The organism is Gallintestinimicrobium sp. (genome assembly GCF_046968865.1).
Taxonomy (GTDB): Bacteria; Bacillota; Clostridia; order Lachnospirales; family Lachnospiraceae; genus Gallintestinimicrobium; species Gallintestinimicrobium propionicum.
The window spans coordinates 5303-57814 of record NZ_JBKVPW010000019.1; the positions used below are offsets into that span (position 1 = coordinate 5303).

General features: G+C 50.0%; 46 protein-coding genes and 2 tRNA genes. 31 read left to right on the top strand and 17 right to left on the bottom strand.

Annotated elements, in window-relative coordinates:
- Positions 1-62 precede the first annotated feature (62 nt).
- From ACLTOQ_RS14000 to ACLTOQ_RS14050, 11 genes are all read right to left on the bottom strand, one after another.
- A complete protein-coding gene (locus tag ACLTOQ_RS14000; protein ID WP_177696324.1) occupies positions 63-1037 on the bottom strand; it encodes an IS5 family transposase in 975 nt (324 codons plus the stop codon).
- A gap of 278 nt (positions 1038-1315) precedes the next feature.
- Positions 1316-3517 (bottom strand): pyruvate formate lyase family protein, encoded by a 2202-nt coding sequence (locus tag ACLTOQ_RS14005; RefSeq protein ID WP_055658130.1) that lies wholly within the window; start codon positions 3515-3517, stop codon positions 1316-1318.
- Positions 3518-3537: 20 nt separating this feature from the next.
- Positions 3538-4443 carry a glycyl-radical enzyme activating protein gene (locus ACLTOQ_RS14010; protein WP_055658128.1) on the bottom strand — a complete coding sequence of 302 codons (906 nt, stop codon included), beginning with the start codon at positions 4441-4443 and terminating at the stop codon, positions 3538-3540.
- Positions 4444-4594: 151 nt separating this feature from the next.
- Entirely contained in the window at positions 4595-5722 is a 1128-nt protein-coding gene (locus ACLTOQ_RS14015; protein WP_066863967.1) for a Gfo/Idh/MocA family protein, read from the bottom strand.
- Between the two features lie 92 nt (positions 5723-5814).
- Positions 5815-6702 carry a sugar phosphate isomerase/epimerase family protein gene (locus tag ACLTOQ_RS14020; protein WP_055658125.1) on the bottom strand — a complete coding sequence of 296 codons (888 nt, stop codon included), beginning with the start codon at positions 6700-6702 and terminating at the stop codon, positions 5815-5817.
- Between the two features lie 19 nt (positions 6703-6721).
- On the bottom strand, positions 6722-7843 hold the full coding sequence (locus tag ACLTOQ_RS14025) for a Gfo/Idh/MocA family protein (protein WP_412319707.1): 1122 nt from the start codon (positions 7841-7843) through the stop codon (positions 6722-6724).
- Between the two features lie 35 nt (positions 7844-7878).
- On the bottom strand, positions 7879-8976 hold the full coding sequence (locus tag ACLTOQ_RS14030; protein WP_055658121.1) for a Gfo/Idh/MocA family protein: 1098 nt from the start codon (positions 8974-8976) through the stop codon (positions 7879-7881).
- A gap of 299 nt (positions 8977-9275) precedes the next feature.
- Complete coding sequence (locus ACLTOQ_RS14035) at positions 9276-10874, bottom strand: response regulator transcription factor (RefSeq protein WP_412319709.1); 1599 nt, start codon at positions 10872-10874, stop codon at positions 9276-9278.
- Positions 10867-12639 (bottom strand): sensor histidine kinase, encoded by a 1773-nt coding sequence (locus ACLTOQ_RS14040; protein WP_412319711.1) that lies wholly within the window; start codon positions 12637-12639, stop codon positions 10867-10869. The genes ACLTOQ_RS14035 and ACLTOQ_RS14040 overlap by 8 nt, the downstream gene beginning before the upstream one ends.
- A gap of 133 nt (positions 12640-12772) precedes the next feature.
- Positions 12773-13738 carry an IS5 family transposase gene (locus tag ACLTOQ_RS14045; protein WP_308449299.1) on the bottom strand — a complete coding sequence of 322 codons (966 nt, stop codon included), beginning with the start codon at positions 13736-13738 and terminating at the stop codon, positions 12773-12775.
- A gap of 68 nt (positions 13739-13806) precedes the next feature.
- Positions 13807-14799 (bottom strand): AraC family transcriptional regulator, encoded by a 993-nt coding sequence (locus ACLTOQ_RS14050; RefSeq protein ID WP_004797305.1) that lies wholly within the window; start codon positions 14797-14799, stop codon positions 13807-13809.
- 205 nt (positions 14800-15004) lie between these two features.
- Between ACLTOQ_RS14050 and ACLTOQ_RS14055 the strand changes: the two genes are divergently transcribed.
- From ACLTOQ_RS14055 to ACLTOQ_RS14085, 7 genes are all read left to right on the top strand, one after another.
- Complete coding sequence (locus tag ACLTOQ_RS14055; protein WP_040462692.1) at positions 15005-15589, top strand: MptD family putative ECF transporter S component; 585 nt, start codon at positions 15005-15007, stop codon at positions 15587-15589.
- Positions 15589-16329, top strand: a complete 741-nt coding sequence (locus ACLTOQ_RS14060; protein ID WP_040462729.1) for an energy-coupling factor transporter transmembrane component T — start codon at positions 15589-15591, stop codon at positions 16327-16329. The genes ACLTOQ_RS14055 and ACLTOQ_RS14060 overlap by 1 nt, the downstream gene beginning before the upstream one ends.
- 12 nt (positions 16330-16341) lie before the next feature.
- A complete protein-coding gene (locus tag ACLTOQ_RS14065) occupies positions 16342-17814 on the top strand; it encodes an ABC transporter ATP-binding protein (RefSeq protein ID WP_055658114.1) in 1473 nt (490 codons plus the stop codon).
- Positions 17811-19556 (top strand): ABC transporter ATP-binding protein, encoded by a 1746-nt coding sequence (locus ACLTOQ_RS14070; RefSeq protein ID WP_055658113.1) that lies wholly within the window; start codon positions 17811-17813, stop codon positions 19554-19556. The genes ACLTOQ_RS14065 and ACLTOQ_RS14070 overlap by 4 nt, the downstream gene beginning before the upstream one ends.
- Before the next feature lie 14 nt (positions 19557-19570).
- On the top strand, positions 19571-21307 hold the full coding sequence (locus ACLTOQ_RS14075; RefSeq protein ID WP_055658111.1) for an ABC transporter ATP-binding protein: 1737 nt from the start codon (positions 19571-19573) through the stop codon (positions 21305-21307).
- Positions 21308-21318: 11 nt separating this feature from the next.
- The gene (locus tag ACLTOQ_RS14080; RefSeq protein WP_055658109.1) at positions 21319-21690 is read left to right on the top strand and encodes a metal-dependent transcriptional regulator; all 372 of its coding nucleotides are present in this window, start codon (positions 21319-21321) and stop codon (positions 21688-21690) included.
- A gap of 467 nt (positions 21691-22157) precedes the next feature.
- The gene (locus ACLTOQ_RS14085) at positions 22158-22583 is read left to right on the top strand and encodes an RNA polymerase sigma factor (protein ID WP_055658107.1); all 426 of its coding nucleotides are present in this window, start codon (positions 22158-22160) and stop codon (positions 22581-22583) included.
- A gap of 59 nt (positions 22584-22642) precedes the next feature.
- Here ACLTOQ_RS14085 and ACLTOQ_RS14090 read toward each other — a convergent pair whose 3' ends face one another.
- On the bottom strand, positions 22643-23017 hold the full coding sequence (locus ACLTOQ_RS14090; protein ID WP_004797313.1) for a helix-turn-helix domain-containing protein: 375 nt from the start codon (positions 23015-23017) through the stop codon (positions 22643-22645).
- A 655-nt stretch (positions 23018-23672) separates the two neighbouring features.
- On the opposite strand from ACLTOQ_RS14090, the gene ACLTOQ_RS14095 reads away from it, so the two are divergent.
- The 3 genes from ACLTOQ_RS14095 (at position 23673) to ACLTOQ_RS14105 (ending at position 25981) form a co-directional block, all read left to right on the top strand.
- Complete coding sequence (locus ACLTOQ_RS14095) at positions 23673-24023, top strand: type II toxin-antitoxin system PemK/MazF family toxin (RefSeq protein ID WP_002576184.1); 351 nt, start codon at positions 23673-23675, stop codon at positions 24021-24023.
- A 79-nt stretch (positions 24024-24102) separates the two neighbouring features.
- Positions 24103-24264, top strand: a complete 162-nt coding sequence (locus ACLTOQ_RS14100) for a hypothetical protein (RefSeq protein WP_004797315.1) — start codon at positions 24103-24105, stop codon at positions 24262-24264.
- A 55-nt stretch (positions 24265-24319) separates the two neighbouring features.
- Positions 24320-25981, top strand: a complete 1662-nt coding sequence (locus ACLTOQ_RS14105) for a recombinase family protein (protein ID WP_412319715.1) — start codon at positions 24320-24322, stop codon at positions 25979-25981.
- Between the two features lie 97 nt (positions 25982-26078).
- Here the strand turns inward: ACLTOQ_RS14105 and ACLTOQ_RS14110 are convergent.
- Positions 26079-26152: transfer RNA gene (locus tag ACLTOQ_RS14110), tRNA-Pro, on the bottom strand.
- A gap of 176 nt (positions 26153-26328) precedes the next feature.
- Here ACLTOQ_RS14110 and ACLTOQ_RS14115 point away from each other — a divergent pair.
- The 5 genes from ACLTOQ_RS14115 to ACLTOQ_RS14135 all read left to right on the top strand — a co-directional run bounded on the left by ACLTOQ_RS14115 (position 26329) and on the right by ACLTOQ_RS14135 (position 30935).
- On the top strand, positions 26329-26916 hold the full coding sequence (locus ACLTOQ_RS14115; protein ID WP_412319717.1) for a TIGR01440 family protein: 588 nt from the start codon (positions 26329-26331) through the stop codon (positions 26914-26916).
- Between the two features lie 81 nt (positions 26917-26997).
- Positions 26998-27693: an MgtC/SapB family protein gene (locus ACLTOQ_RS14120; RefSeq protein ID WP_412319719.1), complete on the top strand. Its 696-nt coding sequence runs from the start codon at positions 26998-27000 to the stop codon at positions 27691-27693.
- A 168-nt stretch (positions 27694-27861) separates the two neighbouring features.
- Positions 27862-28728 carry a TrmB family transcriptional regulator gene (locus tag ACLTOQ_RS14125; protein WP_412319721.1) on the top strand — a complete coding sequence of 289 codons (867 nt, stop codon included), beginning with the start codon at positions 27862-27864 and terminating at the stop codon, positions 28726-28728.
- On the top strand, positions 28712-30151 hold the full coding sequence (locus ACLTOQ_RS14130) for an MFS transporter (protein WP_412319723.1): 1440 nt from the start codon (positions 28712-28714) through the stop codon (positions 30149-30151). Before ACLTOQ_RS14125 ends, ACLTOQ_RS14130 begins: the two co-directional genes overlap by 17 nt.
- A gap of 1 nt (position 30152) precedes the next feature.
- Positions 30153-30935 carry an SGNH/GDSL hydrolase family protein gene (locus tag ACLTOQ_RS14135; protein ID WP_412319725.1) on the top strand — a complete coding sequence of 261 codons (783 nt, stop codon included), beginning with the start codon at positions 30153-30155 and terminating at the stop codon, positions 30933-30935.
- Positions 30936-31088: 153 nt separating this feature from the next.
- Here ACLTOQ_RS14135 and ACLTOQ_RS14140 read toward each other — a convergent pair whose 3' ends face one another.
- Positions 31089-32645: an ABC-F family ATP-binding cassette domain-containing protein gene (locus tag ACLTOQ_RS14140; RefSeq protein WP_021914492.1), complete on the bottom strand. Its 1557-nt coding sequence runs from the start codon at positions 32643-32645 to the stop codon at positions 31089-31091.
- A gap of 254 nt (positions 32646-32899) precedes the next feature.
- Between ACLTOQ_RS14140 and ACLTOQ_RS14145 the strand changes: the two genes are divergently transcribed.
- The 4 genes from ACLTOQ_RS14145 (at position 32900) to ACLTOQ_RS14160 (ending at position 35939) form a co-directional block, all read left to right on the top strand.
- Positions 32900-33421, top strand: a complete 522-nt coding sequence (locus ACLTOQ_RS14145) for a gamma carbonic anhydrase family protein (RefSeq protein ID WP_412319727.1) — start codon at positions 32900-32902, stop codon at positions 33419-33421.
- Positions 33402-33887, top strand: coding sequence for a MarR family winged helix-turn-helix transcriptional regulator (locus ACLTOQ_RS14150; RefSeq protein WP_412319729.1), 486 nt, complete (start codon positions 33402-33404; stop codon positions 33885-33887). Before ACLTOQ_RS14145 ends, ACLTOQ_RS14150 begins: the two co-directional genes overlap by 20 nt.
- Before the next feature lie 130 nt (positions 33888-34017).
- Complete coding sequence (locus ACLTOQ_RS14155) at positions 34018-34791, top strand: HD domain-containing protein (RefSeq protein WP_412319730.1); 774 nt, start codon at positions 34018-34020, stop codon at positions 34789-34791.
- Positions 34788-35939 carry an iron-containing alcohol dehydrogenase family protein gene (locus tag ACLTOQ_RS14160; protein ID WP_412319731.1) on the top strand — a complete coding sequence of 384 codons (1152 nt, stop codon included), beginning with the start codon at positions 34788-34790 and terminating at the stop codon, positions 35937-35939. The genes ACLTOQ_RS14155 and ACLTOQ_RS14160 overlap by 4 nt, the downstream gene beginning before the upstream one ends.
- 16 nt (positions 35940-35955) lie before the next feature.
- Here ACLTOQ_RS14160 and ACLTOQ_RS14165 read toward each other — a convergent pair whose 3' ends face one another.
- On the bottom strand, positions 35956-36762 hold the full coding sequence (locus ACLTOQ_RS14165; protein WP_118763242.1) for an AraC family transcriptional regulator: 807 nt from the start codon (positions 36760-36762) through the stop codon (positions 35956-35958).
- Between the two features lie 171 nt (positions 36763-36933).
- On the opposite strand from ACLTOQ_RS14165, the gene ACLTOQ_RS14170 reads away from it, so the two are divergent.
- Positions 36934-38133, top strand: coding sequence for a class I SAM-dependent rRNA methyltransferase (locus ACLTOQ_RS14170; protein ID WP_412319733.1), 1200 nt, complete (start codon positions 36934-36936; stop codon positions 38131-38133).
- Positions 38134-38193: 60 nt separating this feature from the next.
- On the top strand, positions 38194-41148 hold the full coding sequence (locus ACLTOQ_RS14175) for a glycoside hydrolase family 2 TIM barrel-domain containing protein (protein WP_412319734.1): 2955 nt from the start codon (positions 38194-38196) through the stop codon (positions 41146-41148).
- Between the two features lie 165 nt (positions 41149-41313).
- On the opposite strand, the gene ACLTOQ_RS14180 is transcribed toward ACLTOQ_RS14175, so the two are convergent.
- Positions 41314-42378, bottom strand: coding sequence for a M42 family metallopeptidase (locus ACLTOQ_RS14180; protein ID WP_412271611.1), 1065 nt, complete (start codon positions 42376-42378; stop codon positions 41314-41316).
- A 416-nt stretch (positions 42379-42794) separates the two neighbouring features.
- On the opposite strand from ACLTOQ_RS14180, the gene ACLTOQ_RS14185 reads away from it, so the two are divergent.
- From ACLTOQ_RS14185 to rsmA, 6 genes are all read left to right on the top strand, one after another.
- Positions 42795-44207, top strand: a complete 1413-nt coding sequence (locus ACLTOQ_RS14185) for a radical SAM protein (protein WP_412319736.1) — start codon at positions 42795-42797, stop codon at positions 44205-44207.
- A 397-nt stretch (positions 44208-44604) separates the two neighbouring features.
- Complete coding sequence (locus ACLTOQ_RS14190; protein ID WP_412319737.1) at positions 44605-45051, top strand: DUF2975 domain-containing protein; 447 nt, start codon at positions 44605-44607, stop codon at positions 45049-45051.
- 22 nt (positions 45052-45073) lie between these two features.
- Positions 45074-45298, top strand: coding sequence for a helix-turn-helix domain-containing protein (locus ACLTOQ_RS14195; protein ID WP_021914429.1), 225 nt, complete (start codon positions 45074-45076; stop codon positions 45296-45298).
- Positions 45291-46895, top strand: a complete 1605-nt coding sequence (locus ACLTOQ_RS14200) for a DUF4153 domain-containing protein (protein WP_412319738.1) — start codon at positions 45291-45293, stop codon at positions 46893-46895. Before ACLTOQ_RS14195 ends, ACLTOQ_RS14200 begins: the two co-directional genes overlap by 8 nt.
- A gap of 183 nt (positions 46896-47078) precedes the next feature.
- A complete protein-coding gene (locus tag ACLTOQ_RS14205) occupies positions 47079-47852 on the top strand; it encodes a TatD family hydrolase (protein WP_412319739.1) in 774 nt (257 codons plus the stop codon).
- A 23-nt stretch (positions 47853-47875) separates the two neighbouring features.
- On the top strand, positions 47876-48736 hold the full coding sequence (rsmA, locus tag ACLTOQ_RS14210) for a 16S rRNA (adenine(1518)-N(6)/adenine(1519)-N(6))-dimethyltransferase RsmA (RefSeq protein ID WP_021914426.1): 861 nt from the start codon (positions 47876-47878) through the stop codon (positions 48734-48736).
- A 136-nt stretch (positions 48737-48872) separates the two neighbouring features.
- Here rsmA and ACLTOQ_RS14215 read toward each other — a convergent pair whose 3' ends face one another.
- Positions 48873-49685, bottom strand: coding sequence for a glycerophosphodiester phosphodiesterase family protein (locus ACLTOQ_RS14215; RefSeq protein ID WP_412319740.1), 813 nt, complete (start codon positions 49683-49685; stop codon positions 48873-48875).
- 197 nt (positions 49686-49882) lie between these two features.
- On the opposite strand from ACLTOQ_RS14215, the gene ACLTOQ_RS14220 reads away from it, so the two are divergent.
- The 4 genes from ACLTOQ_RS14220 to ACLTOQ_RS14235 all read left to right on the top strand — a co-directional run bounded on the left by ACLTOQ_RS14220 (position 49883) and on the right by ACLTOQ_RS14235 (position 52200).
- A complete protein-coding gene (locus ACLTOQ_RS14220; RefSeq protein ID WP_337426504.1) occupies positions 49883-50725 on the top strand; it encodes a fumarate hydratase in 843 nt (280 codons plus the stop codon).
- Positions 50706-51305: a Fe-S-containing hydro-lyase gene (locus tag ACLTOQ_RS14225; protein WP_262588195.1), complete on the top strand. Its 600-nt coding sequence runs from the start codon at positions 50706-50708 to the stop codon at positions 51303-51305. Before ACLTOQ_RS14220 ends, ACLTOQ_RS14225 begins: the two co-directional genes overlap by 20 nt.
- Complete coding sequence (locus ACLTOQ_RS14230) at positions 51302-52009, top strand: lysophospholipid acyltransferase family protein (RefSeq protein WP_021914422.1); 708 nt, start codon at positions 51302-51304, stop codon at positions 52007-52009. The genes ACLTOQ_RS14225 and ACLTOQ_RS14230 overlap by 4 nt, the downstream gene beginning before the upstream one ends.
- A gap of 101 nt (positions 52010-52110) precedes the next feature.
- A tRNA-Ser gene (locus ACLTOQ_RS14235) sits at positions 52111-52200 on the top strand.
- The last annotated feature ends 312 nt before the right edge of the window (positions 52201-52512 follow it).

Here is a 52512-nt window from a genome sequence, read left to right on the forward strand (position 1 = left end):
GGGAAGATTCCACCCGGCAGGGCATATATACGCCATTCCATCAGCGCTGCAGCCACACTGATTTAAGCCGTCAGGCAGGATCGCCTGTCAGCCAGAATCAGATTCGCCAGCGCGAACAGGATATTCAATTTGGCAATCTGTTTTCGCAGACCTCGGTACCTAGTTTTCCGGTATCGAAGCTGGCCCTTTACTACCCCAAAGACATGCTCTACCTTGGCCCGTACGGAGGATTTCTCCTTTTCGCGGCGTTTGATCTGCCCGCGGGAACGATTGTCTGCGTGTTTACTCTGCGAGGGCCGTCTGTTGATTTTGTAACGGATCCTTTTGCCCTGGCCATTGACATTGAAAAGAACGGCGTCTTCCCGCTTTTCAGCGCCCAGGCAGCCGCTGTCGCCATATACGCTGTCCTCATCGCCGGTTAAGAGCTCCGGCACCATCGTCACATCATGGATGTTGGCGCTGGTGACCTTTACTGTGTGAACCAACCCGCTGTCTTTATCCACGCCGATGTGAGCTTTATAGCCGAAGTGCCAGCTGTTCCCCTTTTTCACCGAGTGCGCTTCCGGGTCTCGTTTCTTTTCCCTGTTCTTTGTCGAGGACGGCGCTGCGATCAGGGTAGAGTCCACTATGGTTCCCTTCTTCAGCAGCAGGCCTCTTTCCTGCAGCAGATATACCACCTGCGCAAACAACTTCTCCTGCAGCCCGCTGCGGAGCAGCAAATTCCGGAACCGACCCAGTGTATCTCCGTCCGGCACCTGATTGCTCGATTCCACTCCGCAGAATTCCGAGAATGCACGGCTGTCGATCACTTCCGCTACCGTTGCCTTGTCCGACAGATCATACAGGTTTTGAACCAGATAAATCCGCAGCATCCGTTCTAGATCGTAGGGCTTATTGCCGCGCTCTCCTTTGTAATAGTGCGGCCGGATCAGTTCGATCCACTCTCCCCACGGCACGATGCGCTCTATCTGACTCAGAAATTCTTTCTTCTTTGTCCGCACCTGGCTCAATTCATCGCTCAGGCCCGACAGACTCATCTGCTTATCCATAGTATTATTATATCATATTTTTTCTTTGTGCGGTGTTGCCATAATTTCTTTTACTCTCCCCGGCCTAGTCGGGGGCTCTCGTTTCGCTAAAGTATATCAAAACAGGGAGGCACCGCTTGCACGATGCCTCCCTGCAGAAAGTTTACGTATCTGACCAAATGATTTCTGATATTTCTTTATGCTTCCTGATCAGCCTGCCATTTAAGATTTATTTTCGCAATAAAACCGTGACGTAGAAAAAACAGAAGCCAAGCCAAATCATTTGTTCAGCCCTGTATGAGAATACGATCCACCACCAGTTTTCTGAACTCCGGAGTCAGAGAGCAGAAGTACGCCGTAAAGCCCGTGACGCGTACCACCAGGTTGGGGTACTTGCTGGGGTCCTTGTCGGCTTCGAGAATCTGCTGGCCGTTCACAATATTGATGTTCAGCAGGGTGGCCCCCTGCTCGAACAGCGTCATGATATAGTCGGCGATCTTTTGCACAGCCTCCTCACCGCGCCCCATACCAGGGTCAAGCTCCAGCTGTACCGGCGCGGTATTCCCATAGCCCGGCTGCACCGCACAGATGGAATTGCTCATTGCGGTGAGGGCGCCGTCCTTGCGGAAGCCGGGGTGCGGGTTGGCCCCATGGTTGATCGGTTCGAAGGCGTGGCGGCCGTTGGGGGTGGCACCTACCTGCTTGCCGAGCACAATCGTATTCGACCAGCTGAACCAGCCGGGGATAAACTGGTAGCCCGGATACTTCTGGCTGACGGAGCGCACCTGGTTGGAGTATGACTCCGAAATTTTCACCGCCCACTGGTCGCTGATGGTGTTTCCGCCGCCGTAGCGGGCACTGCGGGAGAGCATCTGGCGTACAAGCTCACCGCCCTTATCCTGGAAATCTGTTTTCAGATGATGGTAAAGCGTCTCCCAGTCGATCCGCTTCTCCTCCTCCACCCGCTGCTGCAGTGCGCCAAAAGAGTCCGCCACCGTGGCAATAGCCGAGCCGTCCATGCAGAGGTTGTAGTACATGGCGCCGCCGCACGTCATATCCAGACCTTTTTCGATAGGACCATGACTGATCAGGTTCAACATCAGCTCCGGCTCGTTGTACTGTTGGTACCGCAGGTGGAACGCGATACCCTCGGCAGTTACCTCTACAGCCCGGGCCATATGTCTCTGGTACAGATCCCACAGCAGTTGTGTGGAGTATGGGCCCTTATGGCTCATCATCTCATCCATGGCAACCTCGAACACCTTAGCGCTGTTGATTTTGATGCAGTCATTCAAGCTGTACTCCATGCCGGGCAAGCTCATCCAGTGGCAGCCCACCGCGATCCTCTGCCGGGCAAGCGATTCGGGATAGCCCAAACGCATGAAGCCTCTGTTCAGGGCCTCGTCACCGGAAAAGCGCGGCCAGCCGTTCTTGTTCTTGAACAGGTAGTCCACCGCTTTGTTCAGGAACTTTCTGTCGATGTTTTCGTCCACTCTTACCGTGATGTTGCAAGCCGAATCCAGCTTATCCGCTCCCTCGAGCACCATATAGCTGAACTCGCTGAGCAGGGGATCGCCGTTTTCGTTTGTCCCTCCGATCTGGTAATAGTGCGGATCGTTGAGCAACAGACAAGCGATGTAGAAGATCGCCTCGTCCCTGGTGATCCTCCCCTCTTTCATGTCGGCATCGTAGTACTGTTTGAGCACGTCATCGAGCTGGAAACCCGCTCCGTCGCGGTTGTAGGTGCGGCTGGCCATGTTGAACCAGCAAACCCACTGACAGGCTTCCCGCATGGTTTTGGGCGCACCGTTGAGGATGTTGCGATTTACCTGCGCCATTTGAAGCAGGTTTTCCCGCAGGACCGGATGGCGCTCCACACGGGCCAGACGCTCGCTCTCCTCAATCGCGTGCGAGATCCAGTTCTGCACACCGTGCACCACAAGTTCCTCCGCGTCGTAAAACTCTGCGTGTTCGGGGTGCTTTTTGCGGTAGAAAGCCAGCTTTTCCAAGATCCCGCCCCAGCCAAGGCTCAACCCGATCCGGTAGTCGCCGCCGAAGTGCGCGTCCGAGCCGATCCCGGAGATAATGCCATACAGTTCCTGTTCCGGCTTGAGATCATCGTAGGGAAAATTCGGGTTCCAGTTCAGCCCCTTGTCCGGGGATTTCTCGTCAAACCAGATCATACTGAACATCCAGCGGCAGGTGAACGCGTCCACCGGATCAATGTAGACCGGGTGCTCAGTCATCAGCTTGTAAAAATTCTTGCTCCACCCGTCATACCCGTACCAGGAACCGTTCTCATGGTTCGGAATGCAATGGAACTGGTACGTCTCCGGAGCCGGGATGCTTCCATAGTCATCCCCGTCCTGATACACCTTCATGGTGGACTTCACCCTGGTTTCCTCAAGCTTTCTTTCCTTTAAAATTTTGATCCTGTCATCGTAGCTCATGGGAGCATCCGGCTGGAATATATTGATTCTGTTGACCATACAACCTCTCCCTTTCTTCGTCAGCCTACCCTCACGGAAAGTCCGGGCGTTTGAGCGGCCACCCATTTCAGGCGTGCTGCGCCTTCCTCTCCAGTGGGGCGGGTCCCGGCAAATGTATTGTCCATCTGCAGGGCGTCATACTTGCTCTCTCCCAGGGGATTGAACAGCAGAAGCTCATAATATTGAGCGCCTCCCAGGGTTCCCACGTAGTTGGCAATGCTGCCGATCTCCTCCTCCGTGTCGTTCACTCCGGGGATCACCGGGGTACGCACCAGATAAGGCTTGCCGGAAGCCGCCACCTTCTTTGCGTTCTCCAGGATTTGACGATTGCTCACGCCGGTCCAGCGTCTGTGCGCTTCCTCATCGAAAATCTTGATGTCGAACATCACCAGATCGAGGAAGGGCAGCATTCTTTCGTAGACGCTCCATGGCGCATGCAGGTTCGTCTCGATCGCCGTGGAAATTCCCTCCTTTTTCAGGGCCTGCAGCAATTCCAGGGCAAATTCTGGCTGCGTGGAAACCTCGCCGCCGGAGAGTGTTACGCCGCCGCCGGAATTCCGGTAGTAAGCCCTGTCCTGCAGGATCTCCTCCATCACTTCCTCAACGGTCATCTCCTTTCCGGACATGACGAGAGCACCGGAGAAGCAGTTCGCGGCGCAGGCTCCGCAGTGCTTGCAGGCGGTGCGATCGTACTGCAGGGCACCGTTTTTGCCGAGGGTTCTGGCTCCCGCCCTGCAGGCCTCCACACAGGCGCCGCAGCCAATGCATTTGTCCGGATAAATCATCAGCTGTGGCCGAACCGACAGCGTTTCCGGGTTATGGCACCATTTGCACGCCATGTTGCACCCCTTGAAAAACACTGTGGTGCGGATCCCCGGTCCGTCTTTCAGCGCAAACCTCTCGATCTCCGTTATGATTCCTTTCATGGATTCCTCCCCTTCCGTTGTCGTCTCGCACACCAGAACAGGGGGCTCTCCCGCCCGGGCAGAGTCCCCCCTGTTGCGTTTCGTCCCAAGGCGAAACGGCAAGTTCTTCCGTCACGCCGTGCTCTGTGCAAATATCCCTTGCAGCTTCCGCTTACCGGTCCAGTTCCTGAGCAGTGACTTCCCTGCCCAGCTGTGCAGATTTGTAAAACGCTTCGATGATCGCAACCACATTCATAACCTCGTCCTTCTGGATGGGGTATTCCTCCATGGTCATTTCCCCGTTGAGGACCTTCAGGATGTAGTTCATCTCGTGGATGTGGCCGGTGAAATCTGAGAGCTCCGTATATGGGTCGGGGAAAACTCTCGGCAAAACGTCGGCCTGGTAATTGCCCTGCGTCGTGAGCAGCTTGAGTCCATCGTCCCCAATGGTCAGACCGCCCTTGTCTCCGCAGATGCTGACAGTGTTGCTGTTGGGCAGATTCAGCGCCCAGGAGATCTTGAAAGTGACTGTCATGCCATTTTCCAGACGAATGTAGCCGTTGGCAAATTCCTCAACATCAAACTCTTTCATGTCGAACTTTCTGGGAGTGAACAGACCGGTGGGAGCTCCGCTCTCCGCATTGGAGAACTCAATATTCTTCTCCTTGTTGACGATCCTGGTCACAGCACTTCCACTGACGGAAACCATCTTCGGGTTACCGGAAATTGACATCAGGTAGTCGCACATATGAACGCCCAGGTCGCAGAAGGCGCCGCCCACATTTTCTTTCGCCATGTGGAACATGCCCCATCTCGGAACGCCGCGGCGCCGGACCAGGTTCAGATCCGCGTAGTAAATGTCTCCCAGGCAACCGCTTTTTGCCAGTCCGGCAGCCGCTTTGAAGTTACCCGTGAAACGCAGAGACTGGATGACAAACAGATGTTTCCCCGCCTTCTCCGCCGCGTTGAACATCTCCTCCGCATCCGCGCAGGTTACAGCCACAGGCTTTTCGCAGACTACATGGCAGCCCGCACGGAAACCGGCAAGGGTATACTCCTTGTGGTATGCGTTCGGTGTGCACACGGAGATGATGTCGGGTTTCTCCTCCTCCAGCATTTTATACGGATCCACATAGTACTTGGGGATCCCGTGACGCTCGGCGGTTTCTTTGGCGGCTTCCTCGCGGATATCTGCCACTGCGACAATCTTCACCTTGTCACCCATGGCTTTGTAGGCGGGAATATGTGCCGCGTTGCAAATCATACCGTTGCCGATGATGGCAACCTTATACTGCTTCATTACTCCTACTCCTCTTCCAAAAAAACATAATTTTTATTCGGCGCCGCGCCCGGATCGAGGGGGATACCCCCTGTGTGCCTCCAGACGGCAGCTCAGTATTCACCCGCAAGGCAGAGCTTGAGATGATCCATCGCCTGCTTGTTGTAGCGGCGGGGGTTGTCTGTGAACTCCAGCTCGACAGAAAGGTTCCCGTCATACCCGACATTCTTCAGCGCCTGAATCACAGCGGGATAGTCGGTGATGCCGCAGCCGGCGGGGATGTTGTTTCTGGAGACGGCATCGCTGTCTTTGCAGTGAACATTGAAAATACGTTTGCCTCCCAGCATGTAGATCGTCCATTCCGGATCGATGTGCTGCATGATCAGGTGGTTCGTGTCCAGCTGAATGCCGAAATCCGGGTCATCGACGTCCTTGAGCAGCTGCAGCATGGCGTGCGGTGTGGAGATCATGGAATAGGGGAAGCACTCCACGGACATGCGCAGCCCGTACCGCTTTGCAATGGCCAGACACTTGCGGTAACTGTCCATCAGGGTATCCCAGTCCTTCTGGTAGCAGTAGTCGGCGGGCATATGGTATCCCTGCTTGATCGCCGGTGCGGCGGGGTTGAACTTCCAGGGGGTTGCGCCGCAGGGCATCGGCACCAGCGTGGAGACAATCCGGCATCCGATCCACTTTGCGGCCTGTGCGGCCTTCTCGAAGTGCCTGACGCTGTCCTCCCTTTTTTCGCTGCAGGCGTCGTTCCACGAAGCGTCCTGGAAGACGAACACGTTGGGTTCAAGGCCGATGGAGCGGGAGTGATCCCCCAGCGCCCGGCAGGCTTCCTCCGTGAAGAATTCATCCAGTGCTTCCGGGGTTCCCAGATAGTCCACGCCCTCGAAGCCGAGTTCACGGATCTGATCCGCGATTCGGATCAGAGAGTCCCCATGCGGCATATCCTCCGGGATCGGCGTCCAACCCCAGGAAACGTTTGCAAGTTTCATGTAGCATCCTCCTCTTATATTACCCAATCGTCCAACAAGCGGTTTTTACTTCTTCCATTTTCAACGACCGGCTGGAGCGAATTCCCGCATCCAACATAGCGGCAGACCAAAGATTGTTATTGAGATCCATGGTGTAGTGTACCGGTTCTCCGGTCTCCAGGTGATGGAAGACCTCCTGAGCCAGGTTGGATCTTCCATCAGGCAGCGGGTAGTCGTCGGAGCAATACACCTTGCTGGGCGTTGTGGAATAACGATCGAGGTAAACACAAACGTTGGCATGAATGCCGTGATCGCCGCCGTTTTCCACAATCAGGGCGCCCTTTTCGCCCCAGACAATGGGCCCGGAGGGATAGCCGCTGCTTATGGTGTTCCAGGTTCCCTCCAGAATGGAAACCGCCTCGGGGTACCGAACCATCAGGGAGGCGTAGTCCTCCGCGTCGCCAAACCGGTGGTTAAAGTTCGCCTTCAAGCCATACACGCCCTGAGGCTTTTCGCCCAGGTACCAGTTGGAAAGGATGGTGCCGTAGCAGCAGTAGTCCAGCAAGCTGCCGCCTCCCGCCGCTTCCTGATGCCACCATTCCTTGCCCAGCTGCCGATCCGTCATGACCTGGCCGTAAGAGAACGGACCCATGGAATCCGGGTTGCGGAACTGGAAACGGTACACCTTTCCCACAACGCCTTCGCTGACAAGCTTCTGGCCCAGGCGGACGCTGGCCTGCCATGTGGTCGGCCAATTGATCATGCAGTCCGCCTTACCGATCCGGGAAGCGCGGGCAATAGCCATGGCGTGTTCAGTGGAATAGGCCAACGGCTTTTCCACCACCACGTGGATCCCGCGCATGAGGATCTCGGGGATAATGATTCCGTGAAACGCGTTCTCGCAGTTCACAAGGACAAGGTCGGGTTTGAGATCGAGAAGATCACGGTAATCCTCAAACACGCGGGTGAACCCACACTGCTCCTGACAGAGCTTCAGGTTCATGGAGCGGCTGGAGCTTTCAAAATATTCAGACTCTACCATCGGCTTGATATCCGAGGCACCGATCCATTCCACGCGCTCCGGCATGGACAGAAACGGCTTGATCTGACCCAAAACGTGCATGTGAGCGAAGCCCACCAGACCAATGCGATATTTCTTCATAACATTCACCTCATCTGTGATCAGTTCCCCTCTGCTCAGAAAGTGGTGTGCAGCGGGACAATGCTCTTTGTCTTGATCGCTTCCGGAATAGTGCACATGATGTCCACCACGTGTCTGGCGTGCTCCGGGGGCAAACCGACGGGACGGTCCTCCTCAATGGCATGGATCAGATCCTGAACCACCTTGCATTGGAAAAAGTTCATCTCAGAAGCCGGAACATCCCACTCCATAGGCTTCAGCCAGCCGCGAATACCGCGCTCCGGCGCATCAAGGTAAACTTCCAGCGAATCGAGCGGGTTCATGTTACCGTTGTTGACGAAAGTGATCGTTCCCTTTGTACCGAAAATCTCCATCTGAGGTGCGCGGCTGTCCTTCTGGCAGAAACCAGACTCCACCACCGCCATGGTTCTCTCGCCGTAATCGAGCGTAATGATGTAGTTATCGTACAGCTGGTCGGCCTGGATCTGCATGCCGTCAAAGGTACCGGTTCTTACCGTGCGGACAGGCTCGGAGATTTTGGCCATGCAGCCCACAGCCTTCGCGGGACCAAGGATGCCCGTGGTCATGGTAAGGCCGTGGACGCCCATGTCGTACAGGGCGCCGCTGCCGGGCCGGTGGAACCAGGTGGGGTCCGCCGTGCGGTACTGGAAATATTCCGGGCCGCCGTGGCAAACGTTGGTGTGCACCTTCATAATCTCCCCGATGCAGCCGTCGGCAATCAGCTTTTTGGCAAAGCGGATGTCGTCACGCAGCATGTGGATCGGTGAAGCAGTGTATTTCACACCGGCTGCCTTGGCAGCCTCGATCTGCTCGGTCACCTCCTCCACCGTCAGGCCGACGGGCTTCTGTGAGTAAAGATGCTTTCCGGCCCGCAGCGCCTTCATGTTGATCTCGTGGTGCGCTGGGATCGATGTCGTGTTCATCAGGATCTCGAAGTCACACTTCTCCAGCAGTTCATCGATGCTGGTGTACCAGGCCGGCACATGAAATTTTTCTGCATAGTTCTTTGCTCTCTCCGGGATGATATCGCAGACTGCAACCAGATCCGCCTCCGGAATCTCGCCGATCCGGGGAAGATACGTATTGTCCGCGATCGATCCGCAGCCAATTAAGGCAACCTTCCATTTTTTCATTTCTGCATTCCTCCATTGTGTCAGTATTGTAATGCCGGGAAACCTGTTCCCGGGCCTGGGTTCAGCTCTTGATGCCGGATGTGGCGATTCCCTGCACGAAGAACTTCTGGGTAAACATGAAGAAGATGATGACAGGGAAGGACAAGAGGAACACGCCGGCCAGAGTTTGTTTTCCCGAATTAGGTTACTTATATTATAGAGAATCTGTTCACTATTTTCCATAAACGCTGTTGAAGAAAACATCAGGATATTGAACAATTTTAGTACACAAAGCTTAAACCCGCGGAGGATCTTGAACTTTATTTATTCATATTGACCTTTCCCTCACTGTGCTTCAGGCCGTTCCTGTACTCTGCCGGAGTGCACCGCATAATCTTTTTAAAGACGATATTAAAATGGGTGGAGCTGTTGAAGCCGGTAAGCTCTGCCACCTCGTAGATTTTCAGCCGGAAGTCGTTCAGGTACTCCTTCGCCTGTTCAATCCGGGTGTGGTAGATGTACTGCTGCACGGAAATCCCCAGGTTTTTTTGGAACAGGCGGCAGAGATAAGACTTACTGATCATCAGGTGGTCGGCGATCTCATCGAGCGAGATGTCGCCGCGGCTCAAATTCTGCCGGATATAATCCGCCGCCTCGCGAATCAGGTAGTTTTTCTGGTCAAGAGCCGGCTCTCCTGTCTTCAACCCCTTTTGGAAGTCCTCAAGGAAACGCTGCGCTTCCTCCACGGTTTCGCAGGCCTGAAGCTTTTCCACCGTTTCTTCCGGCGCCTTTCCCTCCTGCAGGAGAAGGAAGCGCACCATATTGGAGAAAAAGTTCTGCACCCCCATAACGTCCAGGTTCTCCCTGTGGTGCTGCTGCAGCCACTGGATGAAAGCATAAAATCGGGAAAAGATTTGCGTGTATTGCTTCTGCGACACACAGATATTGATATTGCCAAGGCATTCCTTGACTTCCGGGCGGCTCATCGTCCGATCCGGCTTGCGCATCTCCTTGATAAGGAACCTGTCCGGCTGAAAATAGTGAAGCTGCAGAGAGTAGCGCGCGTGCTCGAACGCCTCCGGCAGTGCAGAGAATTTCGAGACGGCGCTGCTGACACCGTAGCAGGTGTCAGCATTCAGATAATTCTGGAACACGGTGTGGAGTTCGTGGACCAGGCTGCAGGCTTTCTCCTCCCACTGGGTGCTGCTGACACTGTTCTGACTGCTCAGCAGGATAACATACCGGTTTTCCTGCAGAAGAAAAACTTCCAGTTCCTGCGTCCACTGGTGCAGCACTTCCACTGTGAGGTTGATAACGCTTTGTTCCAGTGGGAAGGGGCGTCCCTCTCCGTAACGGGCCTGTACTTTCTGGTAATTCTGCACTGCAAACACAATGCAGCAGAGGTTTCCTTCCCGGATGTGCAATTGACTGACAGGCAACTGCCGTTCAGCAGGTTCGCTGCTGCCGGTGATCAGACGGTGCAGGCAGACATGACGCGCGTAGCTGTCCCAGCCTCCCTGCCCCTCGTCCTGCTTTTTGCACAGTGAGTGCCGTACCTCCTCCAGAACCGTCAGGATGTTCGCGCTGTTGATCTCATTTTTTCTCAGGTAATCGAACGCACCGTTCTTCATTGCCTCTTTTACAAAACAGAAATCATCGTGGCAGCTCAAGATAATAACCTTGCACTGAATCTTCAGCTTTTGCAGGGATTTCAGAACTTCGATCCCGTTCATCACCGGCATACAGACGTCGAGCAGGACGATATCCGGGTGTTTTTCCCTGATCATCTCCAGGCCGGTCTGCCCGTTGTCCGCTTCTCCTACAATCTCATAGCCATACTCTTCCCACGCCACAGAAGATTTGATTCCGAGCCGGACCAGGCTCTCGTCATCAATGATCGCGATCCCGATGTTACGCATTTGCCATCTCCTCCTTATAGATACGGGCTGGAATTTCCACAATCACCCTCGTGTACTTGCCGGGTTCGCTGTCGATTTGAATACCGTACTCCTCTCCAAAAATATACTGGATTCTCTTATTCACATTATAAAGACCGATCTTGTTAAACGAATGGGAGTTGAGGGGATGATCTTCCTCCAGAGCCTGTCGGATCTTCTCCTTGCTCATCCCTTTGCCATTGTCGATCACCTCATACAGAATACGGTCTTCTTTTCGGGTAATGTTGATCTGCACCGTGCATTGCCGGACCATACTGCTGAAACCGTGGTAGATGGAATTCTCTACGATCGGTTGCAGAAGGAATTTCAGCGTTTCGCAGTTTTCCAAGCCCGGCTCCACATGGACATCAACAAAGATCCTGTCGAAATATTTGAGGTTGATCAGGTTGATGTAGTCCCGGATCAGATCGATCTCGTCCTGAATCCGGATGACCTCCCGGCTGTTTTTGGAGGAAAACTGCATGAGCTTGATCATGGAATCCAACGCCGTTACCATACGCTTGGATCCTTGCATATCCGCCATCCACTTGATGGAATTGAGCGTGTTGTAGATAAAATGGGGATTGATCTGGGATTGGAGCGCCATGAGTTCTGCCCTGCGCAATTGGATCTGCGTCTCGTAGTTTTTGATGGTGAGGGCGTTGATCTCGTTGATCATGTGCTGGTAGCTGCGGGAAAGGCCTTTGATCTCCACCTGATTTTCAGGGAGCGGAATCCCGCTTTTTTCCTCTTCAAAGCGCTGGAGCTTCACATAAAGCTCCTGAAGCGGACGTGTAAAGATTTTGGAAATAAAGATTGAAACCAGAACTGCCAGAACCGTAAGGATCAGCATGAGGAGGAGCGTCATATAAGAAACAACGGCGATCTCTTGATCCAACTGGCTGCGTGGAATCATTTTGACGCTTTTCCATCCCAGGCTTTTGGAGCCCGAGACGATCGTATCGTACAATTTCCCGTCGATTCGGCAGGAAGAAATGCCGTCTTCCAGGCCGCCCTGAAAGAATTTACCGCCAATCTCCTCCGTCAGATTGCTGAACACAACGTTGTTTTCGTCATCCAGCAGGTAAAACCGCTCCTGCGAATCTTCCTTGAAAGCCGGCCAGCAGGTCTGGAGATCGTGTACGTTAATGTTGATTAGCATAGTGCCAAGCAGTTGGGAATCATATGGGGAGTAAATTGATCTTCCGACAGTTACGCAATAGGGGCTGGCTGCGTCGGAGAATGCGTACACCAGACGGTTTTGGTGCACTCCCACCAATACTTTCGCCCCCTCTTTACTGGCAATCTTTTCGTACCACTCTTCCGCATGGATATCATAGGACGGATTGACGTTTCCCTCTGTGCAGTAGTAAAACATGCTGTTGTTCCTCGGAAATATGGCGATAGTCTCTATTCTGCCATCCAGGTAATAGCCGTCCTTGTAAAGCAGCTTGTCCACCTGTGCCTTGTCGCGGTATCCTTCGAGAGGTGAACTCTGTTCCTCATAGCTTTTCTGCAGAATGTCTATGAGCTCTTCATTCATTAGCAGGGAATCGGAAATCTTGAAGATTGAATTGAAAAAGTTATCAACGCTGTAAATAATCTGGCTGTTATTCTGCAGCTCCTGCTGCTGCACGTTGCTCAAAAGGACCCCGCTGAAATACTGATAATAAAAGCCTCCCAGTACCACCGCGGGGATCACCGCAATCATGAGCATAGACAATGTCAGCTTTTTTCTCAACGACATATCGTTTTCCTTTCTCGAAAGACTATCGTCCTATGGCAGCACCGCACAATTGCTGAGGCAAGCGCTGTCGAATCACCCATCAGGCAGGAAACCATAGGCTTCCCGGCGCATTTCTTCGCGAGAGCGCACAACTTCAAGCCGCCAGGCAGGGCCTGTCAGCCAGAAGCAGATTCGCCAATGCGAACATGATATTGAATTTGGCTCGCTGCTTTTCGAGCCCTCGGTATCGCGTTTTTCGAAATTGCAGCTGTTTCTTGACGACACCGAATACGTGCTCTACTTTTGCCCGAACAGAAGACTTTGCGTGTTCTGCTTTCTTTGCGGCATACTGGCCGCTCTTGCTCAGCTTTTTTAATTGAGATGGACGTCGGTTAATTTTGTATTTGATCTTGCGTCCGGATTTGTTCCGAACGATCGCGTCCTCACGGTTCCCGGCTCCAAGATAGCCACTGTCGCCGTAAACGACATCTTCCTCACCGGTCAGCAGGGATGAAGTCTGCGTCACATCATGGACATTGGCTGGTGTCGCCTCCACTGTGTGTACCAGTCCGCTGTCCTTATCCACCCCAACATGGGCTTTATAGCCAAAGTGCCATGTGTTGCCCTTCTTGACCTGATGTGCATCCGGATCCCGCTTTTTCTCCTTGTTCTTGGTGGAAGACGGCGCGGAAATAATGGTGGAATCTACGATCGTTCCCTTTTTCAGGATAAGGCCCTGTTCAGTGAGCGCGGTAACAACTTGTGCAAACAGTTTCTCCTGCAGTCCATTCTTCACCAGCAGGTTCCGAAAGCGGCCAATGGTATCTCCGTTCGGCACCTGATTGCTGGAATCAACGCCGCAGAACTCTGAAAATGCCCGGCTGTCGATTGCCTCCGCCGCTGTTGCTTCATCACTCAGGTCATACAGATTTTGCAGCAGATACAACCGCAGCATGGTCTCCAGTGGATAGGGTTTATTGCCGCGCTCTCCTTTGTAATAGCACGGCTGGATCAGCGTAAGCCATTCCTTCCATGGGACGATCCGTTCGATCTGGGCTAGAAATTCTTTCTTCTTTGTCCGTACCTGCGCCAGCTCATCACTCAGCGCAGTCATTGTCATCTGTTTATCCATGGTCTTATTATATCACTTCTGGCAGTATCGCGCCTACTTTTCTGTGCGGCATTGCCTTATATATTTCCCAAATTCTTTGACCGCCGGTATTCCAGTGGGGACAGACCAAATTGCTTTTTGAATACCGAAGCAAATTTGCTCTGGTTTATATATCCAACCTGCTCCGCTGCCTCTGCTACAGACAGCTTTGTGGTAGAAAGTAATTCTGCGGCTTTTTTCATACGGGTTTCACGCAGATACACGGAGATGTTCTGTCCAAAAACTCCCCGGAAATAGTTTTTCAGGCTGGTTTCACTGACGGAAAACTGTGCAGCCAGTTCCCACGCAGGATGGTGCTGGCGCAGATCAGAAGTGATGATTTTTTCCACACGCTTTGCAATATCTACCTGTGTTTCTGTGAAGAATGTGCAGGCTTGAGAAGGCGGTATTTCTTTCAGATTCTGGAGCAGCGAAAAAAGCGCCAGGGTATAGATTTTCATTTGCATAATGGAAAGCGGCACAGAGATATCCAACAAGGACCACAGTTTTTTTAGTATTTCTTCTATTTCGGGAGAAATGGCCGAGATATAAGTGCTTCCAGCCGGGCAGTAAAGCTCTCTGATTTTGTGGAAATCAATATCAAATTCCGTTTGTATCCAGGCACTTTGCTCTGCTGCGGCATCCATATCAATAAAAAACTCCATACCTTCATAAATTCGGCGGGGATAAACATATTGCTGTCTGGCAAAGCGTTCTGTCAGAGATATTTCACCGTCTTTCACATACACAAAGTTTCCGTTATTCAGAATGAGCTCACACCGCCCGGTTACGCAGTAATTTAAGAGCAGCGGGCCTGTTTCTATGGAGCCATTATCACGAAAGTCCGGAGCTGCCCATGTGGGTGAATTTATAAAAATATAGGCTAAGGTGAGTCCGGGAAACAATGGGAAAAAGGTCATAGAGCCTTTTCCATCTTTCTCTTTTAAGATGAGCTCGGCGCTATATTCACTGCGTTTTATGGATATACCGGGGACTTCAATGCTTTTCTTAATGATTTCATCTATCTTCATTTCATAACTCCTACTATTCGGTTTTTTGGCGGGCCTGCTTGAATTGGCAATTCTATTATAAAAGCAGGAACCCAGCCAGTCAACCTTAAAACTCGTTGCTGTTTGGAGCTAAAAAGACGATTGGTTGTAGAGAACTGTGTCGTACTATGGTATCTTATAGAGAGGTTAGTAAATGCTAACCAGCAAATGAATGGAGGTATTCGTTATGAATAACAAGTTACAAACAAAAGACCTGATTAACCTCGGTCTGTTCACGGTTCTTTACTTTGTCATCGGGTGCTGTGTTGCTATTCCCATTGGGTTTGTTCCGATCTTTCTTCCTGTCCTCGGAAGTCTGTGGTCGCTGATTACCGGCATCCCTTTCATGCTGTTCCTCACCAGGGTTAAGAAATTCGGCATGGTTACAATCATGGGCGTTTTGAGCGGCCTGCTGATGGGGCTTACCGGCATGGGTTTCTGGGGTGTGCCTATGGGGCTGATTTTCGGCTTGCTTGGAGACCTGATTTTGAAATCCGGCGATTATAAAAGTGCAAAGAAAAGTATTCTTGGTTATGCAGTATTCAGTCTGTGGATGGTCGGTACATACATCCCCATGTATTTTATGGTCGAGGACTCCTGGGCCAGCTTTGCCGCCAGTTTCGGTGAGGAATACGCCGATCGGGTAATGGCGGTCATGCCGATGTGGAGCATTATCCTTGTGGTTGCCGGGATTTTTGTCTTTGCCATTTTGGGCGGTCTGCTTGGAAAAGCACTCCTGAAAAAACACTTTGCGAAAGCGGGAATTGCATGATGGAGGGGGTATCCTTCTCTGCCACAACGGACAATCGCAGAGGGATTCGGCTTGATCCGCGCACGAAGTTGATTTTGCTGCTGACGGTTACTACATTGATGTTCAGCACCAGCAACGAAGGGATTATGAATTTTATAAAACCTGTGTTAAGCCTGATCCCCTTTGTGCTGATCCTGTCGGAACGCCGCTTCAAAACGGCAGGCAAGTATCTGTTTTTATATCTTGCCTGTTTTGTATTGGAACGCATAGCTCTGACGACATTAAGTGGTCTGTTGTCCTTTGTGGTTTTGGCAATTACATCCATTATGACGCGGTTTGCCCCAGGCATTATGACGGGGGCCTATCTGCTTTCTTCAACCTCAGTCAGTGAGTTTATCGGTTCTATGGAACGTATGCACCTGACAGAAAAAATTATAATTCCTATGTCTGTTATTTTTCGTTTCTTCCCCACAATCAGCGAAGAATACCAGGCAATCCGGGACGCAATGAAAATGAGAGGCATACGATTTGGTGGGAAAAACCCATTTTTAATGGTGGAATACCGTCTTGTACCGCTGATGGTGTCCGTTGTAAAAATTGGGGATGAACTTTCCGCCGCTGCACTGACGCGGGGGCTTGGCGCTCCGGTCAAACGGACCAACGTATGTCAGATTGGTTTTCATATTCAGGACATGATTGCTGTTCTGCTCTGTGCTTTATGTTTTGCGCTGTTTTTGATGGGACAGTATTTTGTTTTTTAAGGGGGTGAGCTTATGATAAAGATTGACCATATTTCATTTTCCTATGGAGAAGAAAACGAAAATACCGGGGGCGTCCGGGATATTGATCTAAATATAGAAGATGGTCAGTTTGTTGTCCTCTGCGGTGAAAGCGGGTGTGGAAAGACCACGATTACCCGCCTGATTAACGGGTTGATCCCTCATTATTATGAGGGACAGATGGCGGGAGAAGTATGGGTAAATGGGGAAAAGGTTTCCGAGCAGCCTCTTTACGATACAGCCGCAGTTGTAGGCAGTGTGTTTCAAAACCCCCGGTCCCAGTTTTTCAATGTGGATACAACCAGTGAAATTACATTTGGATGCGAAAATCTTGGACAGCCAGAAAAAGACATCCGAGAACGGTTTGCAAAAACGGTTCGGGATTTCCGGCTGGAGAAGCTGATGGATCGTAATATCTTTCACTTATCCGGTGGAGAGAAACAAAAAATTGCCTGTGCCGGAGTATCCATTATGGAACCGGATGTTCTCGTTATGGACGAACCCTCGTCCAATTTGGATGCAGCGTCCATCCTTGATTTGAGAAAGATTCTTGCGTTCTGGAAGTCGCAGGGGAAAACAATTATTGTATCGGAACACCGGCTTTATTATCTCCGTGGTCTGGCGGATCGGTTTATTTACCTGGCAGAGGGGCAGGTGAGCCGTGATTATTCTGCGGCAGAATTTGAGCAGCTCACGGAGCAGCAGCGATCTAATATGGGACTGCGCACATTTGCGTTAGAGCGTCTCCTGCCTCCGGTTCTACCGCAGCAGGAAAAGACTGCCCTTGCGCTCCATAATTTCCGCTTTGCCTATAAAAACGAACCGGAAACCTTACATATCATGGATTGTGAAATTCCCACAAACCGAATTGTTGGGATTATTGGGAATAACGGTGCCGGTAAATCCACGTTCTCTCGCTGTTTCTGCGGCTTGGAGAAGCGTTGTGGGGAGATTGTCTGGAACGGAAGAAAATACCGTCCGAAAGACCGGCTGAGTACCTGCTATATGGTCATGCAGGAGGTAAATCATCAGCTTTTTACCGAGTCGGTTCTTGATGAAGTGCTGATTAGTATGGAGGAAGAAAATCAGGAGCGGGCAGAGGAAATCCTGAACCGGTTAGATTTGCTGGCTTTTAAGGACAGGCATCCCATGTCCCTGTCCGGTGGTCAGAAACAAAGGGTGGCGATTGCTTCGGCAATCGCTTCAAAACGCTCGATCCTGTTTTTTGATGAACCGACCAGCGGCCTTGATTACAGGCATATGAAAGAGGTCGCAAATGTGCTGCGGCAGGTCAGGGATGCCGGAATCACTGTGTATGTTATTACCCATGACCTGGAACTGATTCTAGATTGCTGTACGGACATCATTCATCTTGAAGATGGTTCTGTCATCGACCAGTACGGAATGGATGAAGATGGTCTCAAAAAAATAAGAGAATACTTCATAAAGGGGGTATCTGTAAAATGAACGAAGAAAAGAAAGAGTCGCCAATAGGCGTTTTATGGGGATGGGGCAAACCCTATCACGGGAAATTCATCGGCAGCATTATCCTTGCGGTATTAGGCGTGGCCTGCCAGATGGTGCCCTATTTCTGTGTGGCGCATATTGTCACGATGATGTTGTCTGGGGAGCAGAACTTTTCCCGATATGTGACCGCTGGCATTATTGCATTGTGCGGTTACTTTGGGAAGGTGCTGTTTTCCTGTCTTTCTACAACGATTTCCCACACAGCGACCTATTACACACTGCGCGATCTACGGGAGAATATCACCGCTAAACTGGCCCGCGTCCCGATGGGGACGATTTTAGATACTCCGTCCGGTCAGTATAAAACAACGATTGTTGACCGGGTAGAAGGGATGGAGCCAACCTTCGCGCACCTGATCCCGGAAATGACCGCAAATGTGCTGGTGCCTTTGGTAATTGTCGTGTATCTATTCGTCATGGACTGGCGCATGGCTCTCCTGTCCCTTGTCACGCTGGTGGTGGGCCTTGCTGTTATGTCTGCTGGCATGAAGAACTATCCCGTTAAGTGGGAGGGCGCGGTTAAAGCGGGAAAGCAGATGGCAAACGCCATTGTAGAGTACATCGGTGGGATTGAGGTAGTCAAAGCATTTAGTCAATCCGCCGGTTCCTACAAAAAATATTCTGACGCAGTAAACTACAATGCCAACTACTATGTGGACTGGATGAGAGAAAACCAGAAAACCATGAGCGCCTACAACGCCATCCTGCCCTCAGTGCTGATTTGCGTGCTGCCCTGCGGCTTCGCGTTCTGGCTCTCCGGCAGTCTGGAACTTTCTACCTTCCTGTCCATTGTGATTTTCTCGCTGGGGCTGATCGGGCCGATTATTGCGGCCTTTACCTTTACGGACGATTTGGCTGTACTGGGGACAAATGTGGAAGAAATCAGCCAGCTTCTGAACGCCGAAGAACTGAACCATAAAGAAACGCCGATCAAGCTGGAAGATACCGGCATTTCTCTCAGGTCTGTGTCGTTTTCCTATGACGGGACAACAGAGGTTTTGCATGATGTGAATCTCGCCATCCACCCCGGAACCATGACCGCCCTTGTGGGACCGTCTGGCTCCGGCAAGTCTACGGTGGCGAAGCTGATTGCCGGGTATTGGGATGTTACATCCGGCAGCATTACCCTCGGCGGCCATGAGCTGAAGGATATGCCGCTGTCTGAAATTGCAGACCAGATTTCCTATGTATCTCAGGACAACTACCTGTTTAACCGCAGTATCCGGGAGAATATCCGCATGGGAAGACCCAGTGCCACGGACGCAGAGGTGGAGCAGGCAGCCAAACAAAGCGGCTGCGACGCCTTTATCCGCAAGCTGGATAATGGCTATGATACGGTTGTCGGCAGCGCCGGTTCCCATCTTTCCGGCGGTGAACGCCAGCGGATTGCCATCGCCCGCGCCATGCTGAAAAATGCGCCGGTTGTCATTTTGGACGAGGCAACTGCCTATATCGACCCAGAGAATGAGGCGCTGGTGCAGAAAGCTATTTCCACTTTAACTGTCGGCAAGACCCTGATTGTGATCGCACACCGGCTGTCTACCATTGTTGGCGCAGATAACATCGTTGTGGTGAAGGATGGAACCATCCACGCACAGGGTACGCATGAGAAGCTGCTGGAAACCTGCCCCCTCTACCGGGATATGTGGCAGGCGCACATCGGCGCGAAAGACCAGATGTAAGGGGGTGTTGTCAGATGTATGGAACATTGAAAAAAATCTTTGCTTTTGCAGGCAGCAAAAAGAGGATATTGAAAAAATCCTTGTTATTTGCGTTCCTGTCCGGGCTGTTTTCAGCCATGCAGTTTGCCGCCCTCTTTGTAGTGATCGGCGCGTTAGTATCTGACAACCGGGACGGAAAGTTTATCTGCATTTCGCTGGGAATTATGGCCATTTCCCTCATTGGGCGTATCATCACGACCTATTTTTCCACGATGGAGCAGACGGAAACCGGCTATTGCATGGTGGCGGAAAAGCGTATCCACATCGGAGATCGGTTGCGCTACATCCCGATGGGCTACTTCAACAAGAATAGTATCGGGAATATTACCGCCATTGTCACAACAACTTTGGGTGATGTAGAGAACTCAGCAGCCCGTGTCCTGGTGTCAGTGCTGGGCGGTTTTTTCAACTCGGTTGCCCTCGTCATCGTCCTGTTGGTATTTGACTGGCGGATCGGTCTTGTGGCCGCTGCCGGTGTCCTGATTTACCTTGCGGCGGCGGAACTGGCGCTTCGCAAATCTGCCGCGCTCAGCGGGGTACGCCAGCACACACAGGAGTCCCTTGTGGAGTCTGTGTTGGAGTACATTCAGGGGATGGGGATTGTCAAAGCATTTGGACTGGAACGGGACAGCACGCAGTCTATCGGCAGTGCAATTAAGACGAGCTGCCGGGACAACCTGAAACTGACAAAGGCCAGTGTTCCCTATGACGCCATCAAACAGGCCGTTGTCCGGGTGTTTAGCGTCCTGTTGCTTTTGGCCTCGGTTTGGTTCTGGCTGGACGGCTCCCTGTCGCTGGCCTACGGCTTGATTTTGGTGATTGCTTCTTTCATGGTGTTCAACGATTTGGAGAACGCCGGGAATATGGCCTCTCTGCTACAAATGCTGGCGGCCTCGATGGATACGGCAAACTCCATTGATGACACGCCGGTGATGGACGAGAAAGGCGCTGACATTACGCCGAAGTCCAGCGAGATCGTGTTTGACAAGGTGGATTTTTCCTACGCAGACCGCAAGATATTAGATCAGGTCAGCTTTACCATTCCCGAAAAAACGACTACAGCCATTGTCGGCCCTTCCGGGGCAGGAAAGACAACGATGTGCAACCTGATTGCCCGTTTTTGGGATGTGAATGCCGGGAAGATTACCATAGGCGGTACGGATGTACGGGATTTTAAGCTGGACAGCCTGATGAAGAATATCTCGATGGTGTTCCAGAGCGTATACCTCTTTGCAGATACGATTGAGAACAATATCAAGTTTGGCTGCCCGGACGCCACCCATGAGCAGGTAGTTGAGGCGGCGAAGAAGGCTTGCTGCCATGACTTTATTTCTGCCCTGCCGGATGGCTATGACACTGTGATTGGCGAGGGCGGCGGCACTCTGTCTGGCGGCGAGAAACAGCGGATTTCCATCGCCCGCGCCATGCTGAAGGACGCACCCATCATCATTTTGGACGAGGCGACAAGCAGTGTTGACCCGGAAAATGAGGATGAATTGCAGCGGGCTATTGAGGCGCTGACCCATGACAAGACTATCATCATGATTGCCCACCGGCTGAAAACCGTCCGCAACGCCGATCAGATCCTTGTACTGGACAACGCTCATATCGTCCAGCGCGGCACTCATGCGGAGCTGATCCAGCAGAAGGGCCTGTATGCCGACTTTGTATCGGCCAGACAGGAGGCCATCGGCTGGAAGCTGGCTCAGTAAAGGAGGTTCAGATGAAACTTCATGCGTCCGGGGAGGACTACCTGGAAACCATCCTTGTTCTCCAAAAGAAGCTCAGTATAGTGCGCTCCGTAGATGTGGCCCGGCACATGGAGGTCACGAAGCCCAGCGTGTGCCATGCAGTGGCTACCTTGCGGGACGGCGGCTTTCTTATGATGGACGAAGATCACTTTCTCCATCTGACCGATGTGGGCCGCGAGGTAGCCGAAAAAATCTACGAGCGTCACTGCTTCTTTACCGAGCAGCTTATCACCGCAGGCGTTGACCCCAAAACTGCGGAGGCCGATGCCTGTCGTATTGAACACATCATCAGCGATGAGAGTTTTGACCGGCTGAAAGAGGCAGCCGAACAAGAGCAAAACTAAAACCGAATAAGCCAAGCGATCCTGCCCCGCAAGACGGGGAAAGAAAAAAACCGTTGCAGGGCAGGCAGCTTTGTGCGCCCAAAATGGATTTTCCGGGTACTGCGGCGGTTTTGAGTAACATCAAGGCCGCCGTTCCTTATGCCCTCGACAAAGGAGTGACGACTACACGCTGACACGGCGGCTTTAGGAGGGAGCCGCCGTGAAGCAAAGACCGCTTCGACATAATTCGGCAGGAATTTACCTGTCAAAAAAAGCCTGACCGTCAATCGGTCCCCGTCTGCTTATGAACAGGCACTATCGTGGCTGGTCCATAAGCGTCATAAGTCCTATTTTAGCAGCGCCAGCCGCCGTTCTTCGGATGCTGGCGCTTTTGTTTGTCGTTTTTTCGGGAATTTCCCCGAAAGATGTCGCTCACCGCCTTCATTTTGGTTCACCCGTCAACCCGTGAATCGAAATGGAGGTACATAATGCAGAAGATCAATCTTCGGGAACTGTATCCCGATGTGTATAAAACCGATGTCTTTGTAGACGTGGCCGAGGAAGTCGTGGCCGCGATCCGGGGCCAGGAGCAGGACGATGCCGCCTATGAACGCCGGAAGTTCCGACACAAGGCTCACTACTCTCTGAACCGGGAGGATGGCATTGAAAACGATGCCCTCAACCGGCCACTCACCCCGGAGGAAGTCCTGGAGCAGAAGCTGCTGCGGGAGGAAGTGTATGCCGCGCTGATGCAGCTGACCGCCATCCAGGCCCGGCGTATCTACGCCCGGTTTTACCTGGGCATGACGGTGGCCGAGATCGCCCGGATCGAGGGGGCTGACCGCCGCCGCGTGTGGGAGAGCATCCGGCGCGGACTGAAGAAGCTGGCGCGGTTGCTGGATACGGCCCAATAACCTGACCGCCGCATAGCGGCAAAAAGAGAGCCGGTGGGGGTTTTTATTCCTCCACCGGCTTACTTATTCTCTAAATGTTCATCTGGGTCAACCCCAGCCGTCTGCACCATCTCTTTTAGCTCATCAGTCAACGCGCGGGTCGAGTTTAACAGCACTTTTCTGGCAGCCGGAGGGCACGAAAGGTAAAGCTGCCGCATATCGTTGGCAGCTTGCTCATCTTCAGGCAGATCGAGATTCATCAGGGAATCTAAAGATAAATTCAAGACTTTGCAAAAAGCGCGCAGAACCTCAAAAGAAGGATTCTTCACCCCTCTTTCGCAGCCTTGAACATGCTTTAGAGAAACGTGGCTCAGATCTGCGAGTTCCTGCTGCGTCAATCCTTTTTCCTTACGCGCTTTTTGTATCCTTCGTCCCAGCTCTTTTATCAGTTCCATAGGCACTATCGTCTCCTTAATTATATTTTATCGTGCCCATTTCCTTGCAGGAAGAACCTCATAAAAGGCGTTTTTGAGTACGATAGTACCTATTTTATTGTGCTTGTAAGGAGCTTGCGCTGTCCGCAGCTTCTATGAAGGGACAAGGCAAAATATTTTTTTCAAATAAATCGCAGTACAGACAGGACAAATCGCCTGTTTTTGTCATGGCTGTCAAGAAGGAGCTTTTCTTTCGCTGACCTTTGACAACTGAATACACGGCAGAACAGGTACATAACCCGCGCATGAGCGAGTGCAGGACGCCGCGAAGATGGAGCAGCCAGGAGGTGATTGACAAGCTGTTTCGGAGCGATCAACGTCTCTGTGACCCGGATGGTGGCACATCCGGCGCGATGAGGGCGCGGGGGCTTAAAGATACTTCCTCACGGCCCGCCAAAGACTTGGGGGGAACCCTGTGGCACACGATACAAACGATGCTGCGGAGTTATGACAGCCGCGCCAGCGGAGACCTGTTGTGTTCCCATCGTCAGGGGGCGTGGCAAATATGACGAGTAATCCGAACAGAATAACAGTAGCCGCACCAGGTTTTTATCCGAAGATTTCTTTCAGACTGGTGCGGCTGTTTAAGTATTAAGATATTAAGGAGGCGAGAGTGATGTTTGAAAAATTCCATCGAGGTGACATATATTCGGCTGATTTAAGCCCTGGTATCGGCTCTGAACAAAGTGGCTCTCGCCCTGTACTCATTCTTCAAAATAATGTGGGAAATTGTTTCAGTCCTACGATTATTATTGCAGCAATTACCAGTGTAAGCAAAAAAAGCAGAAAGTTCCCCACGCATTACCACTTAAATGACAGATGCGGTTTGGTGAAACCATCTGTTGTTATGCTGGAACAGATCAGAACAATCGACAAGTCGAGGTTAAAAAACTATATTGGTCATCTAAACAAGGATGACATGGAAAACATAAACAAGACGCTCTTGTGCAGTCTGGGGATTACATAAAAGTGCCGAAAGGCCGTATCATTTTCAGGCTGTGCAAGTAGAGTTATAATTTCGTTAGGAATTGCGGAGGTGATTCTGAATGGAGAATATCCAGAATAAAAGCGCATTGATTCCTTCAGATGAAATCCGGTCAGAAGAACTTCTGGCGGAACAAAAATTTGAAGCGTTTATCACTTCGCTGGCACATATCATCGAGAAATATGGTATGAGAGTGCTGGGCGAGGTTGACGGAGCTGCGTGAGAATCGCAGCTTTACATAGGATATTTTCCAAAAGTAAATTTTGGAGGTATGAATTATGAACCGATATGGAAAACGCTGTGTTTTGTATCCGAGGGTCAGCACAGAGATGCAAGTGGACGGATACAGCCTGGAAGGTCAAAAAAATATGCTGACACGATTTGCGGATCGTGAGGAAATGATCGTTGTTGATACTTATGAAGATGCTGGTAAATCCGGTAAATCCATTGAGGGACGGCCTGCCTTTCAAAAAATGCTCAGAGATATTGAGGATGGCTTGGACATTGACTATATTTTAGTGTATAAGCTGTCACGGTTTGGCCGTAATGCAGCAGATATACTTAACTCTTTGGAGTTGGTTCAATCTTATGGTGTAAATCTGATTTGCATAGAAGAAGGGATTGATTCCTCTCAGACAAGCGGAAAACTTTTGATTTCTGTACTATCTGCTGTGGCTGAGATTGAGCGTGAGAATATTATCGAGCAGACGATGAACGGACGGCGCGAAAAGGCACGGCAAGGTGGATGGAATGGTGGCTTTGCTCCCTACGGATATACACTGGAAGATAACAAGCTGATGATTGAAGAAACAGAGGCTGTGGCAATACGGAAGATTTTTGAATTATATACTTCATCGGAAATCGGTTTGGGTGGTATTGCGAATCAGTTGAACTTACAAGGTATACGGAAAATTCCGAGGCAGAATGGCACATTAGAGGATTGGACAGGACATTTTATTAAACTGATATTGGATAACCCGGTTTATTGCGGTAAAATTGCCTATGGACGGAGAACGAAGGAAAAAGTCAAAGGCACAAAAAACGATTACCAGATGAAAAGAAATGACGATTACATTCTGACAGAAGGACAGCATAAAGGAATTGTTAGTGAGGAGGTATGGGAAAAGGCTCATGCCAAGCGTCTTAGAACCGGAGTAAAGCAACCGTCAAAAATTGGGCGGGATCGAGTTCATTTGTTATCCGGTCTGCTGAAATGCCCGGTTTGTGGAAGTCCCATGTATACGAATAAACACGCATGGACAAATAAAGATGGCACTTACAAAGAAATTTACTATTATGTATGTAGTCGGAATAGGATGGTCCGGGGTAAGCATTGTGAATATAAGGCAATGCTGAAAAAGACCGATATTGAACCGATGGTCATTGAGGCAATTCGTGAGATCGTAAGGAATGAGGAATATGCCCAGGCCATTAAAAAACGGATTGGCGTTCAGATTGACACGAAAGCAGTGGATAAAGAACTGGAGGGTTATCAGGCAAAGCTGAAGGAAGTTGATCTGAATAAAACAAGATTGGAACGGGAAATTGACAGTCTCCCTGCTGATGCAAAATATCGGGAACGAAAGCTCCATGATATGACCTTGCGGTTAGATTCCCTATATGATGTCATTGTTGAGCTGGAGGAAAAAATCGAAGATGCCAGACTTCGGCGAGATGCAATTAAGCAGCAGGCAATTACTCTTGAGAATATTTACAAAATCATGGTGAATTTCGACTGCGTTTATAATATAATAAATGACGAAGAAAAGAGAAATGTGGTCACAGCCTTGATTAAGGAAATTGAAATTTACAGGAATGACGAGTCTGAATATCCGCTAAAGCGGATTGGTCTGAATTTTCCGGTGTTCAAGGATGGCGGGGAAGTTACGGAGCTTTTGTGGGACAAAGGGAATACCGTTGAGTCATATCCTGTTCCATAAAAATCCTCCATCGGTTTGGTGTTTTACGGCGCTTATGGGCGCTTTATGTGATTTTTGTAGCAAAAAAGACTGTTGAAATTTCAACAGTCTTTAAAAGTCGAAGCGACGTGATTTGAACACGCGACCTCTGCGTCCCGAACGCAGCGCTCTACCAAACTGAGCCACGCTTCGATTGCTTCATCAAGCCTTATTATCATAACGAATTTTTCTGAAAAAGTCAACTGGAAAATTTAGAAAAAACGAAAAACTTTTGCAGCCTTTTGCAACTGACAGTTCGTCAGAAATAGAGTATACTGAAAGCGAAAGAACTTAACAGAAAAAGAGTTTCAGACAAAAGGGGACAGATCATGGCAGATACAGTTTTTTATACATATGACAATGCCTTATATGAAAAGGTTTACCAGACCGCTTATCAGGCGGCAGCGGAGCTGATAGAGACCGCCGGGATGAAAGCGGGTCAGATTTTAGTAGTCGGCTGTTCGACCAGTGAGGTTGGCGGGGAGAAAATCGGGACCTATTCCAGTCCGGAGCTGGCGGCAAAGGTCTTTGGCGGAATTTATGCGGCTGTGCAGGAAAAAGGCATTTATCTGGCGGCCCAGTGCTGCGAGCATTTAAACCGTGCACTGATTCTGGAGACAGAAGCGGCAGAAAAGTATGGCTATGAGCCGGTCAATGTTATGCCGCAGCCAAAAGCAGGCGGATCCTTTGCAACAGCGGCATGGCAGGCATTTGCTGATCCTGTGGCAGTGGAGCATATTGCGGCACATGCAGGAATGGATATCGGAGATACGCTGATCGGGATGCATCTAAAGGATGTGGCGGTTCCGGTCAGACTGTCCATTCGACAGATCGGGGAGGCACATCTGGTATGCGCACGGACGCGGCGGAAATTTGTCGGCGGGGTTCGGGCGGTTTATGACGAAAGATACCTGTAAACAGCATATGAAATAAGGCTACCGGCATTTTCGCGGGAACGCCTGCAGAAATCAGGAGAAGGATAAAAGAGGGAGCATGGTATGGTGTTGGAAAAAATAGCCGTTTTGAAGGAGCTGACCATTTTTTCCGTGCTGCTGAGAACTGTGCTTGCGATGGTTTTCAGTGGAATTTTAGGGTATGAAAGGGAAAAGAAAGGGCGTCCGGCAGGATTTCGGACGTATATGGTTGTCTGTATCGGCTCGGAAATTGCGATGATGACGGGAATTTTTCTGAGCCGGGAGCTTGGAAGCACTGACCCGAGCCGGATTGCTGCGCAGGTGATCAGCGGGATCGGATTTCTGGGAGCCGGGACGATCCTGGTGACCCGGCAGAACCAGGTAAAGGGGCTGACCACCGCAGCGGGGCTGTGGGCGGATGCCTGTCTGGGACTGGCACTTGGTTCTGGCTTCTACTCCGGAGCAATTGTCGGTTTTGCAGCCATTTGGTGTTCTCTGAAAATCCTGAGAACAGTAGATAAGAGGCTTGGAAAAACAGCGCGTGTTTTTGGAGCTTACGTGGAGTTTGTAAGTATCAAGGATCTGAGTGCCTTTTTGGCATATGGACGGGAACATGGCTGTAAAATGGACGGGCTGGAGATTGTACGCAGCAAGGATGTGGATGGAAACAGGGTGGTTGGTGCAACAATGACCCTTCATTTTGATACACCTGTATCCCATGAGAAGGTGATTGAAGAGTTCGGCAGACTGGAGGGCGTGCAGTTTATCAAAGAAATTTAAGCGCGGCATGTGAACGTTTCGATAGGCAAGACGATGATTTGTACGACGAACTGTACTTTGACGACAGCCCGTATTGACGCAAAAAGTAAATTTAATACCATATTTTTCTAAAAGGGTATTGACAACGCAGAGATTTGTAGCATGATAGTGGTGTGGGGTATAACTACTATGAACAATTATGAATTTTTAGAAAAAATCGGCTTTTCGTCAAATGAAGCAAAAGTATACGGAACACTAATTAAACATAAAGTGTTAAACGGTTACGAAATCGCAAAACTTTCGGGCGTTGCGCGTTCGTTGGTGTACGAGGTTATCAATCGCCTGGTGGCAAAGGGCGCGGTTATTCGTATAGACGGAGAGCCGAATTTTTACAAGCCTATCGAGTATCAAGACCTTATACGTAGCATCAAGGAAGAAAACGAAAAGAATATTGCCTGCGCCGAACGCGAGCTACAACAACTTGCAACGGAAAACGCCGACGTCGATTATGTAATGAATATAGTGGGCGAAGAAAAATACGTTGCTAAGGCAAAGGAACTTATCGACAGCGCGCAAGCGGAAATTTCGCTGTCCATTTGGCGAGAGCTGTTCGAAGTGCTGCGTAGTAATATCGAAAACGCAATATCCCGCGGGGTAAAGGTGTATATTTTTACCTTCGGAAGCATTTTGGTCGAGGGCGCAACGGTGTATTCGTACAATATCAACGACGTTTCAACACTGTTTCCATACCGTAGAACAACAATTATAATCGACGGCGGAGAGTGTTTAGTCGGAGAAGAAGGCGATCGCAACGTTTACGTGCATACGCGCAATCATTCGGTTGTTTCCCTTGCCACCGACGAAATTGTTTTGAATGTTTTTTGGAATAAACTTATCGAAAAAGAAAACCTGTTGTCTAAAGGCTGCTCCGGCGCGGATTTCTTGCAAGCCATACACAATTTGGCGGAGCGCTACGGCATTACCGACGAGATGACCAAGAATTTCCTTGTTTACAATTTTCAAAAGGAGAAAACTCAAAATGGCAAAAAATGTTGAACGATTACAGGCGCGCGAAGCCAAGGAACTTATCCGCCGCGAAAAGCAGTTGGACGCAAGAAGCAACAAGTTTTATTTGATTTACTTGTTTATGATTTTGTCGCTCATCTACATAACGGACGAAATCGCGTCTACTATATCCATTCAGTTTCAGGCGAATATAGTTACAGAATTCTTCGTAAAAAATATGGGTATGGAATACGGCGCGGGATTATCGCTCTTTTCCGCCATAGGTTTTATTTCCTATCCGGTAACACTGCTTATTATTTTCTATCGTCCCCTTGCGGACAAATTCGGGCGTAAGCCGTTTTTGGTTATTAACACGTTATGTATGGGCTTAGGGCTGTTCCTTGTGTATTTATCCAAAGAGATCTACGTTTACATGATAGGCGGCACGTTGATGGGTTTTATGGTCTCGCACGATATGCAATGCGTGTACATACTGGAATGCTCCGATGCAAAGTCTCGCGCCCGTAACTACGCAATCGTAAAAGCGGTGGCGATACTGGGCACGTTACTTGTTCCGTTGCTTAGGGCTACACTCATGCAAAACGTAAGCGAGCGTTGGCACGTAGTATATTTGGTGCCGGCAATTGTCGGTTTTGTAATGTCGTTATTCGCGCTGCTTTTTGCTAAGGAAACAAACGCATTTTTGATTAAAAGAATAGAGTATTTAAAAACGCCTATAGAAGAACGTGAACAACGCAGCAAGGAAGGACGCGAACAAAACGCACAAGGCGGAATTCTGACCGCTGTAAAATTCGCATTCAAACACAGACAATTGCGCTTTTTGATTATTGCTTGTTGCTGCTTTTATCTCGCTTCGTTAGGTACGGCAACGTACAGTACGGTCATGGCAAAGTCGGCGCTGATGACGGAAGAAGAAATAACTCTTGCTTTGTTTCTGTATCCCGTCGGCAACGCGCTGTTTACATTGATTTCCGGTTTTGTGTCGGATAAATTCGGACGTAAAGTAACTATAGTCGCAATGTCTTGTTCGGCGTTGACGTGTTATTTGCTGTTTATCTTTAGCGGTATGTTCAAGTGGACTCCGTATTTGACGGGTTTTGCTATCGGCGGATTTATGGGCAGTTACTGGGGCGCAGGCGATACCATCGGCGGAATTATGTTTTCCGAATCGTCTCCTACAAACCTGCGTTCGTCGGTTACGGTAATCAATACGTTGCTTAACGGAGTTATGGGCGGACTTGCAACAGTTATTACTATGATACTGCTGCCTATCATTCCCGAAAGCATGTTCGGTTATATGTATTTGGGCATGACGGTTCCAGGGCTTGTAGGGGCAATTGTAATAATGTGGCTGTTTGTCGGCGAAACTCGCGGACTTGATCTTAAAACTGTAACCGGTACGGAATGGGATAAGCCTAAAAAGGTTAAAGAAGAACAACAGGACGGTGAATAAAATGAATAACAAACGATTTGAAATCGGCGCAAGCGAACAGCCGTTAGATATTATTAAGGAAACGTGCGGTTTTGCGGGCATTTTTAAGCAAATAGGCGTTATAGGGGATTCTTTGGCATCGGGCGAGTTTGAAAGTCACGATGAAAACGGAAATATAGTTTATACTGATATGTACGAGTACTCGTGGCCCGCCGTTTTAGAGCGCATTACTGGAACAAAATACAACAATTATTCCCGCGGCGGAATGACCGCGCGCGAGTATGTTCAAAGTTGGGCGGACGCAAACGGATTTTGGCAATGGAATCAAGCGTATATTATTGCGTTAGGCAACAACGATTCGTTTGTGTTCGGGCATCCTCTGGGAAGTGTCAAGGACGTCAACGCCGATTGTCCGCAGGATAATGACGATACGTTTTTCGGTAATATGGGCAAAATCGTTTCCAAACTTAAGACAATAGAGCCTAACGCGCGTATTTTTGTTGTAACTCCTCAACTGCGCGGTGAAGCGTGTGATAATGATATCCGTTATATCGCAAGCGAACTCGCCAAATTGTGCGATATGTTTGAGTTTACTTACTTGCTGGATATGACTGCGCATGCGCCCGTATACGATGCAGAAATGCGTAAATCGTTCGGGTTGGGCTTTCATCCGAACCCGATGGGCTACTATGCATACGCGTTGACTGTGGGAAATTATATCGATTACATTATCAGAAGTAACCCGCAGGAATTTGCTACGATACCGTTTGTAGGTACGTTGCTCAAAAACAAAGATTACAAATAGGAAAGGTATTGACTTACCGGTCAAAAGAACTTTATCAGGAAGCTTAAAAAATATGGCAGCCGCGTCAGGAAAATTTTCCTGACGCGGCTGCCTTTTAGAGCGCTGGACTGCGCTAAGCCATGTTATCATATTGCGTGTCGTGCTGTCCTTTTGTCACACAGTTCGTGTCGTCCATTTGGAAGCGTCCCAGACCGTATCTGCGAGCCCGTCATAGAACTCGGGCTCATGGCATACCATCAGAATGCTTCCGCGATATGCGATCAGTGCACGCTTCAATTCGTCCTTGGCATCCACATCGAGGTGGTTGGTGGGCTCGTCGAGGACGAGTACATTGGAGGGACGGTTGATCAGCTTGCAGAGACGCACCTTTGCCTGTTCACCGCCGGACAGGACTTTGACAAGGCTTTCAATATGCTTGGTTGTAAGGCCGCATTTTGCGAGGGCGGAACGCACCTCATACTGGCTGTAGCCCGGAAACTCCTTCCAGATCTCCTCGATACAGGTTGTGGAAATATCCTGACTCATTTCCTGCTCGAAATAGCCGATCTCCAGATAATCTCCCTGCTCTACGCTGCCGGAGAGGGGATCGATCAGACCGAGGATGCTCTTCAGCAGAGTTGTCTTACCGATTCCGTTTGCACCGGTGATGACGATCTTGGAGCCGCGTTCCATGGACAGATTCAGCGGGGAGGACAGCGGCTCGTCATAACCGATTACGAGGTCGGACGTCTGGAAAATATATCTGCCGGGCGTGCGTGCCTCTTTAAAATTGAACTCCGGCTTCGGCTTTTCAGCCTGCAGTTCTATTACATCCATTTTATCCAGCTTTTTCTGACGGGACATCGCCATGTTTCTGGTGGAAACACGCGCCTTGTTGCGGGCAACGAAATCCTTCAAATCTGCAATTTCTTTCTGCTGCTTGTTATAGGCGGCTTCCAGCTGCGCTTTTTTCATCGCATAAACCTCCTGGAACTTGTCATAATCGCCTACGTAGCGGGTCAGCTGTTGATTGTCCATGTGGTAGATCAGGTTGACGACGCTGTTTAAGAACGGAATATCATGAGAAATCAGGATAAAAGCGTTTTCATAATCATTTAAATACCGTTTGAGCCATTCGATATGAGAAACATCGAGATAGTTGGTGGGCTCGTCCAAAAGCAGGATGTCCGGTTTCTCCAACAGAAGCTTACCCAAAAGTACCTTAGTACGCTGACCGCCGGACAGCTCGGAAACATCCTTGTCCAGACCGATTTCGGAAAGCCCGAGGGCGCGTCCAACCTCCTCAACCTTGGAATCGATCATATAAAAATCGTGTGCAGTCAAAAGCTCCTGCAGCGTTCCGGCGTCCTCCATCAGCTGCTGCATGGTATCCTCGTCTGCTTCGCCCATCTTTTCATAAATCCCGTTTAATTCCTGTTCCATATCCAGCAAAAAATCAAAGGCAGAGGTCAGTACCTGACGGATGGTCATGCCCTTTTCAAGGGCAGTGTGCTGATCCAGATAACCGGCGCGGACATTTTTGGACCATTCGACCTTACCTTCATCGGGCTGCAGGCGACCGGTGATGATGTTCATAAAGGTGGATTTTCCCTCGCCGTTTGCGCCGATTAAACCGATGTGCTCACCCTTTAAAAGACGGAAGGAAACGTCATGGAAAATGGCTCTGTCGCCAAAGCCGTGAGACAGATGTTCTACGTTTAAAATACTCATATTGTTCTCTCTGTACTTTCTGAATTCTGAGTGTTGATATCGGATTGCTTCGTGCTTCCGTGCCCTCACAATCCGCAAAGACTATGTCCCGAAAAGTATAACGGGAAAAAAAGGAATTGACAACCCGCAATTCGTAGAATTTCTTGAGCTTTTTCACGGAAATGAAAAAATAAGCCAAAGTCGGGGATTTTATGCTACAATGAGCGCAAGCAGATAATGAATAAAGCGCATTGTTTAAGAAGGGGGCAAATCAGATGTGGAAAAATCCGGACATTGACCCGTCGGCGTTTATTGCGCCCAGTGCAGACATATATGGGGACGTTTCGATCGCAGAAAACTGCAGTATCTGGTTCCACGCAACCGTGCGTGCCGGAGCAGGCAGCGTATCGATCGGTGCAGGTACGAATGTACAGGATAACTGCGTCATTCATGTGGACAAGGGCTACAGCGTGACTGTGGGAAAAAATGTCACGATCGGGCACAGCGCGATTGTGCACGGCTGCAGCGTTGGGGACAATACACTGATTGGAATGGGTGCAATTGTCTTAAACGGCGCGTCCGTCGGCAAAAATTGTATCGTTGGAGCAGGAGCGCTGGTGACGCAGAATATGCAGATTCCGGAGGGCTCACTGGTTTATGGAAGCCCTGCCAAAATCATCCGCAGTGTAACGGAAACGGAAATCACCTCCAATCTGGAAAATGCAGCCCATTATGTCCGGGAAGGACAGGAATATGCAAAACATCTGGGGAAAGGAAATGAGAGCCATGAAGGATGACCGTTTTTTGAAATTTACCCTTTCTCTTTCCAGAATGAATAAAAAAGTACAGGCAGTCAAAACAGCTGGAATGGGGATGGTAGGATTAAAGGCTGCACACACGGCGGTGCTGTACGCGCTGAGCGGACATTCGGAGGGACTTCAGTTTGCAGAGATGGCAGCGGCCTGTGACCTTGACCCGGCGCTGATTTCCCGGACATTTTCGGAGCTGATCGCAGCCGGAATGGTGGAAAAACAAGGAGAGCCGGGACGTTACCGCGCCCGCTATGTTCTGACAGAGCAGGGCAGCCTGCAGACCGCCAAAATCCGTCAGGTCATTGGGCTGGTACAGGAAAATGCGGACAAAAATATCGCGCCGGAGGATTTGCAGACGTTTTACCGGGTGCTGGAACAGCTGCTGAATAACTTTGAAGAAATGTCGGAGCATTACGACACAGTGTTTGAATCGCTGCGGAGAGAAAGCTGAGGCAGCAGTGCCGCCGGAATTGAATAAAAGAAACAAAAGCGCAGGCATCACGGCATGCTGCGGGCAACTGGACCATATGTGGAAAATGCTGTAGAGTCACTGCCATGCGCTTATAGAATGGAGACGAAAAATGGATGCCATGCAGAAATTTCTGGAATATGCGTCTGCCTATGACGACGGAAGCGATACCAGGATCAAACTAAAAATTATTCACACGCAAAGGGTGACGGAGGTGATGGAACAGCTTACAGCGGCGCGCCTACTTTCGGAACAAGACAAAAAACTGGCGTATCTGTGTGCGGTATATCACGATATCGGAAGATTTGAGCAGCTGAAGCGCTATCACACGTTTCTGGATTATAAAAGCATCGACCACGCGCAGTTAGGGTGTGAAATCCTGCGGCAGGGCGATTTCCTGGATGAGCTTTCTGCCAGGGAAAGAGAGCAGGTTTTGACGGCCATTGGAAACCATAACCGCCTTACGATTGAGGATGGCCTGGATGAAAAGACGCTGCTTTTTGCGAAGTTAATCCGGGATGCGGACAAATGCGATATTTTCCGGGTGTTTGCCCAGGAGAATCCTGTAGATACCACCGGTTTTTCCGCAGAGCAGGTGGGCCAGGAAGCAGTTTCAGATGTGGTATATGAGAGCATTTTGGGTCATTACTGCATCAAAAAACAGGAACGAAAAACCGGGCTGGATGTCTGGGTCAGCTTTCTTAGCTTTTTCTTTGATCTGAATTTTGCAGAAAGTCTGCGAATCGTGCTGAAACAGGGCTATTATAAAAAGCGTTTTTTAGAGCTGAATTTTGAAGATCCTGCGACAGAAGAAAGGGTGCGGCGCTGTATTGCAGAAACAGAGCAGTATGCTTATGCACGTCTTAGAATGGAGGAATTGCAATGAAATTATACATGCCAACAAAGGTTTATAACGAGAAAGGCTGTGTCCGGCAGCACAGCCAGGAGCTGGCGGCGCTGGGAACAAAAGCACTGCTTGTAACGGGAAAGCATTCTTCCCGTGTAAACGGTTCCCTGCAGGACGTGAAGGATGCGCTGAACCGCGAGCAAGTGCCCTATGTGGTTTTTGACGGAATCGAGGAAAATCCTTCGGTGGAAACTGTGATGCGGGCGACTGCCCTGGGGCTTTCGGAAAAGGTCGATTTTGTGATCGGAATCGGCGGCGGTTCTCCCATGGACGCTTCTAAGGCAATTGCGCTGATGATTGCCAACCCGGAGAAAAAAGCAGACTTTTTATATGAAACAGATGCAGCGGTCAAACAGGCGGCAAATAAAGCCCTGCCAGTCGCGGCAGTACCGACGACAGCAGGAACCGGCTCAGAGGTTACACCGTATGCGATTTTGACGAGAATCGTGATGCCGAAAATAGAACTGACCACAGCGGCTGCTTCTGAGACTTCCACAGAAGCCAAGGCGGGAGAGCTGGTAAAACAGAGCATCAGCCACCATATTTTCCCAGAGCTTGCATTGGTGGATTCTACGTATCTGCAGACTGCTTCCAAAACCGGCTGTATCAACACGGCGGTGGATACGTTAGCACATCTGGTGGAGAGCCATTTAAACACGAACGCTACGCCCTACAGCCGTGTCTACAGCGAGATGGGTCTGCGGACCTTTGCAAAGGTAAAGGATGCGCTCGCTTCCTATGAAATCGGCGAAGCGCAGAGGGAGCTTCTTATGCAGGCGTGCACCCTCGGCGGTATGGCGATTTCCCACACCGGTACGAGTCTGCCCCACGGATTGAGCTATCGCGTAACCTGCGAACTGGGAACGCCCCACGGCAAAGCGGTTGGCATGTTCCTGCCGGGCTTCCTGCGCTGCTACGGTGACCAGGAAGAGGCGATGCGCGTTCTGACTTTGCTTGGTTTTGGCAGTCATCAGAGCTTCGAGGCCTATATTTACAGTCTGATCGGAGAAGAAAAAATTTCCCGTGAGCTCTGGGAGCGCACCATGAATGATCTGCTTTCCAACCCCGCGAAGCTCAAAAACTATCCGTTTCAGATGGATCGGGAAAAGCTGAACGGCCTGAGGTAAAATACCAGTCGCATCATTACTTGATCTTTCGAAACTCTAACGGTGTCCGTCCGGTGTTTTTGCGGAACATGGCGATAAAGTGACTCGGATCGGAAAAGCCGGTCTGCGCAGCAATTTCCTGCACCTCCATCCGCGGTGCTGTCAGCAGAAGCTCTTTGGCACGGTTGATGCGGCAGGTCATCAGATATTCGTAGACCGAGCAGCCCAGAAAACGCTGAAACAGCCGTGATAGATATTGGGGCGTGACAAATACCTGACGACTCAGCTGGGCCACTGTGAGGGGCAGACTGTAGCAGGTTTCTATTTCTTCGATGACTGGAGCAACATAGCGCAGATACAGCGGATCAGAAAGAAGCTTCTGACCGTCCGGGACATCCGAAAACTGTAAAAGCACCTGATAACAGTTGACGGAGAGTACCGGGATGTTGACCGGAGGATGTTCGAAAAGCTGTATGGCATCCTGCAGCAGCGCGCGTATATTCCGACATTGCTCTTTTGTGGTAAAAAGAATCGGCCGGTTGTTCAGGATTTTGGAAATACTGCCTTCGACTGTTCCGGAAAAGGTACAAAAGCAGGTGTACCACTCCGGAGTCTGGGCCAGATAAGAGTGTCGGATGGAGGGAGCGATCAGGACGCCTTCCTGTTCATGTAGCAGATAAGATTTTCCCTGAATGGTAATCCGCCCGCAGCCGGATTCGGTCTGTAAATAGTGATAGAAAGGGTAGCCGTTTGGACGCGAGGTCGCATCCTGTAGCCAGTGGTTTCCGATGGAATCGTAGATAAAGGGTTCACGCACCGGGGCGTTGCGAAAATAAATCGGCATAGGAGTCCTTTCTTTTAGTTTCAAAATGTTATATTTTTCGGACAGACTTATTATACATCCGAATAGAATTTCATACTATAATAAAATTGCCGAGCCGGTGGAGCGCTGCAAAAAAGTCTGTGCAGCGCGTCAGCGTTTTCGGAGCCGCCATGCGGCAGATTGTGAGGAAATATGTACGCAGAAGCCATTCTGAAGAAGGGCGAAGGACGCACGCTTAAAAGCGGCGGCGCCTGGGTTTACGACAACGAGATTGATCGCGTTGAGGGAGACTATGAAAACGGAGATATTCTTGCGGTAAAGGATTTTGATGGTTTCTTTTTGGGATGGGGCTTTATCAATACCCGTTCAAAAATTACAATCCGGGTGATGAGCCGCAGAAAAGAACATGAGATCACAGAAGAATTTCTGGAAAAGCGGGTGCGCAACGCATGGGAATATCGTAAAGCGACCGTAGACACCGGATGCTGCCGTCTGATCTTCGGTGAAGCGGACTGGCTGCCGGGGCTGGTAGTGGACAAGTTCTCCGACGTGCTGGTGGTGGAATCCCTGGCGCTTGGGATCGATCGTTTGAAGTCGACGATCCTTTCTCTTGTGAAAAAAGTGCTGGCAGAGGACGGTATCATGATCCGTGGCATCTATGAGCGCAGCGATGCAAAGGTACGCCTGCAGGAAGGCATGGAACGCTTCAAAGGCTTCATTGGCGACCCGTTCCCCACAAAGGTTGAAATCACAGAAAATGGTGTCCGTTACATCGTGGATGTGGAAGACGGACAAAAGACCGGATTTTTCCTGGACCAGAAATACAACAGACAGGCAATTCACAGACTCTGCCCCGACAAAAAGGTACTGGACTGCTTTACCCATACCGGTTCTTTTGCACTGAACGCGGGGATTGCGGGTGCGAGAGAGGTGCTTGGCGTGGATGCATCCATGACCGGCGTAAAGCAGGCGGAAGAAAATGCGGCATTAAACGGACTTTCCGACCGCGTAAAATTTACCTGTGCAGATGTCTTTGAGCTGCTTCCCGAGCTGGAGAAAAAGGGCGAGCAGTATGATGTCGTAATCCTGGATCCTCCCGCATTTACCAAATCCAGAAGCTCCATCAAAAATGCGGTAAAAGGGTATCGTGAAATCAATCTGCGGGGCATGAAGCTGGTAAAAGACAACGGATTTTTAGTGACCTGCTCCTGTTCCCACTTTATGGATCCGGAGCTGTTCGCAAAGACCATCCGCGAAGCAGCCCACGGAGCGCATAAGAGACTGCGTCAGGTGGAATTTAAAACACAGGCGCCGGATCATCCGATCCTCTGGGCGGCGGAGGAATCCTACTACCTGAAATTCTATATTTTCCAGGTGTGTGAGGAGCTGTAAAAAAGAAAGCCGGAACAAAATCCCGGTATCAACCAAAGTATACAAAAAGGAGACAACCAAATGAAAGTGCAGAATTTTTATGAAAATCTCTCCACTTTGCATGTCGGCACAATGGACAACCGCTGCTGGTATGTGCCGAAACAGGATGGAAGGGAGAGCCAGATCCTGTTGAGCGGGGACGACTGGAAATTTGCCTGGTATCCAAGTGTGGAAGAAGTACCGGAGCATTTCTGGGAAAAGGATCTCGAAAAAGAGGGCTTTATCAACATGGAAGTGCCCTCCTGCTGGCAGATGAAGGGCTTTGGACAGAAGCAGTACACCAATGTCCGCTATCCCATCCCTTATGACCCGCCGTATGCACCCGGTGAAAATCCCAGCGGCGCTTATGTAAAGGATTTTACTCTGACAGAAAAAGAAGCCGACGAACGTCAGTTCTTATATTTTGAGGGCGTAGATTCCTGCTTCTATGTTTGGATCAACGGCGAATTTGTCGGTTACAGCCAGGTTTCCCACAGTCCCAGCGAATTTGAAATCACCGGCAAAACCAAAGCAGGCAGCAACCGTATGGCGGTTCTGGTTTTGAAATGGTGTGACGGAACCTATCTGGAGGATCAGGATAAGCTGCGTTTTTCCGGAATTTTCCGGGATGTTGAGCTGGTGCTTCGCCCGCAGGAATTCGTACATGACTTTACGGTTCAGACTCCTGTTGCAGAGGATGGCAGCGCAGAGGTTACGGTTCGTTTTGACCGGGTGGAGGGAGATCCGGAAATCAACTGTACGCTGACGGATGCAGAGGGCAAAGAAATCGGCAGGGCAGTTTCCAACGGAGAGAACATAGCGATTCCTGTAGCTGCTCCGGTGCTCTGGAACGCAGAGCAGCCCTATCTGTACACCCTGACACTCCAGGCAGGCGCTGAAACCATCGAGCAGAAGGTCGGCATCCGCACAATCTCCGTTGAAGATGGAAAGATTTTAATCAATGGAAAACAGGTGAAATTCCGGGGCGTCAACCGCCACGATTCCAATCCTTACACCGGTGCAACCGTGACCAGGGAAGACGTGATCCGCGATCTGCAGCTGATGAAGGAAAGCAATGTCAATGCGATTCGTACCAGCCACTATCCCAATGCGCCTTATTTCCCGGAGCTGTGCAGTGAATACGGATTTTACATGATTGCGGAAGCGGATCTGGAAAGCCACGGCGTAGGAACTTTGTATACAAATGACGGACACGACTGCATGGGCTACATCGCGCAGGATGATGCCTGGGCGGAGTCGATCCTCGACCGTCAGAAGAGAAATGTGATTCGGGACAAAAACCAGAGCGCGGTTATTTTCTGGTCCCTGGGCAATGAGAGCGGCTACGGCGGCAACTTTGAGGACGCCGGAAGATGGGTAAAGGCTTATGATCCGACCCGTCTGCTGCATTATGAAGCAAGCATCTACAATTCCGCAGGCTATCACAACGATGTTTCCATGCTGGATGTGATGAGCCGGATGTATGCGGATACCGAGTGGGTAAAGGAATACTGCGAAGACCGCAGAATGAGAAAGCCCTTTATTCAGTGTGAATTTATCCATGCAATGGGCAACGGCCCCGGGGATATCCATGATTACATGGAGCTGATGTACAAATATGACAAGTTCTGCGGCGGCTTCGTATGGGAATGGTGTGATCATGCGACCTGGGAAGGCAAGGCTGCAGACGGAAGAGATATTTTCCATTACGGCGGCGATGCAGGTGAGTTCCCTCATGACGGCAACTTCTGTATGGATGGCCTGGTGTATCCGGACCGCAGACCCCATACCGGGCTTCTGGAATGGAAAAACGAAATCCGTCCGGTACATGCAGCAGGAAAAGATCTGGCAGCAGGCACTGTAGAGCTGTGGAACGTGCAGGATTTTGCTGACCTTGCAGATACCGTACAGATCCGTTATGAAATCAAAAAAGAGGGCACCCTGTTAGCAGAGGGCGAGATCCGGGAGATTACCTGCCCTGCACATGAAAAAGTGTGCATCACGATCCCTCAGCTGGGAGAGCTTTCCGGAGATCAGACCTATCTGAAGCTGACCTATGTGCAGAAAGCAGATCAGGCGCTGACCAGACAGGGCAGAGTCATGGGCTTTGACCAGATTGCGCTGTTTGAGGAAAAGGAAAAGGTTCTGGAAATTGCAGAAGCCGGAACAGTTGCACTGGAGGAAAACGATGCTTCCTGGATCATTACCTCCGACAGAATCCGCTATGTATTCGGCAAGAAGAAAGGTGCGTTTACAGAGCTTGTCAGAGATGGTAAAGCGCTGATCGAAGCACCGATGACCTTTGAAACCTGGCGTGCGCCGGTTGACAATGACAGAAATGTCCGTCAGGTCTGGGAAGAAGCCGGATATGACAGACCGTGGATCCGGGTTTATGACTGCACCGCAGAGAACGCCGGTGAAAAAGTACGCATTCACTGCGATTTCTCCATCGCCAGTGTATACAGACAGCCATTTTTACGCGCGAAGGCGCTTTGGGAAGTCAATGCAGACGGTCAGATCAAACTGACGCTGGATGCCGACAAGGATATGACCTTCCCTTACATGCCCCGGTTTGGCCTGCAGCTGGTACTGCCGGAAGATCAGGATCAGGTGGAATACATCGGATACGGTCCGACAGAAAGCTATCAGGACAAACACAGAGCCTGCTGGGTAGACCGCTTTACGACAACAGTAGATGAGCTTCTTGAGGATTATGTAAAACCTCAGGAAAATGGCAGCCATTATCACTGTGCGTATGTAAAGGTGGGAGAACTGAAGGCGGAAGGCAAAAAGCCGCTTTCCTTCAACGCTTCTTACTACACCGCACAGGAGCTGACGGAAAAGATGCACAACTACGAGCTGGAAAAATCCGGACATGTGATCTGGCATCTGGACTACGGCATGAGCGGCGTTGGTTCCAACTCTTGCGGACCGGAGCTGTTAAAGCAGTATCGTCTGAATGAAGAAAAAATGCATTGGGAGCTGGTGATTGGCTGATCGCGCAGCTACGAATTGAAATGCTATAAAGGGCTCTGCCACGCAGGCGCTTCGCACCGAAAAATGTCCCTTATATAATTCGCCGCAGGCAAAGAGCCCTGTAGCACAGAATAAAACGACCTCCGGGCTGGCGTCGAAAAGACGACAGACCCGGAGGTTTTTCATTCAGGCACTATAGTCCTGATTCAGATAAGCCTTTAACAGCCGGAATGTATTCTCCATTCCCTTTACATGGCTGCGCTCATAGCCGTGAGAAGCGTATACACCGGAGCCGATCAGCCCGTGGCGGCAATCGATACCGGAACGAAGCCCTGCTTCTGCGTCGGAGCCGTAGTGGGGATATACGTCAACTGCAAAGTCAACCTTGGCGGTGCGCGCTGCCTCGATCAGAGCAGAAACAACATCGTAATGATAAGGACCGCCGGAATCCTTTGCGCAGATGGAAACCTGGGTTTCTTTGCAGGAAAGGCCATCTCCGACGCAGCCCATATCGACTGCGAGAATTTCTGCGACATCAGCAGGAATCGAAGCGGAGCCGCCGTGACCGACTTCTTCAAAAACGGTGATATGCTGATAGATTTTGCGGGCGGGCTTTTTGTTGGTTTCCTTTAAATATTTTGCAAAGCCGAGCAGGATGCCGACACTCAGCTTATCGTCGAGAAAACGACTCTTAATGTAGCCGGATTCCGTTACGGTCGTGCGGGGATCGAAGCAGACGATGTCGCCGGTCATAATGCCGAGGGCTTCGGTATCCGCCTTGCTTTCCACAGGCTCGTCCAATACGACTTCCATTGCATCATAGGAACGGGCAGTGTCATTGTAGCTGCCGTTTACATGGATCGAGGCGTTTTTTAATTGGAACGTGCCGGAATAAACCTTGCCGCTTCTGGTGTAAACGCGGCAGTTTTCCGCCTCTGCATTGTTTGGATTCATGCCGCCGAGAGCACTCAGCATCAGACGTCCTTTTTCATTGATGCTGCAAACCATACCGCCCAAGGTATCCATGTGCGCTTCCAGCAAAATCGGTGCGTCCGCAGGATCGTCCGCCTGGTCAGGACCGTCATTGACACATACAAAAATGCCGCCCTTGTTGGTTAGCTTTGCATCGTAGCCCAGCTTTTTATATGCTCCGAGGACATACTCCGCCGCGTGTGCGGTAAAGCCGGTCGGACTGTCGATGGAAAGAATTTTTTTGGCCTGTTCTAACATATAAGACGTTATATCGTTCATCTCTTCCTCTCATTTCTGCGCACGTTTTTTGCACATGTCGAGTTTGTGTCAAGTGCGCGCAGACACAAATCTCGGGATTGAAAAATTTTATTTTTCAATCTTCGCCCCCCTTTTCGAAATTGTTTTGTTGTCGGGTTACTGTAGGGGGGCCCTCTTCAATCCGATACTAACAGGATACAAAAGCACACCGCGTCTGTCAATTGGAAAGCGTCCACGCTCTGTCGCCTGTCAGGGCACCCCGTCCATGCTCTGTCGCGCATCCCGTCCGTGCCCACATGGGACAAAATGTTGCTTTGTGGGAAAATATGCCACAAAAACGGGAATTTGGGCAATGAAAAGAATCAAAAGCCGTCGTAAGATGGGGACAAATGAAAGAGAAATAAATTTAGACAGAGCGAGAAAGGAGTCAGAACGACATGACTGAAAACAAAGTAGTACATGCAGCGCAGCGTGCCGCTTTCAGTGTTGCGATCGACGCAGCGATTAAAGCAGTAAGAGGAAAAGGAACAGAACATATGACAGAAGAGGCGGTCAAGCTGATCAATCTGGCAGAGCCGCTGCTGAGCAAGAGATATAAGGCGAGTGCATTTGATGCTGCCCGCAAATTTGTACAGGATCCCAATGGAAAATGGATGGAGTACGCGTACCGTGCCATCAACGAGATCGATCCTCATATTTTAAAAATGAACGTGCTGAACCTTGGTTATGAAGGTATGTTTTCCGGTTACAATTATGTGATGGAGCTGAGAAAAAAATACGACTGCAACATGCCCTGGATCCTGTTGTTTGATCCTACCGCATCCTGTAACCTGCATTGTAAAGGCTGCTGGGCTGCAGAATATGGCAAGACCCTGAACCTGACCTATGAAGAAATGGATAAGCTGGTAACAGAGGGCGAAGAGCTGGGGATTCACTGGTACATGTGTACCGGCGGTGAACCGATGTGCCGTAAAAACGACCTGCTGAAGCTGGCAGCAGCACATCAGAATTCAGTATTCCATCTGTTCACCAACGGAACCCTGATCGATGAGGAGTTCTGTAAGGAGGTACAGAAGGTCGGAAATATGGCATTCTTTATTTCCATCGAAGGCATCGGGGATGCAACAGATGACCGTCGTGGGAAGGGCGTATTCGACAAGGTGATGCATGCAATGGATCTGATGCAGAAGCATGGACTGCTTTATGGTACTTCCATTTGTTATACGAGTCAGAACTACAAGGCTGTTACAAGCGACGAGTTCATCGACATGCTGATCAGCCACGGCGTTCGTTTCAACTGGTACTTCCATTACATGCCGATCGGTGATGGTGCAAACGTGGATCTGATGCTGAACGCAGAGCAGAGAGAGTATATGATCCACAGAGTTCGCGAGATCCGTGGCCTGACCGGTGGTAAGCAGATTTTCTGCATTGACTTCCAGAATGACGGCGAATATATCGACGGATGTATTGCAGGAGGGCGGCAGTACGCACATATCAATCCTGCCGGAGATGTGGAGCCCTGCGTATTCATCCATTATTCCAACGCAAATATCCACGATAAGAGTTTGCTGGAATGTCTGCAGCAGCCTCTGTTTAAGGAATATCATAAGGGACAGCCCTTCAACCACAACCATTTAAGACCCTGTCCGATGCTGGAAAATCCGGAGCTTCTGGGAGAAATGGTAAAACGCAGCGGCGCTCATAGCACCGATATGCAGCAGCCGGAATCCACACAGGACGTATTCAATCGCTGCAGACCCTATGCACAGCAGTGGACGCCTGCCGCAGAGAGAATCTGGGCAGAAGAGCATCCTGACTGTGGTTCTTGCACAGCCTGTTCCAAATAAAGCAGGATAAGCCGGAATTTTCCAAAGCACCGCAGCGTGCAGAGCTTTTATAAAAGATAAATGAGCCTCGTTGGTTCTGTAAAATATTCATCACGATATTTTGCAGGATTGGCGGGGCTTTTTTATCGTATAGGAAACTTCGTTTCCATACGATAAAAACGCTCCGCGAGGATGCGCACTCGGCGCAGGGGTAGATGGTTGCCGAGGCAACCGCGCCTCGGCGCGAGAATGTGCCAAGGCACATTCTTTTTTATTCTCCTGACAATATCGCATTACAGAAAATATTTATTGAAATTCGATAAATAAATATTGACTTTCAATGTGAACGGTGCTATCTTCACAGTAAGAGAGACCTATTTTGAAAGCTGCACAGGTATGCGGCGGGATGGAGGAACCAATGAAAGACAGACTGACACTGTTTACCAAATATCTTCTGGACGTGCTGTTTTATGCCGGAATTGTTGTGACTGTGACGCTGCCCCTTGGCATACGCTTTTATGGGAAGTATGACAGTTATTTCGGGCAGCACTGGCTCAGACTGACGATCCTGTTCGGAATTTCCGGAATCTTTGCATTGATACTTTTGCAGGAGCTGCGAAAGATGTTTAAAACGGTGCTGAACGGAGACTGCTTTATCCGGGAAAATGTGCAAAGCTTAAAGCGGATGGGAATCTGCAGCTTCTGCATTGCGGCAGTTACTGCGCTGCGCCTGTTTCTTTATCTGACCCCTGCGGTACTGATCACGGTCCTGGTATTTGTGATTGCGGGACTTTTTTCTCTGGTGCTGTCCCGGGTCTTTGATACAGCTGTGACCTATAAGCTGGAAAATGACCTGACGATCTGAGCACCGGATGGAGGAGAAAGACATGATCATGATCAACCTGGACGTAATGATGGCAAAACGCAAAAAGGGACTGACAGAGCTTGCCGGAGAGGTAGACATCACGCTGGCAAACCTTTCTATCCTGAAAAATAATAAGGCAAAGGCGGTGCGGCTGTCTACGCTGAATGCGATCTGCAAAGCGCTGGACTGCCAGCCCGGTGATATCCTGCAATATGTAGATGATGAGGAGGATGTAGAAAATGAATGAGAAAACAGAAAAAGATGGAACCGGAAAATTGCAGAACAGCGCAGGCATAGCCAAAACAGAGAGTAGCACTGCCGCGACTTGCGCACAGACATCTGCAGACGCTGATCGTGCCTCCAGAACCATCCCTGCTGCGGCCAGCCGCCGTCTTGGTGCAGCGACCGCACTGTACGCCTTGCTTTACACGATCTGCCTATATCGGAATACATCGGGGATCACCTATCCTTTTTTCGTTGCAGGAACCTTGTACTATTCTTACTATTGTACCGCAAAGTGCAGGGTTCCATCCGACAGAGACAGTCTGCAAAAGAAGCTTATCAGGGCGCTTCCGTATGGGGCGGCAGAATTTTTGCTCGGTATCTCCGTGTTTTTAACAGCTGACCTGAAAATTCACCTGATGACAAAAGGAATGCTGTTCGGACTGACGCTTTTATGGACGTTGCTGCTGTTTTGTAATACAGAAAATTGGGGATTGGGAGATTTTATCCGAAACGGCTGGAAAGGTCTGTTTGGAACCTTTTCCTATCTGGATACGCCGTTTTCTGATGTTGCCGCAGCACTGAAAGCAGAAGAAAAACAAAAAGAAAATGGGAAAGGTCACTATATCCTGATCGGTCTCGTAGTCGGCATTCCGCTGCTGATGGTTGTCGCAGCACTTTTGCTGAGTGCGGATGCGGTGTTTGCAAGTCTGGTATCGCGGTTTTTCGGAGAACTGGCATGGTCGGATTTTATTACTGTTTTCCTGATGCTGGTGCTTGTCTATCTGTTTGCATACGGATTTATCCGTGGACTCCTTACCAAAAGCCTGACCGGGAAAAGACGGGAGTGCCTTGGGGAGCCACTGGCTGCAATTACGGTGCTTTCTCTTTTAACGGCAATATATGCGGTATTTTGTACAATTCAGATTGTTTATCTGTTTTTACGGGCAGGGATGCTTCCGGAACAGATGACATGGGCACAGTATGCGCGTCAGGGATTTTTCCAGCTGTTGGCAGTTTGCGTGATTAACCTTGCAGTTGTGGCGGTGTGTCTGTTTGGGTTTCGCAAAAACCGGGCACTGCAGATTCTTCTGACGGCTGTGTGCGCAATGACTTATGTGTTGATCGCCTCGAGCGCATGGAGAATGTATCTGTATATTCGCCAATATTCCCTGACGTTTCTTAGGCTGATGGTGTTGTGGGCGCTGCTCGTGATGGCGGTAATCTTTGTAGGGACGATGATAGCGGTCTGGAAGCGTGATTTTGAACTGCCGAGGTTCTGGCTGATAGCAGTCACATTTTTGTACCTGATTCCCGCGTTCGGGCGTCCGGATTACTGGATTGCATCTTATAATGTATCCCGCGAAGCCAATACCCAGGAGTCCGTCATGTATTCGCAGGATGATGACGACGCCCTCCCGACAGCCGCGGACTACTCCTATCTGCGCGGTCTGTCTGCGGATGCAGCGCCGGTTCTGATCGGACGAAAAGACCTGACCGGAGACGCTGTGCCATGGATGCATGCCTATGAAGAAGACCAACGTTCGGAAACGAAGAATCTTGGCATTCGAAACTTCAATCTGTCCCTCTGGCAGGCAAAAAGGAGACTCTCGCAGGGATGAAAGGCGCACCTGCCGTATCATCGTGTTTTCTGTCGAAGATTTCCGGTAAAATCATTGGTAAAACAGCCGGAAGGTATGCTATACTTGTGCAGAAGCAATACCCTATGCCGGCAGGGCTTTATGCAGCAGAACCTCTGCGTGGGCGGCACTGGCACAGAAAAGAAAAGAGACAGGAACAAAACGATGATATTTGATACACATGCCCATTATGATGATGAGGCGTTTGGAGAGGATCGGGGAGCGCTGATTGCTTCCCTTGCAGAACAGGGGATCGGAAGAGTCGTCAATGTGGCTGCGGACCTTGCTTCTGTATCCACGAGCCTGACTCTCGCACAACAGTATCCGTTTATTTACGCGGCGGTCGGCGTTCATCCGTCCAACGTGCAGGAGCTGACGGAGCGGGACTACGAATGGCTGGAAGAAAAACTGGCGGCTCCCAAAGCGGTTGCTGTCGGGGAAATCGGACTGGATTACTACTGGGACAAAGAGCCCGAGGTGCAGGCGCGTCAGCGGGAAAGCTTTTCCAGACAGCTTCAGCTTGCCAAAAAGCTGGATAAGCCTGTCATCATCCACTCCAGAGATGCGGCAAAGGACACGCTGGATGTGATGGCAGCGGAGGGCGGAAGCCAACTCCGCGCAGTGATTCACTGCTTTTCTTATACGAAGGAAACAGCACGGGAGTTTCAAAAATGGGACTACTATTTTGGCATTGGCGGCGTGCTGACCTTTAAAAATGCAAAAAAATTAAAAGAAGCGGCGGCAGAGCTTCCTATCGAGAGAATTTTACTGGAAACAGACTGCCCGTACCTTGCACCGGAGCCGTATCGCGGCAAACGCAATAGCTCGCTTTATCTGCCCCAGGTTGTAGCAGCACTGGCAGAGATTAAAGGACTGACCTGTCAGGAAATCGAGGATATTACCTGGCACAATGGATGTCGGTTTTACGGATTAGAATAAACGAACGGAGAAAAGAGAGGAAAATGGCAACACTTGGAATTCCTTCCAATACCATTGAGGTATTGCAGAAATATCACTTTAATTTTCAGAAAAAGTTCGGCCAGAACTTCCTGATCGATACCCATGTGCTGGAAAAAATCATGAACGCGGCACAGATTTCCAAAGATGACTGTGTTGTGGAGGTGGGACCGGGTATCGGAACCATGACCCAGTATCTCGCGGAGCGGGCGGGACATGTGGTGGCGGTCGAAATCGACAAAGCTCTGATCCCGATTTTGTCGGACACGCTGTCCGCTTATGATAATGTAGAAGTAATTAACGAAGACATTTTAAAAGTAGATTTAAACCGTCTGGTGCAGGAGAAAAACGGCGGACGTCCCATCAAGGTCGTTGCCAATCTTCCTTATTACATCACAACACCCATCATTATGGGACTGTTTGAAAGCCATGTGCCGCTGCAGAGCATCACGATCATGGTGCAGAAAGAAGTCGCAGACCGGATGCAGGTTGGACCCGGTACAAAGGATTATGGTGCTCTTTCCCTGGCGGTGCAGTATTATGCAAAGCCGGAGATTGTTGCGAACGTTCCGCCGAACTGCTTTATCCCGCGACCCAATGTGGGCAGTGCGGTCATCCGTCTGGATCGCTATGCAGAACCGCCGGTACAGACTGCAGATGAGCAGTTTATGTTTTCTGTTATCCGCGCATCCTTCAATCAGCGCCGCAAAACCCTGGTCAACGGCCTTTCCAATGCGCCGGGGCTGAACGTGTCCAAAGAAAAAATCAAGGAAGTGCTGGCTCGGATGGAGCTGTCAGAAACCGTCCGCGGCGAAACCCTGACACTGGAACAGTTTGCACAGCTGGCAGATTTGCTTCGAGGCTGACGTGTTGTCAGAGGAAAGAACAGCATACCGATCCGTGTGATACGGACAAAAATCTTTTGATTGCGTTTATCGGACTTGCAGTGGTTGCAGGAATTGCAGCAATTTATCGGAAGGTTTCATGAGGGTATTTGTCCGGTTATTTTTGCTTTGGTAAAAAATTTTCAAAAATATACATACAAAACTGCTTCTGACACTGCTCCAATTCCTTTTCCGAGCGAAGAACCCAGGCGGCGCAGGGGGCATGGAACAGACCGTGCGCCAGCTTCAGGGAGATATCCCTTTGGAACAGCAGATTATAAGAAATAAAATCCGGTTTGCTGATAAAATTCAGGATCATTTTTCCGAACAGATACTGGAACGGACTCAGAGAGTGATTTTCAATATTGAAATTGGTGGAAAGCTGCCCGCGGAAAATCTGCGGGCGGTTTTTTCGATACCAGTAAAGTGCGGCAGGATGAAAGGATTCGATACAGTAATCCCCGGAATATTCTGAAAGCAGGGCGTCTGCTTCTCGGGGAATGTCGAAATCCAGATGTTCCATTTTAAGCTCAACCAGAAGCGGAACCTTCCCGTTTACAAGGGCTAATGCTTCCTGAAAAGAAGGAATATGCTCTTTCGTATTTACAAGGGAAAGCTGACGAAGCTCTGCAAAGGTCAGTTCGTTTACCCGTCGGTCGATACCGCACATTCTGCCGAGGGTCGCATCATGGAAGACAACAGGGGTCCGGTCGGCAGAAAGCTGGACATCCAATTCGATCCCGTATCCGGCATCTACTGCTCTCTGAAAGGCGGCAAGGGAGTTTTCAGGAATCTGATGGTTATTATCATGCAGCCCCCTGTGGGCAAAAAATGTGCCGAGAAAGGGGGAGCTGTCTGCGCGGCGGATTCTGGGGTGCATCAGAAACACATACAGTGCGGCGAGGCAGATGAAGATCTGTAAAAATATCATGGCAAGTCTCTTTTCTTTTTTAATCAAATCTGAGGATCATTCCGTGCAAGCATATCATTCCATGCATGCACAGTATAGGACTGTTCTTTGAAAATGTCAAAAAGTAAGGCAAGGTCAAAAAGGAGTGGCTAGCCGGAAGGAAACGCGGTATACTATAGGCACGAGTGAACTGTGAATATAAGTAAGGAGTAAAACAAATGAGAAGCATTCAGGTAGAAAAGGTGCGGGACGCGGTAAGGGATATGTGCATTGAAGCCAATTACAGTCTGTCCCCGGATATGCGCTGCGTATTTGAAAAAGCCTGTCAGGAGGAAAAATCTCCTCTGGGGCGTCAGATTCTAAATCAGCTTTCTGAAAATCTGGAAATTGCCAAAAAGGATGAGATCCCGATCTGTCAGGATACCGGAATGGCTGTCGTTTTTCTGGAAGTGGGACAGGAGGTTCATTTTGAAGGCGGAAGCCTGGAAGAGGCAGTGCAGGAAGGAATCTGTCTTGGTTATACAGAAGGATACCTTCGGAAATCCGTTGTTGGAGATCCCGTTCTGCGAGTCAATACCGGGGACAATACACCCGGCGTGCTCTATTATGAAATTGTGCCCGGAGACCGCGTGACGATTCAGGTTGCGCCCAAGGGCTTTGGAAGTGAAAATATGAGCCGCGTTTTTATGCTGAAACCGGCAGATGGCCTGGAAGGTGTCAAAAATGCTATCCTGACGGCGGTAAAGGATGCGGGACCGAATGCCTGTCCTCCCATGGTTGTCGGTGTCGGTGTCGGCGGTACCTTTGAGAAATGCGCCCTGATGGCGAAAAAAGCACTGCTGCGCACGACAGGGGAACATTCAGAAATTGAATGGGTGAGCAACCTGGAAAAAGAGGTTTTGCAGGAGCTGAACCAGACAGGAATCGGCCCCGGCGGGCTGGGCGGTACCACGACCGTTCTGGCGGTTCATGTTAATACCTATCCGACGCATATTGCAGGGCTTCCGGTTGCAGTCAACATCTGCTGTCATGTAAACCGCCATGCCAAAAGAGAACTCTAAGCGCATAAAGGGGAGAATACAAATGGAAAAGCATATTAAAGTACCAATGACCCGCGAGGAGGCAAAACAGCTCAAAGCCGGGGATTATGTATATCTGACCGGAACAATTTATACCGCGCGTGATGCGGCCCACAAACGGATGCAGGAAACGCTTACAGCAGGAAAAGAGCTGCCGATTTCAATCGACGGAACAATTATTTACTATATGGGACCGTCCCCGGCGCGGGAGGGAAGACCGATTGGTTCTGCAGGACCGACAACCGCGAGCCGAATGGATAAGTATGCGCCCCAGCTTCTGGATCTGGGACTTCTCGGCATGATTGGAAAAGGACGCAGGAGCAGCGCGGTCAAAGAAGCAGTCGTGCGCAATGGAGCTGTTTACTTTGCTGCGGTCGGCGGAGCGGGCGCATTATTATCCAAATCCATCCGGGAAGCAGAGGTTGTTGCATATGAAGACCTTGGCACAGAAGCAATCCGCAAGTTAACCGTAGAAGAATTTCCGGTCATTGTCTGCATGGACTCGGAAGGAACCGATTTGTATGAAACCGCTGCAGAAAAATACAGGGAGGAATTTGTATGAAACGAATTATCCTGATGGTGGTGACCAACCTGTTCTTCGTAATTGTCTGCTGGCCGAAGCTGTGCCGTATGGCGGCGCATCCCGAGCGCTATACAAAAGAAAAGCGCTGGAAGCATCTGCAGTTCTGGGTAGAGCGGGCATGCAAGGGCGGAAGAATTATATTAGAAGCCCACGGTCAGGAAAAGCTGCCGGAGGAACCGTTTATTCTGTACCCGAACCATCAGGGAATGTTTGATGTCCTGGCAATTACCGGAACCTGTGATCATTTCTTCGGCGTTGTAAATAAGAAAGAAGTGAGAAATGTCCTATTATTAAAACAGGTATTTCAGATTACCGGCTCTTTGTCAATCGATCGGGAGGATATCCGGCAGTCCCTGCAGGTAATCAATCAGGTGGCAGAGCGGGTAAAGGGCGGGGATAACTTTCTGATCTTTGCAGAAGGGACAAGAAGCCGCCGGGGAAATCAGATGCTGGAAATGAAGGGCGGCAGCTTTAAAAGTGCTTATAAGGCAAAGTGCCCGGTTGTCCCGACAGCACTGATCAACTCGTTCGTTCCATTTGACAGCCATACAATCAAACCGGTAACGGTTAAGGTGATTTACCTTGACCCGATTCCTTATGAAGAATATAAAGGAATGAAGACGCTGGAGCTGGCAGCAGAGGTGAAAAAACGCATCGAAAATGCCATTGCAGAATTTTCCTGAAAAAGTGGTTGACAGACGCAATATAAATAGATATAATGATTTATGCGTTCAGAAATGACGCATACCAATAGCATATTGGCAGAGGATCATTCAGACGATGTGGAGAAATACTCAAGAGGCTGAAGAGGCGCCCCTGCTAAGGGTGTAGGTCGTGTTAAAGCGGCGCGAGGGTTCAAATCCCTCTTTCTCCGTTAGCTCTGCCAGAAAAGAGAATCCTGATCTCTGGGCTTCTTTTTTTATCCCAAATAACCAGACACTGTTGAGACAACATGAAATGCTTGTAAAGATATGGTAAAAAGTTATTGACAGGGAAAAGGCAATATGCTATATTGTAAACCTACCGTGAAAGCGGCGGTGATCATCTTCGAAAAAAGATGAAAAAACTGCTTGACACGAACGGCAAGTTCTGATAAACTACTGAACTGTTGCTGCGAGTGATAAGCAACCGGGTTTCGAAAGAAACTTGAAAATAAAATGAAAAAAGTTCTTGACAAACAGAACTG

Excerpts from the sequence above, each read along its gene's own strand:
- ACLTOQ_RS14070 (WP_055658113.1), top strand. The coding sequence starts at position 17,811 with ATGAACGAAGAAAAGAAAGAGTCGCCAATAGGCGTTTTATGGGGATGG.
- ACLTOQ_RS14200 (WP_412319738.1), top strand. The coding sequence starts at position 45,291 with ATGAATGAGAAAACAGAAAAAGATGGAACCGGAAAATTGCAGAACAGC.
- ACLTOQ_RS14065 (WP_055658114.1), top strand. The coding sequence starts at position 16,342 with ATGATAAAGATTGACCATATTTCATTTTCCTATGGAGAAGAAAACGAA.
- ACLTOQ_RS14000 (WP_177696324.1), bottom strand. The coding sequence starts at position 1,037 with ATGAGTCTGTCGGGCCTGAGCGATGAATTGAGCCAGGTGCGGACAAAG.
- ACLTOQ_RS14090 (WP_004797313.1), bottom strand. The coding sequence starts at position 23,017 with ATGGAACTGATAAAAGAGCTGGGACGAAGGATACAAAAAGCGCGTAAG.
- ACLTOQ_RS14060 (WP_040462729.1), top strand. The coding sequence starts at position 15,589 with ATGGAGGGGGTATCCTTCTCTGCCACAACGGACAATCGCAGAGGGATT.
- ACLTOQ_RS14035 (WP_412319709.1), bottom strand. The coding sequence starts at position 10,874 with ATGCGTAACATCGGGATCGCGATCATTGATGACGAGAGCCTGGTCCGG.
- ACLTOQ_RS14230 (WP_021914422.1), top strand. The coding sequence starts at position 51,302 with ATGAAACGAATTATCCTGATGGTGGTGACCAACCTGTTCTTCGTAATT.
- ACLTOQ_RS14010 (WP_055658128.1), bottom strand. The coding sequence starts at position 4,443 with ATGAAAGGAATCATAACGGAGATCGAGAGGTTTGCGCTGAAAGACGGA.
- ACLTOQ_RS14225 (WP_262588195.1), top strand. The coding sequence starts at position 50,706 with ATGCCAAAAGAGAACTCTAAGCGCATAAAGGGGAGAATACAAATGGAA.
- ACLTOQ_RS14170 (WP_412319733.1), top strand. The coding sequence starts at position 36,934 with ATGTACGCAGAAGCCATTCTGAAGAAGGGCGAAGGACGCACGCTTAAA.
- ACLTOQ_RS14030 (WP_055658121.1), bottom strand. The coding sequence starts at position 8,976 with ATGAAAAAATGGAAGGTTGCCTTAATTGGCTGCGGATCGATCGCGGAC.
- ACLTOQ_RS14015 (WP_066863967.1), bottom strand. The coding sequence starts at position 5,722 with ATGAAGCAGTATAAGGTTGCCATCATCGGCAACGGTATGATTTGCAAC.
- ACLTOQ_RS14045 (WP_308449299.1), bottom strand. The coding sequence starts at position 13,738 with ATGACAATGACTGCGCTGAGTGATGAGCTGGCGCAGGTACGGACAAAG.
- ACLTOQ_RS14195 (WP_021914429.1), top strand. The coding sequence starts at position 45,074 with ATGATCATGATCAACCTGGACGTAATGATGGCAAAACGCAAAAAGGGA.
- ACLTOQ_RS14120 (WP_412319719.1), top strand. The coding sequence starts at position 26,998 with ATGGTGTTGGAAAAAATAGCCGTTTTGAAGGAGCTGACCATTTTTTCC.
- ACLTOQ_RS14180 (WP_412271611.1), bottom strand. The coding sequence starts at position 42,378 with ATGAACGATATAACGTCTTATATGTTAGAACAGGCCAAAAAAATTCTT.
- ACLTOQ_RS14160 (WP_412319731.1), top strand. The coding sequence starts at position 34,788 with ATGAAATTATACATGCCAACAAAGGTTTATAACGAGAAAGGCTGTGTC.
- ACLTOQ_RS14215 (WP_412319740.1), bottom strand. The coding sequence starts at position 49,685 with ATGATATTTTTACAGATCTTCATCTGCCTCGCCGCACTGTATGTGTTT.
- ACLTOQ_RS14220 (WP_337426504.1), top strand. The coding sequence starts at position 49,883 with ATGAGAAGCATTCAGGTAGAAAAGGTGCGGGACGCGGTAAGGGATATG.
- rsmA (WP_021914426.1), top strand. The coding sequence starts at position 47,876 with ATGGCAACACTTGGAATTCCTTCCAATACCATTGAGGTATTGCAGAAA.
- ACLTOQ_RS14150 (WP_412319729.1), top strand. The coding sequence starts at position 33,402 with ATGAGAGCCATGAAGGATGACCGTTTTTTGAAATTTACCCTTTCTCTT.
- ACLTOQ_RS14080 (WP_055658109.1), top strand. The coding sequence starts at position 21,319 with ATGAAACTTCATGCGTCCGGGGAGGACTACCTGGAAACCATCCTTGTT.
- ACLTOQ_RS14205 (WP_412319739.1), top strand. The coding sequence starts at position 47,079 with ATGATATTTGATACACATGCCCATTATGATGATGAGGCGTTTGGAGAG.
- ACLTOQ_RS14115 (WP_412319717.1), top strand. The coding sequence starts at position 26,329 with ATGGCAGATACAGTTTTTTATACATATGACAATGCCTTATATGAAAAG.
- ACLTOQ_RS14125 (WP_412319721.1), top strand. The coding sequence starts at position 27,862 with ATGAACAATTATGAATTTTTAGAAAAAATCGGCTTTTCGTCAAATGAA.
- ACLTOQ_RS14075 (WP_055658111.1), top strand. The coding sequence starts at position 19,571 with ATGTATGGAACATTGAAAAAAATCTTTGCTTTTGCAGGCAGCAAAAAG.
- ACLTOQ_RS14025 (WP_412319707.1), bottom strand. The coding sequence starts at position 7,843 with ATGAAGAAATATCGCATTGGTCTGGTGGGCTTCGCTCACATGCACGTT.
- ACLTOQ_RS14145 (WP_412319727.1), top strand. The coding sequence starts at position 32,900 with ATGTGGAAAAATCCGGACATTGACCCGTCGGCGTTTATTGCGCCCAGT.
- ACLTOQ_RS14155 (WP_412319730.1), top strand. The coding sequence starts at position 34,018 with ATGGATGCCATGCAGAAATTTCTGGAATATGCGTCTGCCTATGACGAC.
- ACLTOQ_RS14050 (WP_004797305.1), bottom strand. The coding sequence starts at position 14,799 with ATGAAGATAGATGAAATCATTAAGAAAAGCATTGAAGTCCCCGGTATA.
- ACLTOQ_RS14040 (WP_412319711.1), bottom strand. The coding sequence starts at position 12,639 with ATGTCGTTGAGAAAAAAGCTGACATTGTCTATGCTCATGATTGCGGTG.
- ACLTOQ_RS14105 (WP_412319715.1), top strand. The coding sequence starts at position 24,320 with ATGAACCGATATGGAAAACGCTGTGTTTTGTATCCGAGGGTCAGCACA.
- ACLTOQ_RS14135 (WP_412319725.1), top strand. The coding sequence starts at position 30,153 with ATGAATAACAAACGATTTGAAATCGGCGCAAGCGAACAGCCGTTAGAT.
- ACLTOQ_RS14165 (WP_118763242.1), bottom strand. The coding sequence starts at position 36,762 with ATGCCGATTTATTTTCGCAACGCCCCGGTGCGTGAACCCTTTATCTAC.
- ACLTOQ_RS14005 (WP_055658130.1), bottom strand. The coding sequence starts at position 3,517 with ATGGTCAACAGAATCAATATATTCCAGCCGGATGCTCCCATGAGCTAC.
- ACLTOQ_RS14020 (WP_055658125.1), bottom strand. The coding sequence starts at position 6,702 with ATGAAACTTGCAAACGTTTCCTGGGGTTGGACGCCGATCCCGGAGGAT.
- ACLTOQ_RS14130 (WP_412319723.1), top strand. The coding sequence starts at position 28,712 with ATGGCAAAAAATGTTGAACGATTACAGGCGCGCGAAGCCAAGGAACTT.
- ACLTOQ_RS14055 (WP_040462692.1), top strand. The coding sequence starts at position 15,005 with ATGAATAACAAGTTACAAACAAAAGACCTGATTAACCTCGGTCTGTTC.
- ACLTOQ_RS14100 (WP_004797315.1), top strand. The coding sequence starts at position 24,103 with ATGGAGAATATCCAGAATAAAAGCGCATTGATTCCTTCAGATGAAATC.
- ACLTOQ_RS14095 (WP_002576184.1), top strand. The coding sequence starts at position 23,673 with ATGTTTGAAAAATTCCATCGAGGTGACATATATTCGGCTGATTTAAGC.
- ACLTOQ_RS14185 (WP_412319736.1), top strand. The coding sequence starts at position 42,795 with ATGACTGAAAACAAAGTAGTACATGCAGCGCAGCGTGCCGCTTTCAGT.
- ACLTOQ_RS14085 (WP_055658107.1), top strand. The coding sequence starts at position 22,158 with ATGCAGAAGATCAATCTTCGGGAACTGTATCCCGATGTGTATAAAACC.
- ACLTOQ_RS14190 (WP_412319737.1), top strand. The coding sequence starts at position 44,605 with ATGAAAGACAGACTGACACTGTTTACCAAATATCTTCTGGACGTGCTG.
- ACLTOQ_RS14140 (WP_021914492.1), bottom strand. The coding sequence starts at position 32,645 with ATGAGTATTTTAAACGTAGAACATCTGTCTCACGGCTTTGGCGACAGA.
- ACLTOQ_RS14175 (WP_412319734.1), top strand. The coding sequence starts at position 38,194 with ATGAAAGTGCAGAATTTTTATGAAAATCTCTCCACTTTGCATGTCGGC.